Annotated in this window: 37 protein-coding genes and 2 pseudogenes; 24 read left to right on the top strand and 15 right to left on the bottom strand. The window is 47.6% G+C overall.

Annotation, left to right across the window (positions count from 1 at the left end; genetic code table 11):
* Positions 1–372 (bottom strand): annotated as a pseudogene (locus tag K4A83_RS09820) (hypothetical protein); the annotation flags it as partial.
* A 147-nt stretch (positions 373–519) separates the two neighbouring features.
* Between K4A83_RS09820 and K4A83_RS09825 the strand changes: the two are divergent.
* Complete coding sequence (locus K4A83_RS09825; protein ID WP_265264328.1) at positions 520–1,146, top strand: precorrin-8X methylmutase; 627 nt, start codon at positions 520–522, stop codon at positions 1,144–1,146.
* Positions 1,147–1,195: 49 nt separating this feature from the next.
* On the opposite strand, the gene K4A83_RS09830 is transcribed toward K4A83_RS09825, so the two are convergent.
* Positions 1,196–1,717 (bottom strand): hypothetical protein, encoded by a 522-nt coding sequence (locus K4A83_RS09830; protein ID WP_265264329.1) that lies wholly within the window; start codon positions 1,715–1,717, stop codon positions 1,196–1,198.
* A 171-nt stretch (positions 1,718–1,888) separates the two neighbouring features.
* On the opposite strand from K4A83_RS09830, the gene K4A83_RS09835 reads away from it, so the two are divergent.
* Both K4A83_RS09835 and K4A83_RS09840 read left to right on the top strand, forming a co-directional pair.
* Positions 1,889–4,183 (top strand): PP2C family protein-serine/threonine phosphatase, encoded by a 2,295-nt coding sequence (locus tag K4A83_RS09835; RefSeq protein WP_265264330.1) that lies wholly within the window; start codon positions 1,889–1,891, stop codon positions 4,181–4,183.
* A 132-nt stretch (positions 4,184–4,315) separates the two neighbouring features.
* Positions 4,316–5,914, top strand: coding sequence for a CHAT domain-containing protein (locus tag K4A83_RS09840; RefSeq protein WP_265264331.1), 1,599 nt, complete (start codon positions 4,316–4,318; stop codon positions 5,912–5,914).
* Positions 5,915–6,136: 222 nt separating this feature from the next.
* On the opposite strand, the gene K4A83_RS09845 is transcribed toward K4A83_RS09840, so the two are convergent.
* Entirely contained in the window at positions 6,137–6,445 is a 309-nt protein-coding gene (locus K4A83_RS09845; protein ID WP_265264332.1) for a DUF3067 family protein, read from the bottom strand.
* 235 nt (positions 6,446–6,680) lie between these two features.
* Here K4A83_RS09845 and petC point away from each other — a divergent pair, with 235 nt between their 5' ends.
* The 5 genes and pseudogenes from petC to K4A83_RS09870 all read left to right on the top strand — a co-directional run bounded on the left by petC (position 6,681) and on the right by K4A83_RS09870 (position 12,067).
* Positions 6,681–7,220, top strand: coding sequence for a cytochrome b6-f complex iron-sulfur subunit (petC, locus tag K4A83_RS09850; protein ID WP_265264333.1), 540 nt, complete (start codon positions 6,681–6,683; stop codon positions 7,218–7,220).
* Between the two features lie 45 nt (positions 7,221–7,265).
* Positions 7,266–8,255 (top strand): cytochrome f, encoded by a 990-nt coding sequence (gene petA, locus K4A83_RS09855; protein WP_407809987.1) that lies wholly within the window; start codon positions 7,266–7,268, stop codon positions 8,253–8,255.
* Between the two features lie 255 nt (positions 8,256–8,510).
* Positions 8,511–9,395 (top strand): bestrophin family protein, encoded by an 885-nt coding sequence (locus tag K4A83_RS09860; protein WP_265264335.1) that lies wholly within the window; start codon positions 8,511–8,513, stop codon positions 9,393–9,395.
* Positions 9,396–9,605: 210 nt separating this feature from the next.
* Positions 9,606–11,210, top strand: a pseudogene (locus K4A83_RS09865) (glycoside hydrolase); the annotation flags it as partial.
* A gap of 77 nt (positions 11,211–11,287) precedes the next feature.
* Positions 11,288–12,067, top strand: coding sequence for a hypothetical protein (locus K4A83_RS09870; RefSeq protein ID WP_265264337.1), 780 nt, complete (start codon positions 11,288–11,290; stop codon positions 12,065–12,067).
* Positions 12,068–12,118: 51 nt separating this feature from the next.
* Here the strand turns inward: K4A83_RS09870 and K4A83_RS09875 are convergent, their stop codons facing one another.
* The 4 genes from K4A83_RS09875 to K4A83_RS09890 all read right to left on the bottom strand — a co-directional run bounded on the left by K4A83_RS09875 (position 12,119) and on the right by K4A83_RS09890 (position 16,041).
* Entirely contained in the window at positions 12,119–12,886 is a 768-nt protein-coding gene (locus K4A83_RS09875; protein ID WP_407809988.1) for an RNA-guided endonuclease InsQ/TnpB family protein, read from the bottom strand.
* On the bottom strand, positions 12,876–13,811 hold the full coding sequence (locus K4A83_RS09880) for an RpnC/YadD family protein (RefSeq protein WP_265264338.1): 936 nt from the start codon (positions 13,809–13,811) through the stop codon (positions 12,876–12,878). Before K4A83_RS09880 ends, K4A83_RS09875 begins: the two co-directional genes overlap by 11 nt.
* 90 nt (positions 13,812–13,901) lie before the next feature.
* Positions 13,902–14,885 carry a FliH/SctL family protein gene (locus K4A83_RS09885; protein WP_265264339.1) on the bottom strand — a complete coding sequence of 328 codons (984 nt, stop codon included), beginning with the start codon at positions 14,883–14,885 and terminating at the stop codon, positions 13,902–13,904.
* Between the two features lie 172 nt (positions 14,886–15,057).
* Complete coding sequence (locus K4A83_RS09890; protein ID WP_265264340.1) at positions 15,058–16,041, bottom strand: substrate-binding domain-containing protein; 984 nt, start codon at positions 16,039–16,041, stop codon at positions 15,058–15,060.
* 80 nt (positions 16,042–16,121) lie between these two features.
* Between K4A83_RS09890 and K4A83_RS09895 the strand changes: the two genes are divergently transcribed.
* Positions 16,122–16,667 carry a hypothetical protein gene (locus tag K4A83_RS09895; RefSeq protein WP_265264341.1) on the top strand — a complete coding sequence of 182 codons (546 nt, stop codon included), beginning with the start codon at positions 16,122–16,124 and terminating at the stop codon, positions 16,665–16,667.
* 103 nt (positions 16,668–16,770) lie between these two features.
* Positions 16,771–17,277 carry a type IV pilin-like G/H family protein gene (locus K4A83_RS09900; protein ID WP_265264342.1) on the top strand — a complete coding sequence of 169 codons (507 nt, stop codon included), beginning with the start codon at positions 16,771–16,773 and terminating at the stop codon, positions 17,275–17,277.
* Positions 17,278–17,312: 35 nt separating this feature from the next.
* Here the strand turns inward: K4A83_RS09900 and K4A83_RS09905 are convergent, their stop codons facing one another.
* The 4 genes from K4A83_RS09905 to K4A83_RS09920 all read right to left on the bottom strand — a co-directional run bounded on the left by K4A83_RS09905 (position 17,313) and on the right by K4A83_RS09920 (position 20,333).
* Positions 17,313–17,756 (bottom strand): DUF488 domain-containing protein, encoded by a 444-nt coding sequence (locus K4A83_RS09905; protein WP_265264343.1) that lies wholly within the window; start codon positions 17,754–17,756, stop codon positions 17,313–17,315.
* Positions 17,757–17,762: 6 nt separating this feature from the next.
* Positions 17,763–18,404 carry a DUF488 domain-containing protein gene (locus K4A83_RS09910; protein WP_265264344.1) on the bottom strand — a complete coding sequence of 214 codons (642 nt, stop codon included), beginning with the start codon at positions 18,402–18,404 and terminating at the stop codon, positions 17,763–17,765.
* Between the two features lie 153 nt (positions 18,405–18,557).
* On the bottom strand, positions 18,558–18,788 hold the full coding sequence (locus tag K4A83_RS09915; RefSeq protein ID WP_017307126.1) for a photosystem II protein, Psb35-related: 231 nt from the start codon (positions 18,786–18,788) through the stop codon (positions 18,558–18,560).
* 93 nt (positions 18,789–18,881) lie between these two features.
* Complete coding sequence (locus K4A83_RS09920; protein ID WP_265264346.1) at positions 18,882–20,333, bottom strand: DUF2079 domain-containing protein; 1,452 nt, start codon at positions 20,331–20,333, stop codon at positions 18,882–18,884.
* A gap of 38 nt (positions 20,334–20,371) precedes the next feature.
* On the opposite strand from K4A83_RS09920, the gene K4A83_RS09925 reads away from it, so the two are divergent.
* The 4 genes from K4A83_RS09925 (at position 20,372) to K4A83_RS09940 (ending at position 23,534) form a co-directional block, all read left to right on the top strand.
* Complete coding sequence (locus K4A83_RS09925; RefSeq protein ID WP_265264347.1) at positions 20,372–21,859, top strand: hypothetical protein; 1,488 nt, start codon at positions 20,372–20,374, stop codon at positions 21,857–21,859.
* A gap of 169 nt (positions 21,860–22,028) precedes the next feature.
* Positions 22,029–22,568 carry an acyltransferase gene (locus K4A83_RS09930; protein ID WP_265264349.1) on the top strand — a complete coding sequence of 180 codons (540 nt, stop codon included), beginning with the start codon at positions 22,029–22,031 and terminating at the stop codon, positions 22,566–22,568.
* Positions 22,569–22,592: 24 nt separating this feature from the next.
* Complete coding sequence (locus tag K4A83_RS09935; RefSeq protein WP_265264350.1) at positions 22,593–23,222, top strand: lysophospholipid acyltransferase family protein; 630 nt, start codon at positions 22,593–22,595, stop codon at positions 23,220–23,222.
* A gap of 18 nt (positions 23,223–23,240) precedes the next feature.
* Positions 23,241–23,534 carry a DUF2288 domain-containing protein gene (locus tag K4A83_RS09940; protein ID WP_265264351.1) on the top strand — a complete coding sequence of 98 codons (294 nt, stop codon included), beginning with the start codon at positions 23,241–23,243 and terminating at the stop codon, positions 23,532–23,534.
* On the opposite strand, the gene K4A83_RS09945 is transcribed toward K4A83_RS09940, so the two are convergent.
* The 3 genes from K4A83_RS09945 to K4A83_RS09955 all read right to left on the bottom strand — a co-directional run bounded on the left by K4A83_RS09945 (position 23,497) and on the right by K4A83_RS09955 (position 28,391).
* Positions 23,497–24,150 (bottom strand): YdcF family protein, encoded by a 654-nt coding sequence (locus K4A83_RS09945; RefSeq protein ID WP_265264352.1) that lies wholly within the window; start codon positions 24,148–24,150, stop codon positions 23,497–23,499. The two genes, K4A83_RS09940 and K4A83_RS09945, sit on opposite strands and share 38 nt — an antisense overlap.
* 88 nt (positions 24,151–24,238) lie before the next feature.
* Complete coding sequence (locus tag K4A83_RS09950) at positions 24,239–24,931, bottom strand: DNA endonuclease (RefSeq protein ID WP_265264353.1); 693 nt, start codon at positions 24,929–24,931, stop codon at positions 24,239–24,241.
* A gap of 373 nt (positions 24,932–25,304) precedes the next feature.
* On the bottom strand, positions 25,305–28,391 hold the full coding sequence (locus tag K4A83_RS09955; protein WP_265264354.1) for a UPF0182 family protein: 3,087 nt from the start codon (positions 28,389–28,391) through the stop codon (positions 25,305–25,307).
* Positions 28,392–28,631: 240 nt separating this feature from the next.
* On the opposite strand from K4A83_RS09955, the gene K4A83_RS09960 reads away from it, so the two are divergent.
* The 10 genes from K4A83_RS09960 (at position 28,632) to K4A83_RS10005 (ending at position 40,046) form a co-directional block, all read left to right on the top strand.
* Positions 28,632–29,492, top strand: coding sequence for a fructosamine kinase family protein (locus K4A83_RS09960; protein ID WP_265264355.1), 861 nt, complete (start codon positions 28,632–28,634; stop codon positions 29,490–29,492).
* Positions 29,493–29,737: 245 nt separating this feature from the next.
* The gene (locus K4A83_RS09965) at positions 29,738–30,730 is read left to right on the top strand and encodes a DnaJ C-terminal domain-containing protein (RefSeq protein ID WP_265264356.1); all 993 of its coding nucleotides are present in this window, start codon (positions 29,738–29,740) and stop codon (positions 30,728–30,730) included.
* 352 nt (positions 30,731–31,082) lie between these two features.
* A complete protein-coding gene (locus K4A83_RS09970) occupies positions 31,083–33,359 on the top strand; it encodes a GumC family protein (RefSeq protein ID WP_265264357.1) in 2,277 nt (758 codons plus the stop codon).
* Entirely contained in the window at positions 33,356–34,849 is a 1,494-nt protein-coding gene (locus K4A83_RS09975; RefSeq protein ID WP_265264358.1) for an SLBB domain-containing protein, read from the top strand. Before K4A83_RS09970 ends, K4A83_RS09975 begins: the two co-directional genes overlap by 4 nt.
* Positions 34,850–34,967: 118 nt before the next feature.
* Positions 34,968–36,170, top strand: coding sequence for an NAD(P)/FAD-dependent oxidoreductase (locus K4A83_RS09980; RefSeq protein ID WP_265264359.1), 1,203 nt, complete (start codon positions 34,968–34,970; stop codon positions 36,168–36,170).
* Positions 36,170–36,811 carry an HAD-IA family hydrolase gene (locus K4A83_RS09985; protein ID WP_265264360.1) on the top strand — a complete coding sequence of 214 codons (642 nt, stop codon included), beginning with the start codon at positions 36,170–36,172 and terminating at the stop codon, positions 36,809–36,811. Before K4A83_RS09980 ends, K4A83_RS09985 begins: the two co-directional genes overlap by 1 nt.
* A gap of 56 nt (positions 36,812–36,867) precedes the next feature.
* Positions 36,868–37,809: an Hpt domain-containing protein gene (locus K4A83_RS09990; RefSeq protein ID WP_265264361.1), complete on the top strand. Its 942-nt coding sequence runs from the start codon at positions 36,868–36,870 to the stop codon at positions 37,807–37,809.
* 33 nt (positions 37,810–37,842) lie between these two features.
* On the top strand, positions 37,843–38,133 hold the full coding sequence (locus K4A83_RS09995; protein WP_265264362.1) for a hypothetical protein: 291 nt from the start codon (positions 37,843–37,845) through the stop codon (positions 38,131–38,133).
* Between the two features lie 64 nt (positions 38,134–38,197).
* Positions 38,198–39,634 carry an RNA-guided endonuclease InsQ/TnpB family protein gene (locus K4A83_RS10000; RefSeq protein WP_265264363.1) on the top strand — a complete coding sequence of 479 codons (1,437 nt, stop codon included), beginning with the start codon at positions 38,198–38,200 and terminating at the stop codon, positions 39,632–39,634.
* Positions 39,635–39,698: 64 nt separating this feature from the next.
* Positions 39,699–40,046, top strand: a complete 348-nt coding sequence (locus tag K4A83_RS10005; protein ID WP_265264364.1) for a XisI protein — start codon at positions 39,699–39,701, stop codon at positions 40,044–40,046.
* A 128-nt stretch (positions 40,047–40,174) separates the two neighbouring features.
* Here K4A83_RS10005 and K4A83_RS10010 read toward each other — a convergent pair.
* On the bottom strand, positions 40,175–41,243 hold a 1,069-nt coding region (locus K4A83_RS10010), incomplete at its 5' end, for an RNA-guided endonuclease InsQ/TnpB family protein (RefSeq protein WP_265264365.1).

Raw genomic sequence — 41,243 nt, forward strand, 5'->3', positions numbered from 1 at the left:
AGGGGGTGGGGAAAAGGAGGGAATCTCGAACCTTGGACTGGGGAGGTTCAAGGGGGGAGGAGTCCAACTGGGTAGACTGGGGGAGGGTTCCGGTTGGGGAGTAGGTGGAAGGTCAGGGGGGGAGGGGGTTTCCGCTTCGGGAATGGGGGGAATATCTACACTACGGGAGGGTAACTGGGTAATCTTAATCAGGTCTTCGTCGTTAATTTTAGCTTGAGTTTGGGGGGAGTCTTCCTGAAGGGGGAGGAATAAAATCCCACCATGTAGACCCAAGGAAATGAGCAACATGGGTCGCCACAGAAAACGTAACCAGGGGGGGGTGGTGAGTTTAGAGGAGGAGGCAGGAATATCTGTGGCAGCGTTCTCAAACATGGAACAGAAAGGGGGGTTGTCGGCGCTCTCTTGTCTCAGACCTCAAAGAATCTGGAGTTGTTTCCTGTTTTAACATATTTGTTGGAAACTCTGGATATACCATGGAAGGCGGTACAATATTACGTCCTAATCATTTGAGTATTAACAATGGAGTGGCACACAACCGACGCGCAAAGTTTGGCAATTATTGATCAGGAGATTGGTGAACATATTTTCGCCCCGGCAGAGTATGAACTTGTGCGTCGTGTCATCTATGAGACGGCGGATTTTGAGTATAAGTCTTTGATTCGCTTTTCGGAGCGATCGCTGCAAGCGGGAGCGGCGGCTTTGGCTGCCCGGAGTACCATTGTTGTAGATGTCCCGATGGTTCAGGTGGGGATTGCTTTAGCCCTTCAAGAAACCTTCGCCAATCCGGTCTATTGTAGCCTAGAAACCATCACTCGCCCCCAAAAGGAAAAAACCCAAGCGGCTTGGGGAATTCAGACCCTAGCGCGCCGTTATCCCGAGGGAATTTTTGTGATTGGTCAGTCCCAAACGGCTTTAACGGCTTTGGTGGAGTTGATTGAGTCGGAGGAAATTCGCCCGGCTTTGGTGGTTGGTACTCCGTCTGGTTTTGTGGGGGCGGATGTGGCAAAGGAACGGTTACAGGATTCTATGATTCCCAATATTCGCATCAATGGCCGCAAGGGGAGTGCTGTGGTGGCGGTGGCGTTGATCAATGGTTTGGTGGATTTGGCTTGGGAGGCTTATGGAAAGCCGAATCCGGAGTTTTAACAAAATGTTGCTGAATTCCCCTTCCTCGCCAACGGCAGGGTGGGGTAGTTCACGGGTTCTCCCATCCTTGCTCAAAACCTTGCCAATAGCCCACTAAATACCCACTAAGATATTGAGGTAGCCACACCACACTAGAGGGGGGATTCGGTTGATATTCCAGTCCTTGAGTTTGAGCGGACCGACCTTCTTTTAAGCCCATTTGATAACCGCGATTATAGCCATCTTCAAATTCTTCTACCTCATTTGAGGTCAAGTTCGCGTGGTTATAGAATCCATCGTGAAACCCGGCTAAAAATCCGGCTTTATAGCCTGCGATCGCCCTTTGATCTGTTTCTCCTTCTAAAATGTCTCCAATGCCCAGAATCGTGGGATCGTAGTCTAACTGGTGACTCCGGTCTAATTCCCCTTGGTGTAACCCCAAGGTATAGCCGAGATCGTAGCCTTGGGAAAAGGCAGAGTCCGCATAGGTTTGAGCCGGGGGGGAAGACACTTCTATCGTTACGGGACTCAGGGAAACAGCAACTGGATTTAGACACAGGGTTGCGATCGCCAGAAAACACAAAACGTTCATACACACACCCCAGTAGAAGCATTTGGTTGTCTTCATTTTAACCGGACTTTTTCGGTACACTGGAAGATAGGCACTTTCGCGGATTGGCCATTCCCGAAAGCGTCTCGACTGGTGTGGATAGTTTGTTGGAAAACCTTCTAAAGCCATTGCCCCCTATCGTCCAGATTTCTCATGAATAATCCTGCGGTTGCCCTTTACTGCTCGGATGCCAAGTGTCAAGCAGCAAATGACCTGAATCATAAATTTTGTCAAGCTTGTAGTACGCCGTTACTGCGACGGTATTTATGGATGATTGGGGGAGATGTACGAGATGTGGCTCAGGGGACCCTATTAGAAGAGCGTTATCAAGTCTGTCAAGCGCGGATTGTTCTGGATACGAAACCCGCCGAATCGCCTACTCCACCCGAGGATATTCCCGAGGCGATCGCACCTTACCTAAAACTCATCCCCTATCGCCTCCATTTGCCCCAAGTTTACGGCATTATTTCCTTGGCCAATCGACCCACCCCCACCTGGTTATTAGAATACGGCACCCTCCCCAACGCCCCCGACTTCAGCACCGGGCATATTCTCCCCTCCCTCCTACAACAATGGCCCCACGCCACCGCCGTCCGCCAACTCAATTGGCTGTGGCAAATCGCCCAACTGTGGGAACCCCTCGAAAATCAAGGCGTAGTGTCCAGCTTACTCAGTCCCGCCCTAATCAGGGTTCAAGGGCAAATTTTGAAACTGGCCGAACTCCAAGGCGATACTCGCCGTGAGAACCCCGAAATTCCCACCCTGAGCCATCTGGGGCAACTGTGGCTCACTTGGCAACCCCTCGCCTCTCCCCTGATTCGTAAATTTATTCAACAACTGGCTGAAGCCTTACAAAATGGCAAGATTAGCGACTCCCACCAACTGATCTATGTCTTGGATCAGGCGATCGCCCAAGCCACCCAAGCCCGTCAACAGGAACATCACCTCTCCACCGCCACCGATGCCGGCCCCTCCCGTAGTCATAACGAAGATGCCTGTTACCCCCCCCATAACACCCGTCAATCCCTCGCCCAAGGGGAAAATAGCCTCGCCATTGTTTGTGATGGCATCGGCGGTCATGACGGAGGAGAAATCGCCTCCCAATTAGCCATAGAAGCCCTCCAGCAGAGCGTACAACCCCTGTTAGCCGAACCCCCAGCCCAATCCCCCGAAATCATCACCGAACTCCTCGAAACAGCCATTTCCCGCGCCAATGATCTAATCAGCCAACGGAACGACAGCGAACAGCGCCAGATGCGCAAACGCATGGGAACCACCCTCGTCATGACCCTTTCCCATCAACATCAAATGTTTTGCGCCCATGTGGGCGACTCCCGCATTTATTGGATTACCCGTTCCGGTTGTCATCAACTCACCCTTGATGATGATATTGCCTCCCGAGAAGTGCGCTTAGGCTATGCCCTTTATCTCGATGCCGTCTCCTACCCCAACGCCGGAGCCCTAGTCCAAGCATTAGGCATGAGCGCCTCCACCCGTCTTTATCCCAACGTTGGGCGGGTGATCATTGACGAAGACTCCGTTTTCCTGCTGTGTTCCGACGGTTTGAGTGATGATGATCGGGTAGATCAATACTGGGCGACAGAAATTCTGCCCATTTTGACCGAAAAACGGGATCTCAAAACCGTCACCGACCGTTTAATGGAAATTGGTCAAACCAAAAACGGCCACGACAACATCACCATTGCCCTAGTCCATTGTCAAGTTCAAGCCAAACCCGCCACCGGGAGTAACCTGATCACCTTACCCCCCTTACACGAACTTCCCGCCCCCTCCATCTACCACAAGACCCAAACCCCCGCCCCGTTGGACGAACCCACCGAACCCATGTTAAAGCTCAAACCCCGTTTAAACTGGGTACAGCGTTCCCTACTGGCGGGAGGAATTTTACTGGGTTTAGTCCTGGCTCTCGGTTCTCTCTCTTGGTTCATGTTCCCCGAAATGCGGCAACAGGCGGATCGGTTGTTGGGCAATAGTCCCGCCCGTCCCCCGGTAGCTTCCCCTCCCCCAATATCGCCCCCCACTACCCTCCCCCAACCCACCCAATCTATTACCGAAGTCAGCTTAAACCAGTGGGTTGTTTTTGAGCGTTCTGTAGAGCTATATCCCAGCCCAGAGGTGGTGAGCAATCCCCAAACAATCCCCCCCCAGACTCCCTTACAAATCCGTAGTCGTAGCACCCGTGGGGAACAAGTGACTTGGATTCAATTCCGTCATTGTTTACCCTCCCCGAGGGAGGAGGGGATAAACCCGGAGGAAACGACCCCACCCTCCCCCGGAATCACCTCCCCAGATTCCCCGATGCCCCCCAATGAGGGAGAATTAGAAGAAGAGTTCAAGGTGGGTTGGATGCGGGTGGACTTAACAAGGGAGGCTCAAATGCTTCTAGTGACAGTTGTTGCGCCCGTAACTGATTGTCTCCCTGAATAATAACCAACGCCCCTTCTGTTTGTTGATCTCGGGTTTGGGTTGGGAGTTGTTCTGAAGGGCTTTATCACTCCGGAGAGATTCAGCCTGTCCCCCAAACCACTGCGAAAATCCATTGTTAACCCATTGCTTGGAATGTCTGAAGAAACCCCTTGTTTGAGTTTGGCGCTTACCCGTCTCCAAACGGCCGGACACACAAATTATGCGATTTGGGTGATTAAAGCCCCGGTTCCCGATGGCTATGTTCACCACGACTCTGAGTGGCCGCCGGAGTTAACCCGGCAATGGTTGGCTTGGCAACAAATGTTTTCTTTAGCGATGGGGCCTCATTTGCCTGTGATTCATGACAATGTGGATCTGGAGGTGGGATTTTTATTGGAGGAGTGGTCGGGAACGCCTCAGAATATTGGCGGGCGGTTGATGCAGGATTTGGGGATTAGTTTGTGGCAGTGGTTATTTGCTGGGGCGATTGGTAAGACGTTGATGCAGAGTCAGGGGGTGGCCATTGGACAAGGGAAGGCGTTGCGTCTCCGGTTGGATATTCGGGATCCCAATTTAATTCCTCTGCCTTGGGAGATTATGCAGCCGGGAGCGGGGAAACAAGCGATTTCGTTGAATCAACAGTTATTGTTTAGTCGCACGACGAGCGATGTGGATCCTTTGAGTATTCAAGGGACTCAAGATCGGCTACAAATTTTGTTAGTTTTAGGGGAAAGTTCTTATCCTTCTCAAGATACTTTGGATTTAGATGCCGAGGCGGCTACGTTGTCGCGGTTTATTGAACAACGGACGGGACAGGCGAAGTATGAGCGATCGCATTATCCTGTCCCGACCTATGTCACCCCCCTCCTCCAACCCACTCGCGGTCAATTGATTGAAGCCCTAGAACGCAGTCGTTACAATGTGTTTTTCTACGCGGGACATGGGACTCCCGCACCGGATGGGGGGTTACTCTACCTACGTCAGGATGCCACGATTAACGGTACGGAATTAGCCCAGATTTTAGTCCGCAATCAAGTAACCTTGGCGTTATTTAATGCCTGTTGGGGGGCGCAACCGGATCAAGTGGACGAGCAAACAATTCCCCGCAGTAGTTTGGCTGAGGTGTTGATTCATCATGGGGTGCCTGCGGTGTTGGCTATGCGGGATTCTATTGCCGATCAAGAGGCGTTAAGTTTTATTCAGGCTTTTACTGAGGCTCTCTCGGAACGGATGCCCATTGATCAGGCTGTTGCGATCGCCCGTCAACAACTCCTCACTCTCTACAAGTTTAACCAACCCGCTTGGACTTTACCCATTCTCTATATGCACCCGGAGTTTAACGGTGAATTGGTGCAGGTTTTAGGGGAAGGAATTACCGAACTCCCCACCATTCTCCCCGGGACTTCTGTCACTCTACCCCAGGCCAATTTGCGATCGCTCCAAGATCATCACCGCGTGTGGCCAGTGCAGGGGGGATTAATACGCATTGGCCGTCATCCTACCAATGATGTGGTCATTCAAGAGCGTTGGGTCAGTCAAGAACACGCCGAAATTTTCTATCGGGAAACCTTTACCACCTCTGGCAATGGCCCTAATTACTTCCTCCGGGACTTTTCTCGCTATGGCACCCTGATCCAGGATAGCCAAGGGTGGCGCACGGTCCACCGTCAAGAAATCCCCCTCCCCTCCGGCACCCAAATTAAACTCGGCAGTAGTCAAGGTCAGATTCTCGAATTTGTCGTTGAGGGGTGATTAGACTCTCAAGGTCAGGTAATCCAGGAATCGGGAGTCGGGAGCAGGGGAGCAGGGGAGCAGGGGAGCAGGGGAGCAGGGGAGTCGGGTGTAATGTCATTGACTAACTTTGACTAACTTTAGCCAGAAACCGGGTTGCATTCATTGTCTAGTTTTCTCGATACACCCTAGCAAAAACCCGGTTTCTCATGTCAATTATCAATTATCAATTATCAATTCCCACTAAACCATCCACTCAGAAGCTCGTTCCCCTAAATCTAGGGGGATGCTCACCGCTTTCCCTAAACGGGGACGCTCTCGACTATTCTCAATAGTCTGCTTGACCTGTTCTACTACACCCCAGCCATTGAGATACTGGGCGATCGCATTTAAATGTTCCTCATACTCCAGTGCCGAGAGGGGAAAGGAAGCCTGTTCCAGATACTTCCACATCACCTGAACATATATCTTGCCCTTAATTCGCCGAATTTGAACATCGTAGGAACAGCCCCACTTGGCCTGTAAGAGTTGCTGGAGTTCTTGTCCGGTCATCGCGATCGCCTCATCTACTGCACAATCTTTTGATCTTCAGGTTATCCCCTGTGAATGCCCCTTTTCTGTAATAATTTAATACAAAGAGTTGTAACGCTTTTTAAACAGCGAACCCCTATTCAACTCCTAATACGCTTGCTCGCTGAGTTTGGTTTAGCATAACTTGGCAGGATTCTGAGAAAGTCTTCAGGATTCTTTACATTCTTTACAAAAGTATAAACTCTAGCGTTTAGTTATGACACAGATTCCCGCTTCCGATGTCCCTAGCATGGGTCGCCGCCAATTCATGAACCTGCTGGCTTTCGGCACGATCACCGGAACCGCATTAGGCGCTTTATATCCCATTGTTAAATATTTTATTCCTCCCTCCAGTGGTGCAGCCGGGGGTGGAGTCACCGCCAAAGATGCCCTAGGGAATAACGTGAAAGTTAGCGAATTTTTAGCCGAACACAAACCCGGCGATCGCACCCTGACCCAAGGCCTCAAAGGAGATCCCACCTACCTCATCGTCCAAGAAGATGCTACCCTGGCCTCCTACGGCTTAAACGCCATCTGTACCCACCTCGGTTGTGTCGTACCTTGGAACGCCAGCGCCAACAAATTCATGTGTCCCTGTCACGGCTCCCAGTACAATGCAGAAGGCAAAGTCGTCCGAGGCCCCGCGCCCCTGTCCTTAGCCTTAGCCCATGCCACAGTCACCGACGAGGACACAGTAGAATATACCCCCTGGACAGAAACCGATTTCCGCACCAACGAAAATCCTTGGTGGGCATAAATCCCCAGACCTTGCCATATCAATTTGAGAGCTTTTGATGTAGAGATGAGAACACCCTCCTTTTTAAACTTGCTGCGCATGAGTCAGCAGGTTGCCGTAAAACTGACCATCTTAGTCGTGGCAACCGTTGCAGTCTTCTTGACCAGTGATCTAATTGCCCCCCAAAGTGCGGGCGCTTATCCCTTCTGGGCGCAAGAAACCGCCCCGGAAACCCCCCGCGAAGCCACCGGGCGAATCGTGTGCGCCAACTGCCACCTCGCCGAAAAACCCGCAGAAGTGGAACTTCCCATGTCCGTTGCACCGGACACCGTATTTGAAGCCGTCGTTAAAATTCCCTACGACCTAAACAGCCAACAAGTCCTAGGAGACGGTTCCCAAGGCGGTTTAAACGTCGGAGCGGTATTAATGCTGCCCGAAGGCTTCAAAATCGCCCCCCCCGACCGGATTCCTGAAGAAATGCAGGAAAAAGTGGGCGGTCTTTACTTCCAATCCTACACCGCCGATCAAGAGAACGTCGTCATCGTCGGGCCTTTACCCGGGGAACAATACCAAGAGATCACCTTCCCCGTCCTTTCTCCTGACCCCAAAACTGATAAAAACCTGCACTTCGGGAAATATCCCGTTCACTTGGGTGCAAACCGTGGTCGCGGTCAACTGTACCCCACAGGAGCCAAGAGCAATAATAACGTCTTTACTGCTCCTGTGGCTGGCACTATTAGCGACATTACCGAAGAGGCAGGCGTTGGCGCAACGGTGACAATTACCGCCGCCGACGGCAAAACCGTTGTCGAAAACATTCCCGTTGGGCCTGAATTAATTGTAACCGCAGGTCAAACCGTTGAAGCAGGTCAAGAGTTAACCACTAATCCTAATGTGGGTGGTTTTGGTCAAGAAGATTCAGAAATTGTCCTACAAGATCCCGCCCGGATTAAATGGTTATTACTCTTCTTTGTGGGTATTGCCTTAAGTCAAATGTTCCTCGCCCTGAAGAAGAAACAAATCGAACGAGTCCAAGCGGCAGAAATGAACATCTAATCGATTTTTTAGATTTTCCCCTAGGGTTTAAACATTGTTGAATGGCAACTGTTTAAGCCCTTTTTTTGTGGGTTATTTTTTGACCTGTTGAAATAGATGGAATCCCCGTCCCTTGTAGGGCGGGGAGTTGTCAATGGGATGGTAGAATCTTCCTGAGAATAGTTGACATCTACCTCCGAGTAATATTCACTCAATTACCCATGAATGATTGATTATTGGTCAATGCAAAAAACAAAATCATTTAACTTTAAAAGTATGTGGCTAACAAAAACCTTTAGCATCAAAGGTTCTGTTTTTCAGGGAGTTTGGAAACGATCCCTACTTTGTGGGTTATTTGGTCTGCTGGTTTCTTTCCTGTACTCGAATCAATGGCCGGTTTCTGAACCGATTTTAGGCGGTATCATTCCCAGTATTGTTTTAGGTTTACTGCTTGTTTTTAGAACGAATACCGCTTATGAGCGATTTTGGGAAGGTCGAAAACTTTGGGGCAGCACTGTCAATACAATTCGCAATTTAGCTTGGCAATTGTCTGTCAGCCTTAAGGAAGTTGAACCGGGGGATCGCGATCGCAAAATTCAAGCCTTACACTTACTATCTGCCTTTGCGATCGCCAAAAAACGCCATCTGCGTTATGAAGCACCTAATGAAGAGTTAAAACCTTGGGTTTCCCCCTCTCAATACCAAGTTTTGCAAAATACTGACAATATGCCCCTCAAAATTACCCACTGGTTAGGGGATTATTTACAGCAAGAATACAATCGAGGTCTTTTAACAGTAAACCAACTGGCTAGTATTCATAGTCTTATGACTCGTTTAATGGATAATGTGGGCGGGTGCGAACGGATTTTAAAGACACCCATTCCCCCAGCTTACGTCATTCATCTCAATCAACTGATTCTCCTCTACTGCCTACTGTTGCCCTTTCAGGTAGTCCAAGAACTAGGTTTTTCTACAGGGATTTTTGTTGCTATCATCAGTTTTGCGTTGTTTGGCATTGAGGAAATTGGGGTAGAAATCGAAAATCCCTTTGGTTATGACCCCAATGATTTACCCTTAGATAAAATTTGCGATACGATTATCCAGAATATTGAGGAATTTACTCACTCTAACTCCGAGGAAGTCCCCAAACCAGTTGATTAAAAAAATTTTTAAGGGGCAATATTTTCAACCGTCGCTACCCTCTCGAAAAACAGAGGCAAGAGGGCAGAGGGAAGAAAAGAGAGAATTTTCCTCTATCCTGTATCCTCAATAAGGGAACAGGGGACTGACAATTGATAATTGACAATTATTCCTGATTCCCGCAAATCCCCTGCTCCCCTGCTCCCCTGCTCCCCCTTTCCCCTATTCCCTATGACTCACCCTCTCTATATCGCCTTTATCTGGCATCAACATCAACCCTTTTATCGCCCTTGTTCTAGCCGCAAAAATTATGTTGTCCCTTCAGTGCGACAACACGCCACCAAAGACTATTTAGACCTGATTTTACATCTAGAAGCCTATCCCCAACTCCATCAAACCATTAACCTTACCCCTTCTCTCATTTTGCAACTAGAGGCCTATATTAACGGCGAGGCCAAGGATGAAGATTTAGCCTTTTCCCTCAGTGATGAACACTATTTTAGCGAAGTAGATCAGCGCTATGTGTTGGCCAATTTTTTCCGAGGTTATGCCCCCCATATTATCGCCCCCCATGCCCGCTATCAGGAGCTATACGACCAATGGCAAACGGAGGGGGAAGATTGGTGTTTAACCCATTGGCAGACCCAAGATTATGGGGATCTGATGGCCTGGCATGATTTAGCTTGGATTGATCCCCTGTTTTGGGATGATCCAGAGATAGCGCACTGGTTTAAACAGGGGCGGAATTTTACGTTAGGCGATCGCGAGGCCATTTGGCAAAAACAACGGCAAATCATGAGCCAAATCCTGCCCAAACACCGCCAAATGCAGGAACAGGGACAGTTAGAGATTATCACCTCTCCCTATGCTCACCCCCTATTACCCCTACTGGCTGATACCAACGCCGCACAAGTGACACAGCCTGATCTGACCTTGCCTTCCCCGGCCTTTCAGTGGTCCCAAGATATAGAGCGACATTTAAGGAAAGCTGGGACAATTTACGGCGATCGCTTTGGTCATCCTCCTTTAGGATTATGGCCCTCAGAACAGGCCGTCAGTCCTGCCATATTACCCCCCATCGCCCAACAGGGCTTTCAGTGGCTCTGCTCCGATGAAGCTGTGTTAGGTTGGACTTTGAACCACTTTTTCCACCGAGATGACCAAGGTCGCCTCACTGACCCAGAACTGTTGTATCGTCCCTACCGAATTACAACCCCCCAAGGGGACTTAGCAATGGTGTTTCGGGATCATACACTCTCCGATCGGATTGGCTTTGATTATGGCCGAATGTCCCCAGAAACCGCAGCGCGGGACTTAATCCAACGATTAGAGGCCATAGCACAACAACAGCAAAACCAGTCTAGCCCAGACCCTTGGCTAGTCACCATCGCCCTAGACGGGGAAAACTGTTGGGAATATTACCCCCAAGATGGCGGCCCCTTCCTCAACCATCTTTACGCCCAATTAAGCCACCATCCCCAGTTAAAATTAGTTACCGTCAGCGAATTTCTCCAACAATTCCCCCCCACCGTCACCCTCCCGGCCGAACAACTGCACAGTGGCTCCTGGGTTGATGGCAACTTTACCACTTGGATCGGCCACCCCGCCAAAAATCGCGCTTGGGAATTACTCCAAGCTGCCCGCCAAACCCTGGCCAATCACCCCGAAGCCACCCCAGAAACCCATCCAGAGGCTTGGGAGGCCCTCGACGCGGCCGAGGGTTCCGATTGGTTTTGGTGGCTCGGTAAAGGCAACGCCGCCCCCTATGAAGAACTATTTGAGCAAGTTTTTCTCGACCATCTCCGCGCTATTTATCAGGCACTCAATGAACCCATGTTGTTAGATTAGAATCCACCTCAAAAGTGGGGAACAGGCAGAACGGAAATTAATCAGTGAAAAGTAAAAGGTTGTCTATGGTTGGTTTTTTAGCGAGTGTTTTTGTGAGTCAAGGTCGAAAAGCCGGGGGCGTAGTTGCCCTGTTTAGCGTCATTTTCGGGGCAGTTGACCCTGTTTGGGGGAATCCTTCATCTCCCCCCCTCCAAACCCTTGGAAACGCATCAAAACAGTGGATCACACAAGCATCCGCCCCCCCATCCACCCCCTTGGACATTGAGCCAGAGATTTTAGATGAAAGTCCGGTGTTGCAACGGTGGTCTGAAGAAATCCCCGATGTCCTCCACGATATCCGCCATGATCCCAGCTTTAAAACCCGTGTGCGTCTGGGTTATAGTCAGTTTCCCTCTACCCATCATCGCAGTGGGTGGACCATTGGGGTGGAGGATGTGTTTCTGGGCAAAACAGGGCTAACCGTTAGTGCAGAGTATCAAGGAACCTTTAAAGGCGATCGCACCACTTGGGGGGGAGATTTGCGTTATTATGTTCTCCCCTTGGGCAGTCGGGTAAATATTGCCCCAGTTTTAGGCTATCGCAACATCACCACGGGAGCGTATCAAACCGATGGGATCAATGTAGGAGCAAAACTGAAATTAATTCCCTCCCGCACCGGGGCGGCCGATCTTTCCTTAACTCAAACCTTTGTCTCTCCCGGCAGTAGCGATGAAGTAGGCATTACTACCCTTTCCGTCGGTTATGCCATCACCCCCCAATTGCGCATCTCAACGGATTTGCAAAAGCAGAATTCCGTGGCAAAAAAAGATAGTCGAGTGGGGATTATTTTAGAGTGGATGCCTTGACTTGACACTCCCATCGCTAAAAGCGAGGGATTCTTGGTTCAACGAGTTTCCTTAACTTGGCAGGACGTATCCAACCAAGCCAGAGGGAATCTCTCCCCAAGCGTGAGTTCCGGTATGCCCTACCGTACTTAGTCCCTTTTTCAAAATATTGATAGCGGCGTTAATATCTCTATCTTCTACATAACCACAATGGGGACAAACATGGGTTCTTGTCCATAGAGATTTAAATATCTTTTCTCCACAATTAGAACAATTCTGACTGGTATTATGGGGCGGTACTGCTGCCGTAGCCTTACCATATTTAAAGCCAAAATACTCTAACCCTTGTCGAAAAGTTGACCAAGCCGCATCATTGATAGATTTAGCTAGTTTCGAGTTTTTTACCAGTCCTTTAACATTTAAGTCTTCGTAGGCGATAAAATCGTTAGATTTAATGACGTGCAATGCCTCTCTCTGGACAAAGCCTTTACGTTGTCTACTTACTCTTAAATGCTTTAAGGCATCTCTCTTCCTAGCTTTTTTGTAGTTGTTTGATTGGGGTTGACCTTTCTTCTTACAATTGTCATAGAAACGAGAAATAGCAGACCATGCCCTTTCTGCCGATGCTTGTCTAGCTGTAGAGTTAAGGTCATCAGCGAACTTAAATTCTTTGGCTAAAACCGCACAATACTTATTGAGAGAATATTTATCTATTTTATCCTCTGGTTTAGCATCCATCCAAAGTCTTAAAGCTTTGTTTCTGATGAATTGAACTGTGCGAAAGGGGGTTTGGGGGGAACGGTCAAATCGACTGAAAAACACAGGTTTTTCAAGCACCAAATCGTTCTAATAACTCCTCACGGGATAAGGTTAAAAGCAGAGGGATAAATTCTTGAGAGGGGAGGGAGATGATGGAGTCCATAATAGTTCTCAGTTGAGGGTCAATGGAGTTAAAACGGGTTTGTAATAAGCTCTCTACTGTTGCCCGTCGTTCTTGCTGAGTTCCTTGTTCTAAACCCCGTTCCAGACCCTGTTCCAGACCTCGTTCCAGACCCTGTTCAACTCCTCGTTGAGTCGCTTCTTCAAGTCTTTGTAAATACACTGGGGATAACTGCATAATTAGCTCCTCCTCCTCTGTCTCTAACGGTTCATCTTGCGCCCGACGCATTTCTAATTGAGCTAACAGGTTATACACCAATTCTAAGGTATTTTCTCGGTGAGGATGGTCTGATGGCATTCTCTGTAATTCCTCTAGGGCCTGTTGTTGCACTCTTCCCCTCCCTAATATTCTTAACCATAGGGTTTCTGGGGTCACAGGTAACTGATGAATCACAATGATTCCCGTGTGCAGGGTGAAGGGCAATTGATAAATCCCTGATGTCCCATTTTCCTCTAGGGCGGCACAATCTTCTAGGATGGCACTGGAGGCTGTGGGGGTTAATATCCACAAGTAAGGTAGTTCGTTTTCTGGTAAAGAACGATTGTCTCGTAAGAGTCCTTCCTGAATGGTGAAGAGTTTATTGATGCAACTGCGGATGTTTTGCCGGGTCACGGGATTACGGAAGGGTTCAAATAAAGCTGAATGATTGACTAAGTTTCCTAACAGACCGAGATGGTGGGGAATGGTGGAAGTCCGGGGAATAAACCAAACATCGACATAACGGATTTCTGAGGAAATGGGATGTTCGGTCTGGACTTCTCCGAGGGGGGAGAGGAGTTCTGTTAAGTAGTTTTTGGCGAAGTCGTCGTGGGGGAAACGAGTCACAGAGTTAGGTGGGGATGGACGGGTCTAGGCTCATTGTACCCCCTAGGGCTTCGATGAGAACGATATTAATGCCTGAAAAATAGAGGTGTTTCAGGCATTAAATCGTTCTAATAACTCCTCACGGGATAAGGTTAAAAGCAGAGGGATAAATTCTTGAGAGGGGAGGGAGATGATGGAGTCAATAATAGTTCTCAGTTGAGGGTCAATGGAGTTAAAACGGGTTTGTAATAAGCTCTCTACTGTTGCCCGTCGTTCTTGCTGAGTTCCTTGCTCTAGACCTCGTTCCAGACCCTGTTCCAGACCTCGTTCCAGACCCTGTTCAATCCCTCGTTCCAGACCCTGTTCCAGACCTCGTTCCAGACCCTGTTCAACTCCTCGTTGAGTCGCTTCTTCAAGTCTTTGTAAATATACTGGGGATAACTGCATAATTAGCTCCTCCTCCTCTGTCTCTAACGGTTCATCTTGCGCCCGACGCATTTCTAATTGAGCTAACAGGTTATACACCAATTCTAAGGTATTTTCTCGGTGAGGATGGTCTGATGGCATTCTCTGTAATTCCTCTAGGGCCTGTTGTTGCACTCTTCCCCTCCCTAATATTCTTAACCATAGGGTTTCTGGGGTCACAGGTAACTGATGAATCACAATGATTCCCGTGTGCAGGGTGAAGGGCAATTGATAAATCCCTGATGTCCCATTTTCCTCTAGGGCGGCACAATCTTCTAGGATGGCACTGGAGGCTGTGGGGGTTAATATCCACAAGTAAGGTAGTTCGTTTTCTGGTAAAGAACGATTGTCTCGTAAGAGTCCTTCCTGAATGGTGAAGAGTTTATTGATGCAACTGCGGATGTTTTGCCGGGTCACGGGATTACGGAAGGGTTCAAATAAAGCTGAATGATTGACTAAGTTTCCTAACAGACCGAGATGGTGGGGAATGGTGGAAGTCCGGGGAATAAACCAAACATCGACATAACGGATTTCTGAGGAAATGGGATGTTCGGTCTGGACTTCTCCGAGGGGGGAGAGGAGTTCTGTTAAGTAGTTTTTGGCGAAGTCGTCGTGGGGGAAACGGGTCACAGAGTTAGGTGGGGATGGACTGGTCTAGGCTCATTGTAATGATTTGGGTTCTACTTCTCAAATCAGGACAAGATAGAACTAGGGTTTGCTGGTCGAGATTCATCACACACCGAAATGTTTTTGTTGGTGCATAGTGTTTACGGTGTGGGGCTTTTCTTGACTGACATTTAAGTTAAATTCCTGTTCCCTCGTCCTCCCAAGACCAGCGATAAACTCCCTCATATTGATTCACTGTTTCTGAGGTGACGATATCAATGGGAACTTCAATTAATGGGGGGACGGTTTTTCCTTGGTGGAGGTCGATTAAAACTTTTACTCCTTGTTCTCCTTCCTGATAAGGATCTTGCTGGACTACACCCAGCACAAAACCTTCTTTTAACCCTTGAATGGCGGCAGGACTGAGATCCCAGCCAACAATTACGGTTCGATCTGTTTGACGTTGAAAACGGACTTGGGCGATCGCACTAATTAAGGCGGGTTCTCCTGTGGCAAAAATAGCATCAAGTTTAGGAAAATTGGCTAACAGTTCTTCGGCTGCTTGTTTGGCGATCGCCTTTTCATTGTTCCCATTCACCACAGCGACGATTTGATGCTGATTGCCCGTTACTCGCTCGATAAAGGCCTGTTGACGCTGGTTTTGAATCCAAGACTCAAAAGCACCGATCACGCCAATTTGAGCCGCTGTTAGACCCTGTTCTCTCGCCCAGTGATTAAAAAATCCCGCGATTTGACGGCTTCCCCCAATATTATCCACCCCAATCTGAACGATGACTCCCGGATGTTCTAGAATCCCATCTACTGCAATGACGGGAATATCTGCTAGTTGTGCTGATGTAATGGCTTCTTGGAGTAACTCTGATTCAATGGAGACTACAATAATCCCATCCACTTGATTGGTCACAAATTCTTGAATATAATCTCGTTGCAGTTGGGGATCTCCGTTCGGATTTTTGATGAGCAACTCAATATTATTATCCTGTGCTGCTTGTTTAGCACCTTCAAGCATTTGATTGAAAAATAAAGCTTGTAAATTATTGGTCACTAAACCGATCCTGAGCGTTGGGGAGGCAGTTCCCGTCCACTGGTTCAGGGTTTGACAACAAACTAAGCCAATAACAACAAAAAACAGTAGAATAGTTCGAGTCGTCCGTTTCATGGTCTTCCACGAGTTAGGAATGGGGAGGGCGCGATCGCTCCATTGGCATTATTGAGCTTGCATTCTTTTTGTTACATATCATGAATCCAAAATCTTTAATCTTGATCGGTTTTCTGCTCTTCACTCTTCCCCTACCCCTTCAATCCTGTAAAGCACCCCTTGAGTCAACCGATGAGTCTAACTCTTTAGAAGAGGGCTTTGATCTCATGCAGAGTGAGACGTTGGGAGGATGGTTAAAGGTCGGTTTACCCGCTTCCGCTATTGTAGACCAACTGGGCGACCCCCCCCAAAAAGGTGAGGCGGTTTTCTGGGGAGCTATTGGTACCTATGTCCAACAATGGGACTATCCGAGTCAGGGCATTAATCTACAAATGGAGTCGGAAGAATCGGATGGAGAGCAAAGAGTTTTACACTTAACTTTATCGTCTCCTAGTAATTTGAAAACCCGTCAAAATATCGGCATTGGCAGTTTTCGGACTGAGGTAGAACAAGCTTATCAAGAGTATGGACAAGTTACTCCAGACAATCCCAATACTTTTATTGCTGGAACGGTTTATGGGGGGATTATTTTTGAGTTTGAAGATGATCAAGTGACCCATATTTTTATTGGTGCGGCGGCGGAATAGTGAGCAGAGAAGCGGAGAGGAGACTGGTACAACCGGAATCGAGGGAATAGACACTGTAGAGTAATTTATTGATTCTCAATGTTTTGCTGGGTACCTTTAGCGCATGACTGTTCGATCTTCCTTCATCTCTCATATCCCCTCTCAAGGGATGTTGTCTTGGCATAAACTGCTGTGGCTGGGTTCTTTGGTATTTTTAGCTAGTTGTCAGTTGAATGTCCAAATCCCTCCCCTAGATAGTGGCGATCGCGCTCAATTTTTCCTCAAAACGGTTGCTAAAGGGCAAGAAGGCTACTACAAAGCCAATGGAGAGTTTGCCACCTCCCTCGAAAAACTCTCCCTCAATCTGAAACTAGACACCCCCGACTATCGTTATGATCTCGTCTCCTATGGAGAACCTGCCGAAAGTTTAATTATGACGGCAACAGCGAAAGAGGAAGGCCTCGAAAGTTATGCCGGAGTTATTTATATCCAACAGAATGAAAGTGAAGTTAACGCGGTGGTAAATTTGTGTAAAACTAGCACTCCCTCGAAGACTCCCCCCCAACTCTCTCCCCAGCCCCAACCCGGTCAAGAGTTAAAATGTCCTGATGGATCGGTGTCTGTAAATTGAACCAAAATAGCGGTTCTGATGCGGGTGAAAAGAGACTAGAGATGATGAATTAAAACATTGCCCCATTGTTTTTCTAAATATTCGGCAACTAAGCGACGGTGACAGTGATGGGGTTCTGGTTCGCTACAGAGCAAACAGGCATGATTAAGCAACTCTGGGGTTACTTTTTGCTCAATTTTACGCTTTTTAATGAGAGCATTAAATTGAGTTTCGTAGGTGTCCCAGTCTCCTTTCTGCTTTTTGTATTGATCTAATATATCTTGGGTTGGGGCAAGGTCTACAATATGAGTATATTCGATATTGCCAATGGTTTTTAGGAAATATTCAAGGTCTTTTCTTTTGGCAAATCCAGCGAGTTGGGAGACATTATTTAAGCGGGTATCTATTATTCGCTGAACTCCGGCTTTTTGTAAGGTAGTAAAAAATTGTTCGGCTGTTTTTTTCGTAAATCCAATAGTATATAAATTAAGCTGTTTCATGTTAAATCAAGCAAGTTCTGGGTCAATATAAGCAATTTTATCCCCTTGTTTCTCATAGGCTTCTTGTAAACATTGCTCCCGGTCGGGGGGGGCTTGCATTGTGTCAAAAAGGGAGAGTTGTTGGGGTTGGTTTGGGGGGGGAAATAAGGAGGTAAAGCCTTGGGTTTGCAGGAGGCGGTTTTCTAGGTCAAGGTGAGATTCTAACTCGCCGTTGGCTAAGATGTGTTCTATGTTGAGATGGGGGGTTAATTGTTTCATCTGCCGACAAACGAGGATGGTTCTATGGCAGGTGATGGGGTCTTTTTCGGCGCAAAGGAGACTAATTCTATAGGTCTGTAATCCGGTTTGTAAGCGTTGGAGTCCTTGCTGAAAAAGTTCGGTTTGAGCGATGCGTTGATAGAGGGCTTTTCCGTTATTGTAACAGCTTAGGTCTTTGGGTCTTGCTCCGAGTTCTTGACCGAGGAAAACGTAGTGTAAGTGATGGGATTTTAGGGCGGTTTTTAGTTCGTTTTGGTTGAAGTGGGGAAGATAGCGACTGTAGGGGTGCGATCGCACATCCGCGACGGCCTGAATCTGATGGTGTTGGAGTAGTCCGATTAAGGTTTCTAAACTGTGGTTTGAGTGTCCTAGGGTATACAGGGTTTCCATGATGGTCTAGGGAAAATCCGCAATCTATTATACGGACTTCTGATGTCTGAGCCAAAAAAGTCCCACCCTCTCAGGAGAGGATGGGAAAACTGCGAAAGTTAATTAACCCGATTGTTTTAGAGAGATTTTGCTGTCTGGTAGGAGTGACTAAACTTAGGAGTCTACGCGCACCCGCACCGCGTAAGCGTCGAGACTGTAGGCCGGGGTGCGATCGCCATAGTCGGTGTCACGACCTGTAAAGGATTTGGCTAAGGTATCAAAGGCGCTAGAGTTCCAATTCCGTTGGTGGATGGGTTTGCTTTGTTCTCCTCGGAAGTACGCTTGAGTCCCTAAGACTGCTGCCGCGACCCAACCCACGATTAAGACTGCTAATAAAATTGCCATATTATTTGACCTCCGGTTAGAGCTTTATGTACTTTTGTTAACTTATCTGTAAACAAATGTAACAATTTTTAACAAAAGTGTCAAGGGTATGGGTCAAGTTCCTGTTTTTTCCCCCAGATGCTGGAATAGCAGGACTTCATCTTGAGAGAAGGTCAGGGTAAGATGGGGGTCATTTTGGCAGTATTGCCGCAAACGGGCGATCGCATCGGGAGAGGATCCAAAGTCAGGATGACGTTGATCCAGTAAAATCGCGTCGAATTGACTCACCTGTTGGGGGGTTAATTCTTCCCGTGGGAGTTGGATGAGAGGACGATGGGTGAGGTGGGGAACAATGCCAGAGGGGGCGATTACAGAGGCATGAGGGGGGATGAGTGCGATCGCCTGACGGTTGGCCTCCCAAGTGTCAATCTTCCTTAAATATACGCTGCCAAAGTAGCTGTACTTAGCTAAACACAAGAATCCTAGGACTGACCAGACTAAAATAAATTTACGACTTTTGACCCACAGTTGATCTTGAGACAAGGCCAAAATTAAGGTCAACAGGAGGAAGGGGAAGAGGGGGACTGAATACTGTTGAACTAAATTGCGTTGATTAAAATTATCTGAGAGTAAATTAATCGCCAAGGTGGGGAGAGTGGCTACAAGGGGGGAGAGATTCGGCCATCGTATCCCCCAGAAGACGGGGACAAACAACAGCAGGAAGTATTCTAAACTGCTGAGGGAGAGTAGATGACCCCAGACTAGGTGAGGTTTTAGGAAGACATTCAAAGCAATTTCTAGGACAGAATCCCCTAAGTAACTGTAGCGCCCCACGGCTGCCGCTTCCATGCCGCTAAATTGAGGAATAATCCATTGCGTCGTGGCTAAAAACCAAGCTATCCCCCCACTTATAGCCAAAATGCCATAGAGGGGGCGTTTTTCAAGGCACAGCGCCCAAAATCCCAGCGCGGCAACGGTGAGGGAAAGCACCGCTTTACAACTGAGGATGACCAGTAAACAGAAGATAAAGCCTAGGATATCGCGCCATCGGGGTTGATGACGTGATTCTCCTGCCGAGATACGATGCGATCGCACAATCCCAATCGCTCCCAATAAAGCGGGAAAGGCCAAAACTTCCGGATGGAAATCATATAGATTGACATTGAAGACAAGGGGATATAAATAATAAACTCCCACCATTAACCAACTATCTGGTTTTGCAAGTCCCTCCCGTCGTGCCAACTGCCACACCAATCCCCCACTCCCGGCCAAAGCGAGCGCCTGTACCCCCAACAGCCAATACACGGAAGGATAGACCTTATAAAATAAGGCCAGGGGGTAGAGAATCACAGCCACATGATCCCCCAATAGGTGATAATCTCCCGCAAAGGACACCACAGGGGGAAGTCCCACACTCACGAGATACACTAACTGATCAAACCATCCCAAATCGTAAGCATTGGACTGGAAAAGAAGATGACGAATTACACTACAAGCGAAAAAAAGGAAGAAACTCCCCCCCATTACTCCCCAGAGAATAGGCTGTTGTGTTGGTTTATCTTTCATCAGAATTTAAAATCGTTAATCTACTTTCCGTAATTATCATGACCATTTTTTCAGCTTCTGTGTGGTTTAAATTTCAAAAATGGCTACAGACTCCACAAGGTAACGATTTTAGCTTAATCTTTCTCACGGGAGCGATCGCCTTTCTCACCTTTTTATCTCCCGATAAAATTAACGTCGGGGATGGGTTTGGCTGGGATGGAAGTCGTTATGCAGAACTCGCTCAAAACTTTTATCAAAGATTTGCTCAAGGGATTGATAATTATTATATCAGTCGCATTCTGCCATCCTTCCTCATCTTCCATACCTTACAATTTTTCAGGCTAGAACATAGCAACAGCAATATTATTCACAGCTTTGGGCTTTTAAACGCTTTACTAATTACTCTAAGTATGTATTTTTGGTGCTTAATCGCCCAACAATTACAAATTAGTTCACAGGGAAAATGGATCGGCTTTATTGCCTTTATCTTGAACTGTTTTATTTTAAAAATAACCCCCTACTATCCCGTTTTAACCGACGTTGCGGCTTATTCTATTAGCATGGCGATGTTTTACGCTTATCTAAGCCGCAGAACCTTCCTCCTGATGGGCTTAATTGCTATCGGTACATTTAGCTGGTCAAACTTATATTATTTTGGAGCAACTTTGCTCCTCTTTCCTGCCCCAGAAACCCCTAATTATAAGCTTCCCACTACCGCAAAATCCGCCCTTTTAACCGCAGGAGCTTTAACCCTTGCAGCAGTCGTTTATATGGTCATATTAGCCCACTCTGGGCGAGAAATTCGAGCAGAATGGCAGATTGCTCCCCTACTCCATTCAACCGTTTATTTAAGCATTGCACTGTCCGCTAGTTATTTATTTTTTGGGCTATTTTATTTATTAAAAAGTTCGAGCTTTTTTAACCTAAAAAGTTGGTTCAGTCCCTTTAACTACATTACCCTTGCAGGTAAAGTTTCCTTTTTATTTTTTTTAAATACACTTGCTCAATCCTTAGTTACAGAACCGGGCAATACTTTATCCTTTGGCTTACTCCTAGAATTTGTCGTCTGGACAAGTATCATCCAACCCGCTACTTTTTTTGTTTCTCATGTCATGTACTTTGGTTTAATTGTCTGGTTTCTCGTCTTTTATTGGTCTAAAATTACTCAACTGATTAATCAACAGGGTTTAGGGCTAAGTTTATGTGTGTTTATTGGCATTATTCTAAGTCTAGCCAGTGAATCTCGCTATTTGGTTAATATCATTCCTCTCGTCTTTCCCTTTGCCATTAAAATATTAGACCAACAACAATGGACGATCAAGCAAATGGTCGGATTTTTCTTAGCGTCTTTGCTCTTTTCTAAAGTCTGGCTAACCATTGGAGAACTATCAGGAGATTATGGGGAATTTCCTATGCAGCGTTATTTTATGAATGTCGGGCCTTGGATGTATCATCCGATGTATATTGCTCAAGGGGTTGCTGTTGCTTTAGCGGGGGTGGGATTGTATTATTTTTATGTTAGTAAATCAAGCCACCATACGCCTTAATGCAATACTTTTATTCAGTGGTAACATTAGGTTGGTGGGAGAATTGGTCAAGTCTCTCTATTAATCTTTACCCGTTTTTATGATAATTGTTTAATGTTGGGTTGCGCTGGCGCTTCACCCAACCTACGGATAAAATACAACTACTTACTAATTCTTTTTAACTATAACTATGGATTATTTTGTTCATTCTCACGCTTTGGTGGAAACGGAAGATATCGGGAAAGATACTAAAATTTGGGCATTTACTCATATACTTTGGGATGTAAAAATTGGAGAAAATTGTAATATTTGTGATCATGTTTTTATCGAATGTGGTGTTAAAATAGGAAATGGGGTGACAATAAAAACTCATGTTTCGCTCTGGACTGGGGTGATAATTGAGGACTATTGTTTTATTGGTCCTAACGTGGCTTTTGTGAATGATCTTTATCCCCGTTCCCATAGAAATCCTGCTATGCAGGAGCGCTATTTTAGTAATCAAGATGATGGCTGGTATCGGGATAAAACCTTGATTAAAGAGGGGGCATCTCTGGGGGCAAATGCGACAATTTTATGTGGGGTAACGGTGGGAGAATATGCTATGGTTGCGGCGGGGGCGGTGGTAACTCGTGATGTGAACCCTTTTGAGTTAGTGGGGGGGATTCCGGCTAAACATTGGGGATGGGTTGATCGGGAAGGGAAGAAACAGGCTCATCCTCCTGAGCATTAATAATTTACAATATAACCCAAAAAGATGAGCGAAAAACGAGAACCTTTTAGTAGTTTAATGTTGTACCACCTGTTTAAATGGTCGGTGGTGAGTCCGATGCTCCATGTCTATTTTCAAGGGAAAATTACGGGGGCGGAACAGGTGCCGCGTGAGGGTGGATTTGTGGCGGTGAGTAACCATGCCAGTTTCTTTGATCCCCCGATTCTCTCTAATTCTGTGGGTCGTCCGGTGGCGTTTATGGCGAAGGAGGAACTGTTCAAAATTCCGGTTTTAAAGCAGGCGATTCGTCTTTATGGAGCCTATCCCGTTAAACGCAGTTCGGCAGACCGTAGCGCGATTAAAGCAGCCTTAGAGTGTTTAAAGGAAGGTTGGGGGGTGGGGATTTTTTTAGAAGGGACTCGCACGGAGGACGGCACGATTCAGAATCCTAAATTAGGGGCGGCGATGATTGCGGCGAAAGCACAGGTTCCTCTGGTGCCGGTGAGTTTGTGGGGAACGGATCAGATTGGCTCTGGGGTGCCTCGTGCGGTTCCGGTGACGGTGCGCATTGGTGCGCCGATGAGTCCCCCCCCTTCGACAAAACGGGAGGATTTAGAGGCGGTGACGGAAAACTGTGCGGCTATAATTAACGAGATGCACGCCCTAGGTCGTTGATGATCTAGTTTCAGTTTCATGCCAGACGATTTAAAAACAACGTTGACGGAGAGTATTGATCAGGCTTCTTGGGAGTGGTTGCTTCCCCACGTCAAACGGGATGCGGTGTTGATGGTGTCGGATGATTTGGACTTGGTGGAGGTGGGTTATGCGATCGCCTCCGATCAAGTCCAGTTGGTTCAAACTTGGATAGACAGCCAGTTAATCCATAAACCCTGGACCGAACAAATCAGCGACTGGAATGGTCAACCCCAAATCCGTTTTAATGCCTTAATTATTCAGCCCTTTGTTCTGGTTCAACCCATTCCCTAAGGGGTTCTACATCAAGGTTATGGGCTAATTCCTCCCCCGTAGACCCGGTAAATAACCATAATACGGCTCTGGCTCCATCCCGGATCGATTTACTCCAAGGTTCCGGTTCTTGGTCAGTCTGGACGGGGAGGGGCTGAATGGCAATGCCTCGACTCCCAAAGACAATTTCACCAATAATCCGCGCTCGTCTCATGTGGTTGTCGGAGGTGATTAGATACACACTATCCACCCCAGCCGCCCGCAGGTCATCTACGAGGGAGGTAAAGTTAGTCACGGTATCTTGAGCGGCATAGTCTAAATGGAGGCGATCGCGCTCTACCCCCGCCCGGTCAAAAATCATCTGGACATAGTGCTTAGGACTGCCAGAAGACACCCAGATTTCTAAATCCGGGTGATTCCGCGCTAAACGGGCGGCAAAGGCTTCCCGCGTCTCTAATCCCCCCAACACAAACACCGCTTGGGGGGGGCGCTGGGCGGCTTGATGTCGGTTTTGGAGGTAAAATCCGATCCCGGCGATCGCAATGGCCACCAATAAACGCCACCTAACCCGCTTCTTGGCTGATCGGCGTGGTTTGGCCTTCGACTTTTGCCAACGAGAATCCAGCTTTAAGAACATCAATTTACATCAAAATTCAACGGGACTGGCCGGATTTGAACCGGCGACCTAGCGCTTCAGATTTGTGTAAGTTTCCCCACTCTCTGGACTATTCCTTCACCCGCAACTTACCCGTTCCGGGGGTAGCCGTTATGCTGTAGGAGGTGTTTATTTTATAGAGCATACTAGATGGCACATAGGGAGCCAACTGGCTTAAAAAGGCCTGACCGCCTTTTGTCCCTATTCGCAAACGATAACATCCTGTCCGCTTATTTTGAGAACTTAATCCCCACTGAACCCCCCAATTTTCCAGAAAATACTTGACAATTGTTTCATTCTCTGATTTAGGTAAATTCGTATTGAGATAAACCTCTAAAGCGTGGATTTTACCCTGCCGTTTCTTAAAGGTCTTACTCCCACAATCGAGAAACCAAATCGCCACCCCTTGGGGGGTTAACTCCTCCAAAAACTGGGGAGTGATAACTTTTCCCCCAGAACCCCGATATAACTTTTGCATCAGAATCCGAGTCAGGGGAATTAACGGCGGTTGGAGTCTCAGGTAGGGAACGCCTTGGGAATTCACGCTAGGACAACAGGGAACTGATTGTCCTGTAATCCGTTCTAACCAGTCTTGTTTAAAGCGCAAATAGTCTAATTCGCGCTGGTCATAGGCCGCCACATAGAAATTATGGCCATTCCGTTGTGCGCAGCCTAGCAACATTCCGGCCAGAACCCCTCGTTGTTCTTTTTTCGTGAGGGTTGGTGTTTTCCCCATGCTCTGGGGATGAGACATAAAGTCCATCAATCGACTCTCTACAACCAGTCTCTGCACCTTCCACTAGGTAACGGTTTAAACCTGAGTCTAGTGGCTTGGCTCAAGATTACCCTATGCAGAGGTTCGGGTATCCCCAACGGCCTCGCACTTAGGCTTCCTTGAATTTGACTACATTCATTCATGAAGTTACCCTCATGATGCCCGACTGTTCAGGAGGCGCTTGCTCTATCCAACTGAGCCACAGCCCCAAATTGATCAAGGCGATCGCACTTTGTCCCGCTTCAGGAACTCGATTGACCACCAAGCCAGACTGATTCTACCAAATCCCCCGGAAATCCTGCAAACCGATCTCAGAGAATTGATGTTCCACTTGTTTATTCATAATCACACTTCCCACTGATTAAGGTTCTACCGTATCCAGCAATTGCTCCTCATAACTCTCTAACGAGCGAATAATAGCCTCTTCCTCCTCATCCAACTCAGCCGGATTAAAAATCCCAGCTAAAGCCTGATCTAACGTCGGAGCCATGACAATCGTATTTTCATACACCACAATCACCCGCACCAGCGTCGGCACACTATTCTGTTCCGCCTCTAAATACAACGGTTCAACATAGAGTAAAGAATCCTCCAAGGGAATCACCAACAAATTTCCCTTAACCACATTAGATCCTTGAATATCCCACAAAGAAATCTGTTGAGAAATGCGGGGATCTTGGTTAATTAACGCCTCAATTTGGGACACCCCAAACACTAACCGTTGTTTCGGGAACTGGTATAACAATAACTTGCCGTATTGTTGCCCATCCGAACGCGCCGCTAACCAAGCAATTAAATTAGGACGCGCTACGGGCGTGTAGGGATGGAGTAAAATAAACTCCTCACTTTGTTCCTGGGGCAAACGCATAATCAAATGATAGGGTTCCACAGGTAAAGGCTCTTCCCCATAAATTTCCTTCGGAATTTGCCATTGATCCTCCCGGTTATAAAATACCGTTGGATCGGTCATATGATAGGTTAATAAACTTTCCGATTGAATCCTAAAAAAGTCCGTCGGGTAACGAATATGATTAAACAATTCCGGGGGCATTTCCTCCATTGACTTGAACAAAGTCGGGAAAACCTTTTGCCAAGTTTTAATCATCGGATCATCCAAATCCACCACATAAAAATTCACCGTCCCGCTATAGGCATCAATCACCACTTTAACCGGATTGCGAATATAATTAAACGCTTCCCCATCAGGGTCAGAATAGGGATAATAGGGACTGGTGGTATAAGCATCTACAATCCAATATAAATAACTCCCCAACTCTCTCGCTTTTGGATCACCAATATCGGCATTGACTAAATAGGGATCATGATCATAGTTTAAGAACGGCGCAATGCGGCGGATTCGCTCATTAATATTGCGCCGAAATAGCAGCTTTGTTTCCGGTGTAAAGTTCTGGGTAAACAGCATTTGCCAGTCCTTTAAATACTGAGCAAAGGCGAACCGTTTCCACCTTGAACCAATATCAATCCCCCCCATGCCATCATAGACATTTAACACATTATCCTGACCACTGGGATAGTCTAACTCTTTAACCTGAGTTGAAGTCATGACATAAGTATTAGTCAATTCTCCGTAATAAATGCGGGGATGACCGATGGGAATACTCCCTTGAATGATTTCATCGGATAAACGCAGAGTGCCGCCCTCTTCTTCCGTGGCGATATCTTGGACAAAATACACAGGCAACCCCCCCTCACCGACGCGATTCACAGGGGATAAAGTAAAGCCATAACCGTGGGTATAAACCAGATGTTTATTCACCCAAGTTTGAGCGGCTTCTGGGACTTTTTCATAGTCTAATTCTCGTGGAGAAATGACAATCTGTTGTTTTTGTTCTCGAAATTCTGAGGGAATATCAGTCCGGCGAATTTGCATCGAGTAGCGATCAATATCCGCATCATTGAAGGTATAGTAAAGGCGGATTTCTTGCAGTTGTCGGTTAGCTTTGAGAATGGGTCGAGTATCCCAGAGGCGGATATTTTCAATGGTGAGTCGGTTTGCCTCTAGTTGACTGGGGGAAAACGTCGGTTGAGGGTCGAAGGTTTCGGCTTCGATACGGTCGAGGGCGAAGGCGGCACGGGTGGCGGCAATACTGCGCTCTATATAGGGGGTTTCTCGTTCGAGTTCGTTAGGTTGGACAATCAGGCGCTGGACGGTGGTGGAAGCGAAAGCACCGAGGAGGACAGCTAGGCCGTAGAAGAAGACGAGGACGAGGGAAAGGGGAACAATTGAGCAGGTTTGGCGGCCGGGGATGGGGCAGGCGATGCTGTGGAGGGAGGGGCGGAAACGGGCTTTATAAAGCAACCAGATGGCAACAAGGGCGGCGAGTAGGCTGAGGGCGATTTCTAGGGGGAGTTGTACGTTGGTGTCGGTGTAGCTGGCTCCATAGTTAACGCCGCGTTTGGAGTAGAGGAGGTCAAAACAGGCTAGACCGTGGGCAAAGGCGAGGGTGAGGAGAAAAAGCCCGCCGAGGGTTTCCAGATGGCGCAATTGGGGGCGAGAGAAGCCAATAAAGCGTCCTTGGGAGAGACTATCCCCGGAGAGGAGATAAAGGAGGGTGCAGGCGATGAGACTGTAAAGACAGAGGCCTTCTAGGCAAAAGTAGAGGAGTTTCCACAAGGGGAACTGGAAGATGTAAAAGCTAATGTCGAGGTGGAAGAGGGGATCTTTGGTTTCAAAGGGGGTGGGATTGAAAAAGGCGAGGATGCGGCTCCAGTTGGTGGAGAGGATAAAACCGAAGTAGAGACTGAGGAGAAGTGCGATCGCCTGCAACAAAAAATTCGCCGCAAACAGCACACCACAGACTACACCTAGCAAGACCACAATCTCGGCATAAAAGAAAGGAGTCCCCCATTCCACGCCCCCCACAAGGTGCAAAATGGATTCCACTTTAAAGGGACTGGGGACAGAAGGTGTGCTTCTACTCCAACTCGGAGCAAGGAGGTTATAGGTCAGCAGTGTTTCCCCATAGTGCAGCAAGAGAAAGCCCAAGAGTAAATTTAACCCCAACACAAGAGGTAATAGATGACTCAGTTTAATCTGGGAGGGATAACGATTGGAGGGCGAGGTAGCAGGGGGCGGCGCTGAGGTTTGCCGATGGAGCAGAATGGCCTCTTTCAGGGAGAGGGGGGCGGTGTTAGCATAGGCAGCTTGTTGAGCGGGGGCGGGTTTGCCCCGTTGCGCCCGTTCCGCACTTTCCGGGGGTTGAGGATGTTGGAATTTCCTCACCTGACGCAAGTTTAGGAACAAGAAGATGGCTGATCCTCCAGTGCCGAAGAGCCACAGTCCCCCTTGAGTGCCTACCTGTAACCAAAACACCTCTAAATACTGCACTTCTGAAAACCAGAGGGTTTCTGCTAAGGCCCGGGCAGCGAGTTCAAAGAGCAACCACAGCCCGAGGAGAAGGAGAATAGGTTTTAAGAGGGTGTGCATTGTGTCAAGTCCCAGATATAGCGTTCAATCAATCCGCGAACAGCAGATCCTAAGTCTTTGGCGCTAAAGCCCAACTACGAACCCGTTATGGTCACAGCACTCTCGCCGCCGTTTTTGGGTGGGGTTCAATATGGGGCTATGATAGCATTGGGGGCAAGCCCTAGGCGAAGAGTGAACCTCCCTAGAAGGGCGGAGCTTGTATCCCATCAATTCTGGTCACGCCATCCAATCCCTAGACTTATGTGGAATGAAATCGCCAAGCAAATTAGCCAAGCTATCGGACAACCTTTTACCGTTGAAACTCGCCGTTCTGTCTCGGGAGGCTGTATTAACCAAGGGTATGCGATCGCCGATGGTCAACGGACTTACTTTGTAAAAGTTAATACCGCCTCCCAAGTGGAAATGTTTGCGGCTGAGGCCTTGGGACTCAAACAAATGTACGAAACCCAGAGCATTCGTGTTCCCCAACCTTTGACTTGGGGGGTGGCGGGCAATTCCAGCTATATTGTCATGGAATGGCTAGAATTTGGGCGAGGGGATCACACTTCTTGGGAAAAAATGGGGCAAAACTTAGCCGCTATGCACCGTTATCAAAGGGCGACCAAGTTCGGCTGGGATTGTAACAATACCATTGGTTCTACTCCTCAAGTGAACGATTGGACGGAAAACTGGGCGGATTTTTTCACCGAACACCGGATTGGGTTTCAATTGCGTTTAGCTAAACGACGGGGGGGAGGTTTCCCCGATCTTGGCACGGTACTTGATGCGGTAAGAGATAGATTAGGGGACTGGCAACCCCAACCTTCCTTAGTTCATGGGGATTTATGGTCGGGAAATGCCGCTTGTACGGTGCAGGGAGAACCAGTTATTTTAGACCCGGCGACTTATTGGGGCGATCGCGAAGTTGATCTGGCCATGACCGAACTCTTTGGAGGGTTTCCCGCCCCCTTCTATCGCGGTTATAATCAAGCTTGGCCCCTAGATGCCGGGTATCAGGAACGCAAAAATCTATATAATATCTATCATATCCTAAATCATTTTAATTTATTCGGTGGGGGCTATGGGTCCCAAGCGAATCGAATGCTCCAGAAAATTTTGTAGATCACATTGGTTCACTGTGGACAGACTGGGAATCCCCGTGCCTTTAGGCCGGGGAGGATGTCAAGAAGGAGCCTTGTTGATTATTGATCTGTGCGGCAAAAAGTGCGGGAATTGCGACTTGCCCCCATCCAATAACCGAACGGGATAGGTTCTAATCTTTGCTAGAGTGTTAACTGGGGCATATCCCCAAGCATCCGTAAGACCCTAACTTGAGTCCACAAACAAACACGAGGAGATGATGGTTAATGGCCTCCACTGACTTCAAAGATTACTACGCCATTCTAGGAGTGGGTAAAACTGCCAGCGCTGAGGAAATTAAAAAGGCCTTTCGCAAATTGGCCTTAAAATATCATCCTGACCGAAATCCGGGGGACAAAGTCGCAGAAGCTCGCTTTAAGGAAGTCAGTGAAGCTTACGAAGTTCTCTCCGACTCGGAAAAACGGCGGAAATATGACCAATTTGGGCAATATTGGCGACAAGCAAGCTCTCAGGCCGGGGGTGGATTTGGTCGAGGTCCGGTGGATTTTGGGGGGGTGGATTTTGGACGCTATAGCAGTTTTGAAGAATTTATCAGTGATTTGTTGGGGGGATTAGGAGGAGGTCCTAGCACCCGTACTCGCACCTATCGCAGCAGTAACGGACGCAGTACCTATCAAAGTCCGGGGGGTGGTACAGGGTTTAATACGACCACCCAAAGCACAGGAGGCGATCGCGAGGCCACCATTCGTCTGACCTTCACCGAAGCATTCCGGGGCGTTCAGAAGCGTCTCAATGTGGGATCAGAAATTATTGATGTGCGCATTCCCCCCGGAGCAAAACCCGGTAGTCGGGTGAGAGTGCGCGGGAAAGGCAACATCAGCGCCTATTCCCAACAACGGGGAGATTTATATTTAAATGTTGACTTAGAACCCCATAGTTTTTTTGCCTTCGACGGGGATAATTTATTGTGTGAAGTGCCGATTACCCCCGATGAAGCGGTTTTAGGGGCTGAGATTCAAGTCCCCACCCCCGATGGTTTAGTGACCATGAAAGTTCCGTCTGGCATTCGGGGGGGTCAAACCCTACGCTTACGAGGTAAGGGGTGGGTGAATCCCAAAGGAGGACGGACGGATCAATTGGTGAAAATTGCGATCGCCACTCCCCCCAATCCCACCCCAGTCGAACGGGAATACTACGACAAAATCCGCAAAAGTCGCACCTATAACCCCCGTCAACATTTACAAACCGTTCACTTGTAGCCGATTGCCAATACAACCAATCGTCTGAGGGGGATTGGTTTCCCCACCCGTCTATGCAGTGGGGCAGTTCGTCATTTTCCCCGAGGTCACGCCACGGGAACGGGAGTCGGGAGTATGCCAAGCACAGACCTAGGCGTTTCAGACAGTCTCGGAAAATTGTGGCAGAATAGCAGCATATTGATACAACTTGTCAAGGTCAGGCAATAGGGAATAGGAAATAGGGAATCAGTAACTGATGACTGATTACTGGTTACTGACTACTATTCACTGTATATCTGGGACTTGACAAAATGCACACCAGCTTAACTTGTCAAGGGTGTCTATTGACAATTGATCATTGCCTCTCTACCCTATGGTTTCTAATCTCAACCCTCAATCTTCCCTACCATCCGGCAGCCCAAGTCCCCAACCCCTGCCCGGCAAACCGATATTAGAACCTCCCTTTGCCCCCAAAGCCGAGGAAGAATCCTTAAACCTGCGGCAAGCCCTTTCTGTATTGCGGAGACGGTGGTGGGTGATGTTGCTCGTCAGTGGTGCCGTGAGTTGTGCAGTCGGTTTTAGAGTCCTCAATGAAGTGCCACTTTATCGCAGTCAATTCCGCTTGCTGATTGAACCCATTGCCAGTGATGAGAGTTTTGACCAATTCAGTCAGCGCCTGATTGGACAGTATGCGGCCGAAATTGACTATGAAACCCAGATCGAGGTGTTGGTGAGTCCGACGGTCATTAATCCCATTTTGACCCAGATTCAAACTCGTTACCCAGATATGGACTACAACGCCTTGGTGAGTAATTTGGGCATTGGACGAGTGGGGCCGACCAAGATTTTAGAGGTGAGTTATCAAGACTCCAACCCCGAAAAGATTCAGTTTGTCTTAGAACAAGTTTCGGAAGGGTTTATTGAGTATTCCCAACGGGAACGGAAAACTGGGAATCAAAAGGGGTTGAATTTTGTGGAGGAACAATTACCTGTTTTGCAAAAGCGGGTGAATGATTTACAAATTGAGGTGCAACAGTTCCGCCAGCGACATAATATTTTAGACCCCAATGAACAGGGACAGGCCGCCGCAGGTCGTCTAAATGGGATTCGGGAGGAAATCCTACTGACTCAACGGGATTTACAGGAAACACAATCTCTCATCGCCCAACTCCAAGAACAGCTAAATACGGATCTAGGTCAGGCGCTGGTGATGAATGCCTTAAGTGAGGCTCCCCGTTATCAGGCGTTGTTAAGTCAATTACAGGAGATTGAAAGCCAAATCGCGTTAGAGTCGGCGCGGTTTACGCCCAATAGCCCGAATATTCAGGTTTTACAAGAGCGACGCAATAATTTGCTGCCCTTGCTTCAGGCGGAAGCCCAAGTGGTGTTAGGTCGTCAGGGACTGCCCAGTGGAGGCCAAAATTTGGCAGCTTCGCCCAATGCCTTGCGATCGCAAACCACCCAGCAACTCATTGATACCCTTAACCGTCGTCAAGTCCTCACCGTGCGACAAGCCGCCCTGAGCCAAGCCGAAGCCGCCCAAACGCGACAAGTGCAGAATTTCGCCACCCTCAGCCGTCAATATGCCGATTTAATGCGGGAGTTAGAAGTAGCCACAGAAGGGTTAAAACGCTTCCTCTCGGTACAGGAAGACTTACAAATTGAATCCGCCCGACGGACTATTTCTTGGGAGTTGCTCAACGCCCCCCAAATTCCCCTTTATCCTATTGCCCCTAATGTCCCTCGGGGGTTAACCATTGGTTTAGTGGCCGGAGTGTTGGCCGGGGCTGGAGCCGCCCTGATTGCGGAAAAACTTGACGTGCGCTTCCACTCCCCCGAAGATTTGCGGGATGCGGTGGGTTTACCCATTTTAGGAGTCATTCCCTACCGCAAGGAAATTAAAGATAGCCGGGTGAAAGATCGACCCCTACCCCGCTTGTCCGGGAGTCGTTACCGGGCTTCTCCTTTCTTGGAATCCTTCCGCAGTCTCAACGCGAATTTATCCTTTTTTACCCCGGACAAACCCTTACAGGTTTTAGTAGTCAGTTCTTCTGTTCCCCTTGAAGGCAAGTCCACCACCTCAATTAATCTCGCCCAAGCGGCCGCCGCTATGGGGCAACGGGTGTTATTAGTAGATGCCGATTTGCGCCGTCCTCAAGTCCATGTGATGACCGATTTACCCAATGTGTGGGGATTATCCCATGCCATCTCAATGGATATTGAAGTAGAGGATATTATTCAACCCTTCCCCAGTATCAATGGGGGGACTTCTGGAGAGGACAATCTCTATATTTTAACCTCGGGTCAAATTCCCCCAGACCCCACCCGGTTACTATCGTCCCAAAAAATGCGATCGCTGATTGAATATTTCCGTCAATCCTTCGACCTAGTGATTTTTGACACCCCCCCCATGTTAGGGTTAGCCGATGCCAAATTCCTAGCGGCTCAAGCCGATGTGATGTTAATGGTGGTAAGGTTAGGCTGGACCGACCGGGCTATCTTTAAGCAAGTCATTGATGGGCTGAAAGTCTCCCAAACCTCCGCATTAGGTCTGATTGCCAACGGAGCTAAAGACTTCAGTTCCGGTTCTTATTATTACTATCATCGTTATTTTGCCACCGAAGAGGGGGCGCATCCTGTAGACTCATGACCCATCAACCCATGAAAATCCCGTCCATCCTTCAGGGTTCATTGCTTTTGTTCCTGTTACTCCCTCTCCAGGCCCAGGCGCAAATCCCCACCTTTACCCCCCTAGATTTAGACCTTCCCACTCCCGAGGAAGCCCCCCTCAATCCCCCCCCTTGGGACGAGGGAGAACCCCCAGAGGTAACTCCTCCCGAGGTCGCCCCAGCCTTTACCCCTTCCTTCCTACCTCCCAACCTACCCTATACCCTCGGAGCAGGCGATCGCGTCCGGCTCGATATCTTCAACGTACCCGAGTATAGTGGGGAATATCCCGTGTTAATTGATGGCACCCTCAACCTCCCCCTCATCGGCACCATTCCCGTCGCTGACCTCACCCTCCAACAGGCCGCCGACCTTCTTTCCCAACGTTACGCCCTCTATTTAACCCGTCCCATCGTCACCCTCGGTTTACTCCGGCCCCGTCCCGTGCGGTTAGCCATTGCCGGAGAAGTCCAACGACCCGGTTCCTACACTGTCACCGTCGATGAAGGCCGCCAGTTTCCCACCGTCACCGAGTTAATCGCCCTCGCCGAAGGGATTACCCTCTCCGCCGATGTGCGGCAAGTGAGAATCCGTCGCACCTATCAAGGGGTAGAACAAACCTACACGGTAGACCTTTGGCAACTCCTGCAAGCGGGAGAATTGGGTCAAGATATTCCCCTGCGAGATGGGGACGCTTTAATTATCCCCACAGCAATGGCCATTAATCCCCAAGAATTGCGTCAACTCGCCGATGCGAGCTTTGCCCCCGATGCCCCCAGTTCCATCCAGATTGCTATAGTCGGGGAAGTAGTACGACCAGGAACCCATACCCTGCGCGTCGATGCCCTAGGAGTTCTCCCCACCGTCACCACGGCGATTAAAGAAGCGGGGGGAATTACCACCCTCGCCAATGTGCGCAATATTGAACTCCGTCGCACCCCCCGCAACGGTCAAGAAGAAACCATTCAGGTAGATTTATGGGAGTTACTGCAAAGCGGCGACTTGAGTCAGGATGTGTTATTACAACCGGGCGATCGCATTGTAGTCGCCCAAGCCCCCGAAATTGACAGCGCCACCATTGGCACCCTCACCTCCGCCACCTTCTCCCCCAACACCGTGCGGGTCAATGTCGTAGGCGAAGTCAACCGAGGCGGCACCCTAGAACTTCCCCCCAATACCCCCTTAAACCAAGCCATTTTAGCCGCCGGAGGGTTTAATAATCGAGCGCGCAAGAGTCGGGTGGAATTAGTGCGACTCAACCCCAATGGCACCGTTTCTCGGCAAGAGTTCGCCGTGGATTTAACCCAAGGCATTGATAATGAAAATAATCCCGTTCTGCTCAACAACGATGTCGTTGTGGTAAATCGTTCCTTCCTCGCCCGCACCACCGACACCCTCACCTCAGTCCTCGCACCTGTGGGGGGTTTTGTCTCGTTTATCAACTTTTTCCGCATTTTCGGGTTTTTGAATTAACTCCCCTCGGGCAGATTGTATCCAGATCAATCCCCTGACCTCCCCATTTGCTGAGGATAGCAGTTATCCTGAAAGGGGTTTTCGTATTTAGATTTTAAGATTTTAAGCCTAACGTTTTATGACTACAGCATCTCAACGCATTGTCATCCTAGGGGGAGGATTTGGGGGACTCTATACGGCTTTACGCTTAAGCCAATTCCCCTGGCAGGGAAACCAGCCCGAAATTGTGCTAGTGGATAAAAATGACCGCTTTTTGTTCTCTCCCCTCCTCTACGAGCTAATTACAGGAGAGTTGCAAAGCTGGGAAATTGCCCCGCCTTTTGAGGAATTATTGAGTCAGACTGGGATTCGCTTTTATCAGGCGAAGGTGACGGGGATTCAGGTAGAAGAACAGTATGTAGAGTTAGAAAATCGCCCCGCTTTGGCCTATGACTATTTAGCCATTGCACTCGGAGGACAAACACCCCTCAACAATATCCCCGGTGTACAAGATTATGCCATCCCCTTCCGTACCCTCCCCCATGCCTACCACCTCTTGGAAAAATTGCGCATTCTTGAACAGTCCGACCTGGATAAAATCCGCATCGCCATTATCGGCGGGGGATATAGTGGGGTAGAGTTAGCCTGTAAGCTAGCCGATCGTTTGGGGGAACGGGGGCGGATTCGCATTGTGGAACGGGGCGAAAAATTGCTCAAAACGGCCACCGATTTTAACCGTCAAGCGGCGGAAAAAGCCCTAGAAGAGCGGAAGGTTTGGGTAGATTTAGAAACCTCCGTGGAGTCTGTGGGGGCCGATTCCTTGGAATTGCTCTACAAAGGACAAATTGACCTGTTACCCGTGGAAATTGTACTGTGGACCGTGGGAACTCAAGTCTGTGACCTGATTCGCCATTTACCTCTGCCCCACAACGAACGGGGTCAATTAATGACCCAGCCTACCCTGCAAGTGGTAGACTATCCCCATCTGTTCGCCTTGGGAGATGCCGCCCTGTGTCAGGATGTCACCGGGCAAGAACTTCAGGCCACGGCACAGGTGGCGATTCAACAGGCCGATTATTGCGCCTGGAACCTTTGGGCTTCGTTGTGCGATCGCCCATTACTGCCATTCCGCTATCAAAGCCTCGGAGAGATGCTAGCATTAGGAGTCGAAACAGCCACCCTTAACGGGTTGGGGATTAAGTTGGATGGGTCCCTAGGGTATGTCGCCCGCCGACTCGCCTATTTATACCGTTTACCCACCCTACAACATCAACTCGCGGTAGGGGTGAACTGGCTCACTCAGCCACTCCTTAACGTTCTATCCCAGTCCAAAAACTCGTAATGTCTAAACCAAAAGTCATTCTATTCGATGCCGTGGGAACCCTGTTTGGGGTGAAGGGCAGCGTCGGGGAAGTCTACAGTGCGATCGCCCAAGAATTTGGCGTACAGGTCGAGCCTAAGCTACTAGACCAAGCCTTTCATGACACCTTCAAAAAAACCGTACCCCTCGCCTTCCCCGGAGCGAAGTGGGTAGAAATTCCCGAAAAGGAGTATAACTGGTGGCAGGCGATCGCTAAAGCCACCTTCGCTCAAGCCGGAGTCCTCGAAGACTTTCAGGACTTCCCCGCCTTCTTCAATCGACTTTACGGTTATTTTGCCACCCCAGACCCCTGGGAAATTTACCCCGACATCCTCCCCTCCCTAGAAAAGTGGCGCTATGAACGCATCGAATTAGGCATTATCTCAAATTTCGACTCTCGGATTCATTCAGTGTTAGATGGGTTAGATTTGAAGAAATTTTTCCAAAGTATCACCATTTCCTCCTCCTGCGGTGTCGCGAAACCCAATCCCAAAATTTTCACCAAGGCCCTCGAAAAACATCAATGTTCCCCCAGTCAAGCCTGGTTTATCGGGGATAGTTTAGAAAACGACTATCGCGGAGCCAAAGCGGCTGGTTTGCGCCCCTTCCTCCTCCAACGTTAACCGGAAAAGTCACAAACCCGAGAGAATCAAGCACTGACACCCGAAATCAGCTATCTTTGAATCAAGTTCGTCTCAAGTGGGGGGAAAGAACCTTGGATGCGGCCAATCAGCAAAAAATCTTAGGATATTTTATTGAGGAAGCGAGGGAACACCTCGAAACCTTAGCGCAAGGGGTGATGGATCTCCCCAAAGTCTGTAAAGATCCAGAAGCCCTCAACGAGTTATTTCGTGCCGCTCACTCCGTCAAAGGGGGATCGGCTATGTTGGGCTACGATAGTATTCAAAAAACAGCCCACCGTCTCGAAGATTGCTTTAAAATCCTGAAAGAACATGATGTTCCCGTTGATAGCAAACTAGAAGCCTTATTTCTCAAAGGGTACGACACCCTGCACACCCTCCTCGATCACCTCGAAAGTCCCGATGGTTTACAAGACGCAACAGCCCACCGAATCACCAAAGCGGCTGAACCGGATTTTGATACCCTCGAAAATTATTTACATCAGTTGGTGAGTGGGGAAGTCGTCGAAGAAAGTCCAAAACCCCAAAAAGCCCCCGTCGCCACCCCGCCACCCTCAGATCCCTTTGCTAACGAAACCAAGGCTTTGTTAAAAGAAATGCTCGCCCTCTTCAAAGCTAAAGCCACCCCCGAAGGCCGCAAACAACTACAAAAGTTATGTGTGCGCTTGGCTAAATTAGCCCCTAAAGAGAAAGGCTGGCAAATGGTCACTAAATCCTGTCATCAGGTCATAGGCAATCCAAAATATTCCTATCGCACCCTTGCCCCGGTTATTATAAAAGAACTCAAACACAACAGCGACTTGAAGGTTTTAGGTCAGTCGGACGAAATTCACGTTAGCCCGACCTTAAAACAACTGGCTGAGGCTAAAACGCCCCAAGTTCTGATTCCTGTAGAACCTAAAGCGGCAGCGAAAACTTTAATTAATGTGTTTAGTAAACAACAACTCTCCCAACTGGTGGAATTACTCGCGGCCAAATAGTAGATTTTTAGTTCCTGCTCATTGTATCGGTCTATGTTTCAACTCCTTGCCCCCTTTGTTCATGCCATCCAACCCTTTTTAATCCCCTTGTGTTTCCTATTCGCTTGGCTGTTCATTCTCAGCCTAATTAGCTCCATGGTGGGCAGTGTTCGAGAGATCATCGCCCGTAGTCAAACCATGCACCAGATCCCTTGCTCTGACTGCCAATTTTTCACCAATGATCATCGCTTGAAATGTACAATTCACCCTACCATTGCCAATACAGAACAAGCGATTTATTGCCGAGATTTTCAGCCGCACCAAAGCTTTAGCTCTCTTTCCTAATGGCGTGTTCAATTAATGAAAAATAAAATTAAAAATTCTGAAATAATCAGCAAACAAGATCAAGATGATCGTAACTCATAAGTACAAACTTAAGCCATCAGAATCCCAAGTAAAAATAATGCTGAATTGGATAACGATGCTTAAAAGTCATTATAACTATTGTTTGAGAGATAGGATAGAAGCATACGAGGAGGTAAAAGCACCCCGACTAGGAGAATATTGTGATTTGAGAACGAAAGCTCATTGCACACCATTAACCTGTTCTATTTCCAAAAATTCTAACTTAGGAGAACCGTTTAAAAAGAACGGGAAAAAGCGAAGTGCTTATGAACAGCAATCCTCAGAATTACCTAGTTTCAAAAAGTCTCATCCTTGGTACAAACTCATTCATTCTACGGTATTGCAACAAAATCTCAGACGATTAGACAAAGCCTTTCAAAATTTATTTCAAGCGGGAAAAGGGTATCCCAACTTCAAAAAACGACATCAGTTTAAGAGTTTTTCTTATCCCCCTAATCAGGTAAAAGTAGTAGGAGACAAAATCTATCTCCCGTCTATCGGTTGGATGAAAATGTACTTATCTCGTCCTTTAAGAGAAGGATTTGAGGTAAGAAGTGTCACCGTGAGACAGAAAGCCGATGGTTTCTATGTAGCCATTCAGTTAGAAGATAAGTCAATCCCTCAAACAGAAACAATAGATGTGAACCAAATCAAGGCGGTAGTAGGGGTTGATTGTGGTGCTAGACCCCATAAACTACTGGCCTTATCTAACGGAAAAAATATCCCTAATCCTGAGTATGAGAAAAGATTAGCGAAGCGAAAAACATTAAGACAACGTAGAGCTAGTCGTAAAAAGCGTGGTTCTAATAATCAAAAAATTGCTTATAGAAAAGTAGCGAGATTAGAACAAAAAATAGTAAATCAACGGGAGGATTACCAATGGAAGGTTGCACACAAATTACTACAGTTGGCAGATGTCATCGTCATGGAAAAATTAAATATTCAGGGCATGAGCCGTAAAGGTAAACCAAAACAGGATGAAAATGGGCATTACCTTAAAAATGGACAAAATGCCAAAAAAGCCTTAAATCGCTTAATTAGAGACTGTTCTTGGGGAGGATTAAAAGGAAAAATTCGTCAGGTAGCTGAAAAGTTTGGGCGCATTTTCCTAGAAGTTGATCCCAAATACTCATCTCAAACCTGTTCTAGTTGTGGATTTAAGGACAAAAAAAATAGACACAAGGAAAGTTTCTTGTGTCTAAATTGCAACACCCCTATAGATGCGGATACTAATGCTGGTATTGTACTAGGTAAAAGGGGTTGTCAAATACTTGGTATCAGTTTCGATACTCTACTGGGAGTCACCCAGAAAGTTACGGGTACGCCTGAAACAACAGGTGCGAGCAATCGGGATACATCAGAAGCGTTAGCCTCTGAGCCTACCAACCCTCTGCAACTTTCGTTGTTTGAGTGGATGAATGGTCGAGCAATCGGCTGTTAGAATCCCCACCTTCTACGAAGTAAGGTGGGGAGCTTCAAGATATTGAATTGGGGAAAATTGTCCTATGGAAACAGTAACAGATAAATTAAAGCATTATCAGCAAATTGTAGAACAATTGTTGATGGGTTATGCCGAAAGTAAACCTGCTTATGGCGAGATTGAGGTTGAGACAATTTTTGACACCCAGCGCAATCATTATCAAATTGTACATCTAGGTTGGCATCATCAGCGCTGGGTACATCATTGTGTTATCCATCTAGATATTCGCCAAGAGAAAATCTGGATTTTCTACAATTCAACAGAGCATGATATTGCCTCAGATTTAGTCGATTTGGGTGTCCCTAAACAAGATATTGTGCTAGGGTTTTATCCTCCTTTCATGCGGGAAATGAGTGAATATTCTGTGGGTTAAAAGTGGGTCGTAGTAGTCCCTTGACAAACTATAGCATTTCCCCATCATTGATCAACTCTCAGAGAAGTTTCTCATAATACTTCAAGCTCCTTGTCACCCTTGTATACTGTTTTGACGTTCGCCCCTGCCTAAAGGCGAGGGGATTCTTCATTCAACGAGTCTCCGTTAGCCAGCAGGATTTCTCCAACTAACCAAGAGGGAATCTCTCCTGAAGCGTTTAAAGTTTGGCTGCGCCCCAACCTACTTAATCCCTTTTGCAAGATGTTTAAAGCAGCGTTTCTATCCCGACAATCCGTATATCCACAATGGGGACAAACATGGGTTCGAGTTGATAGAGACTTTTGCACTTTTTCCCCACAATTAGAACAATTTTGACTGGTATTATGGGGAGGAACAGCAACAGTTATTTTGCCGTATTTATCCCCAAAATACTCTAACCATTGCCTAAAAGTAGACCATCCTGCATCAGTTATGGACTTAGCTAAACGACGATTTTTAACCATGCCTTTCACATTTAAGTCTTCATAGGCTACTAAGTCGTTAGACTTGATTAAGCGGAGTGCCACACTCTTGACAAACTCTGTTCGCTGCCTACTTACTCTTAAATGTTTACGAGCATAACGTTGTCTTGCTTTGTGATAATTACGGGATTGTTTAACACCTTTACGGTATTTTTTAGACTTCTTACGATTGAGCCGATTTAATCGTTTTTCTGATTTTCTATAGTATTGAGGACAATCAACCTGATTACCTTGACTATCTACTAAGAAAAACTTTAAACCAACATCAATTGCAGTGGTTTGTTGAGATGGAGTTAAAGGGTTTACGGTATCTCTAGAGTCTAGTTTGATGGAAAACTGGACATAGTATCCATCTGCGCGTTTAACTATTCTAACCCGCTTAATTTGTTCAGGTTGATAATAATTAATATCTCTAGATCCTATCAACTTTAAACCACCAATACCTTTTTTGTCTGTAAAGGTAATATAGCGTTTATTTTCTGATAGTTTCCATCCAGAGACTTTATATTCAACTGAACGAGAATGTTTTTTAAACTTAGGGTATCCCTTTTTGCCTTTAACGTTATTCTTGCAATTATCAAAAAATCGAGTAATTGCTCTTAACGTTCTCTCAACAGCAGTTTGACAAGCGTGGGAGTTTAAATCATTAACAAATTTAAACTCTCTTCTAAGCCTA

It is taken from the genome of Spirulina subsalsa FACHB-351 (assembly GCF_026130165.1).
Lineage (GTDB): Bacteria > Cyanobacteriota > Cyanobacteriia > Cyanobacteriales > Spirulinaceae > Spirulina_A > Spirulina_A subsalsa_A.

Bases quoted from the DNA above. Each gene is read 5' to 3' on its own strand.
- K4A83_RS09965 (WP_265264356.1), top strand. From the start codon at position 29,738: ATGGCCTCCACTGACTTCAAAGATTACTACGCCATTCTAGGAGTGGGT.
- petA (WP_407809987.1), top strand. From the start codon at position 7,266: ATGAGAACACCCTCCTTTTTAAACTTGCTGCGCATGAGTCAGCAGGTT.
- K4A83_RS09915 (WP_017307126.1), bottom strand. From the start codon at position 18,788: ATGGCAATTTTATTAGCAGTCTTAATCGTGGGTTGGGTCGCGGCAGCA.
- K4A83_RS09835 (WP_265264330.1), top strand. From the start codon at position 1,889: ATGAATAATCCTGCGGTTGCCCTTTACTGCTCGGATGCCAAGTGTCAA.
- K4A83_RS09995 (WP_265264362.1), top strand. From the start codon at position 37,843: ATGTTTCAACTCCTTGCCCCCTTTGTTCATGCCATCCAACCCTTTTTA.
- K4A83_RS09900 (WP_265264342.1), top strand. From the start codon at position 16,771: ATGACTGTTCGATCTTCCTTCATCTCTCATATCCCCTCTCAAGGGATG.
- K4A83_RS09910 (WP_265264344.1), bottom strand. From the start codon at position 18,404: ATGGAAACCCTGTATACCCTAGGACACTCAAACCACAGTTTAGAAACC.
- K4A83_RS09895 (WP_265264341.1), top strand. From the start codon at position 16,122: ATGAATCCAAAATCTTTAATCTTGATCGGTTTTCTGCTCTTCACTCTT.
- K4A83_RS09905 (WP_265264343.1), bottom strand. From the start codon at position 17,756: ATGAAACAGCTTAATTTATATACTATTGGATTTACGAAAAAAACAGCC.
- K4A83_RS09825 (WP_265264328.1), top strand. From the start codon at position 520: ATGGAGTGGCACACAACCGACGCGCAAAGTTTGGCAATTATTGATCAG.
- K4A83_RS09870 (WP_265264337.1), top strand. From the start codon at position 11,288: ATGGTTGGTTTTTTAGCGAGTGTTTTTGTGAGTCAAGGTCGAAAAGCC.
- petC (WP_265264333.1), top strand. From the start codon at position 6,681: ATGACACAGATTCCCGCTTCCGATGTCCCTAGCATGGGTCGCCGCCAA.
- K4A83_RS09950 (WP_265264353.1), bottom strand. From the start codon at position 24,931: ATGGACTTTATGTCTCATCCCCAGAGCATGGGGAAAACACCAACCCTC.
- K4A83_RS09975 (WP_265264358.1), top strand. From the start codon at position 33,356: ATGACCCATCAACCCATGAAAATCCCGTCCATCCTTCAGGGTTCATTG.
- K4A83_RS09985 (WP_265264360.1), top strand. From the start codon at position 36,170: ATGTCTAAACCAAAAGTCATTCTATTCGATGCCGTGGGAACCCTGTTT.
- K4A83_RS09945 (WP_265264352.1), bottom strand. From the start codon at position 24,150: ATGTTCTTAAAGCTGGATTCTCGTTGGCAAAAGTCGAAGGCCAAACCA.
- K4A83_RS09955 (WP_265264354.1), bottom strand. From the start codon at position 28,391: ATGCACACCCTCTTAAAACCTATTCTCCTTCTCCTCGGGCTGTGGTTG.
- K4A83_RS09920 (WP_265264346.1), bottom strand. From the start codon at position 20,333: ATGAAAGATAAACCAACACAACAGCCTATTCTCTGGGGAGTAATGGGG.
- K4A83_RS09940 (WP_265264351.1), top strand. From the start codon at position 23,241: ATGCCAGACGATTTAAAAACAACGTTGACGGAGAGTATTGATCAGGCT.
- K4A83_RS09960 (WP_265264355.1), top strand. From the start codon at position 28,632: ATGTGGAATGAAATCGCCAAGCAAATTAGCCAAGCTATCGGACAACCT.
- K4A83_RS09970 (WP_265264357.1), top strand. From the start codon at position 31,083: ATGGTTTCTAATCTCAACCCTCAATCTTCCCTACCATCCGGCAGCCCA.
- K4A83_RS09925 (WP_265264347.1), top strand. From the start codon at position 20,372: ATGACCATTTTTTCAGCTTCTGTGTGGTTTAAATTTCAAAAATGGCTA.
- K4A83_RS09890 (WP_265264340.1), bottom strand. From the start codon at position 16,041: ATGAAACGGACGACTCGAACTATTCTACTGTTTTTTGTTGTTATTGGC.
- K4A83_RS09840 (WP_265264331.1), top strand. From the start codon at position 4,316: ATGTCTGAAGAAACCCCTTGTTTGAGTTTGGCGCTTACCCGTCTCCAA.
- K4A83_RS09845 (WP_265264332.1), bottom strand. From the start codon at position 6,445: ATGACCGGACAAGAACTCCAGCAACTCTTACAGGCCAAGTGGGGCTGT.
- K4A83_RS09935 (WP_265264350.1), top strand. From the start codon at position 22,593: ATGAGCGAAAAACGAGAACCTTTTAGTAGTTTAATGTTGTACCACCTG.
- K4A83_RS09830 (WP_265264329.1), bottom strand. From the start codon at position 1,717: ATGAACGTTTTGTGTTTTCTGGCGATCGCAACCCTGTGTCTAAATCCA.
- K4A83_RS10000 (WP_265264363.1), top strand. From the start codon at position 38,198: ATGATCGTAACTCATAAGTACAAACTTAAGCCATCAGAATCCCAAGTA.
- K4A83_RS09860 (WP_265264335.1), top strand. From the start codon at position 8,511: ATGTGGCTAACAAAAACCTTTAGCATCAAAGGTTCTGTTTTTCAGGGA.
- K4A83_RS10005 (WP_265264364.1), top strand. From the start codon at position 39,699: ATGGAAACAGTAACAGATAAATTAAAGCATTATCAGCAAATTGTAGAA.
- K4A83_RS09980 (WP_265264359.1), top strand. From the start codon at position 34,968: ATGACTACAGCATCTCAACGCATTGTCATCCTAGGGGGAGGATTTGGG.
- K4A83_RS09930 (WP_265264349.1), top strand. From the start codon at position 22,029: ATGGATTATTTTGTTCATTCTCACGCTTTGGTGGAAACGGAAGATATC.